Here is a 57,671-nt window from a genome sequence, read left to right as displayed (position 1 = left end):
ACCTGATCGCCGACTGCGGTCCCGCGCCGGACGACACCGCACAGCGCCCGGCGGTGACGATCCGGGCGGTACTCGACTGGGAGATGGCCACCCTCGGCGATCCGCTCGCCGACCTCGGCCTGCTGCTGACCTACTGGCAGGTGCTCGGCGACTCCGACGCCGCCGACGGCAACCCCGTCGCCGACGGGCTCGGCCCGCGCGCCGGGTTCCCGTCCGGCGCCGAGCTGATCGACAGGTACGCGGCCCGCAGCGACGTCGACGTCGGCCCGCTGGACTGGCACGTGGCGCTGGGCTGCTTCAAGCTCGCCGTCATCTGCGAGGGCATCCACTACCGACACACCCTGGGGCAGACCGTCGGGGAGGGCTTCGACCGGATCGGGGCACTCGTCGAGCCGCTTGTCGGGTACGGCCTGGCCGCCCTGCGCCGGAACTGACCCGGCGTACCGCACCCACACGTTCACCGCCACCGGGAAAAGGCAGACCCAGACAGGCACACCGCAGACCGCCGAGGAGTACCGATGGACTTCGGATTCGACGCGCGCACCGCCGAGCTGCACGAGGCGCTGCACGACTTCCTGACCGACCGGATCCTGCCGGCCGAACCGGTGTACGCGGAGCAGGTCGCCGCCGCCGCCGACCCGGCGACCGGTGCCGGGCCGTGGAGCCGACCGCCGATCATGGCGGAACTCCAGGCCGAGGCGCGCCGCCGGGGCCTGTGGAACCTCTTCCTGCCCCATCCCGAGTACGGCGCCGGGCTCAGCAACCTCCAGTACGCCCCGCTCGCCGAGCTGACCGGCCGCAGCCCGCACCTGGCCCCGGAGGCACTCAACTGCGCCGCCCCGGACACCGGCAACATGGAACTGCTCGCCGACTTCGGCAGCCCGGCGCAGCGGGAACGCTGGCTGCGCCCGCTGCTCGACGGCGAGCTGCGCTCGGCGTTCTGCATGACGGAGCCGGAGGTGGCCTCCTCGGACGCGACGAACATCGAGACGAGGATCGTCCGGGACGGCGACGACTACGTGGTCACCGGGCGGAAGTGGTGGTCGACCGGGGCGATGGACCCGCGCTGCGGGATCTTCATCGTGCTGGGCAAGACCGATCCGGCAGCGCCCCGGCACCGGCAGCACGCCATGGTGCTGGTGCCCCGGGACGCCCCGGGGGTGACGGTGCGGCGCGGGCTGACCGTCTTCGGCTACTCCGACGGCGCGCACGGCGGGCACGCCGAGGTGAGCTTCGACGGCGTACGCGTGCCGGCGGACCAGCTGATCGGCGGGCCCGGTGACGGCTTCGCGATCGCGCAGGCGCGGCTCGGCCCGGGCCGGATCCACCACTGCATGCGCCTGGTCGGGATGGCCGAACGTGCCCTGGAACTCCTCTGCCGGCGGGTCGCCGGTCGGGTCGCGTTCGGCCGGCCGCTGGCCGAGCAGGGCGTGGTGCAGGAGTGGATCGCCGAGTCCCGGGTCCGGATCGAGCAGGCCCGGCTGCTGGTGCTCAAGACCGCCTGGCTGATGGACACGGTCGGCAACAAGGGCGCGCACACCGAGATCCAGGCGATCAAGATCGTGACTCCGGCGATGGCCGAGTGGGTGATCGACAAGGCGATCCAGGCGCACGGTGGGGCCGGGGTCAGCCAGGACACCCCGCTGGCCGCGCTCTGGGCCGGCGCCCGTACCCTCCGGCTCGCCGACGGCCCGGACGAGGTGCACCGGGCCGCGCTGGCCCGCCGCGAACTGCGGCGCTGGACAACAGACTGAAGGCGTGCGCCGTGCTGCCGCCGTACCCCCGGGGTCAGGCGGACTGGCGGTGCACCAGATGGGTGTCGAGCAGCACGTACGGCACCTCGCGCTCCTCACGGCGGATCCGCGAGACGAGCAGCCGGGCCATCTGCCGCCCCATCTCCTCCATCGGCTGGAAGACGGTGGTCAGCGGCGGCTCGGTCTGCCGGGCGATCGGGGCGTCCTCGAAGCCGACCACCGCCACGTCCTCCGGCACCCGCCGACCGGACTCGCGCAGCGCCCGCAACGCACCGCAGGCCATCAGGTCGGAGGCGACGAAGACCGCGTCGAGATCGGGGCAGCTGTCCAGCAGCCGGCGCATCGCCGCCGCGCCGCTGGCCTCGCTGAAGTCGCCGTACGCGACCATGGCGTCGCTGACCAGCCCGCCGCTGGCCCGTACCGCCTCCCGGTAGCCGGCCAGCCGGGCCACGCCGACGCCCATGTCCTGCGGGCCGGCGACTGTCGCCACCCGCTTGCGCCCCTGCCCGACCAGGTGTTCGACCGCCTGCCGGGCGCCACCGGCGTTGTCCACGTCGACGAAGTACGCCCCGGACGGGTCGCCGAGCATCCGGGCCGGCCGGCCGCCGAGCACGGTCGGCAACCCGCGCTGCTCCAGCAGGGTCGGCAGCGGGTCGGCGTCGTGCAGCGAGAGCAGGAGCACCCCGTCCACGTGCTGGTTGGTCAGGTGGTGCTCGACCCGCTCCCGCTCGGCCGGCGACTGCGCCATCGCCAGCCAGAGCTGCATCGGGGTCTCCAGCAGTGCGGAGCTGATCCCCCGCACGATGCCCGCGAAGAACGGCTCGCCGAAGACCCGCTCCTCCGACTCGGAGACCACCAGGGCCACCGAGTCGGTCCGCTGGGTCACCAGGGCCCGGGCCGCCCGGTTCGGCACGTAGCCCAACTCGGCGATGGCCCGCTGCACCGCCGCCCGGGCCTCGGGGCTCACCTGGGGTGAACCGTTCACGACGCGGGACACGGTGCCCCGCCCCACTCCGGCGCGGGCGGCGACCGCATCCAGGGTGGGCCGCCCGAGCGAGCGGGTGCGCTGGGTTGTCATCGTCTGTCCCTCCGACGTCGGATGTCCGGCACCGACCCACTGGCCGGTGCCGGGCACCCCCAATACTGGCTGACCACGCCTATTGAACCCCGTTCAACCTGCACAGCGCGGTGCCGGCGGCGCGACCCTCATCCGAGGGCACGACCGACCGCGCGGAAAGGTGGAACATGGTTCATTGTGCGGCCAAACCGTTACGTCGGATCACCTCGGCGTACCACCGTGCGCTCGACTTCGGGATCCGGCGCTGGCTCTCGTAGTCGACGTAGACCATGCCGAAGCGCTTGGTGTAGCCCCACGCCCACTCGTAATTGTCAAGCAGTGACCAGGCGAAGTACCCCCGCAGCGGCACCCCGGTGCTGATCGCCGCGTGGCAGGCCCGCAGGTGCGCGTCGAAGTAGCCGAGCCGGTCGGTGTCGTCGACCCGGCCGTCCACCACCTCGTCGACGAAGGCGGAGCCGTTCTCGGTGATGTAGATCGGCAGTTCCGGGTACTCCCGGTACACCCGCTCCAGGGTCTCGACCAGCCCCGGGGCGTCGATCTCCCAGTTCATGTCGGTCACCGGCACGCCCCGGGTGACGAACCGGACCTGCTCGCTGCCGGGCCAGCAGGACTGGGCCCGCCAGTACGGCTCCGGCTCGACGCCCTCGATCGGGGCGGCGACCACGTGCCGGCTGTAGTAGTTGATGCCGAGGAACGACATCGGGGTGGAGATGGTCTCCAGGTCGCCGTCCCGGACGTGATCGAAGTCGGTCACCGCCGCGAGGTCGGCGACCACGTCCGCCGGGTAGCTGCCGCGCAGCACCGGGTCCAGGAAGATCCGGTTGGCCAGCCCGTCGATCCGGCGGGCCGCGTCGGCGTCGCCGTCCGAGGAGGTCTGCGGGGAGACGGCGTAGAGGTTGAGGGTCACCCCGACCTCGGCCTCCGGCCGGGCCGCCCGGATGGCCTGGGTCGCCAGGCCGTGCCCGAGCATCAGGTGGTGCGCCGCCCGGACCGCCTCGCCCGGGTTGGTACGCCCCGGCGCGTGCGCCCCGGAGCCGTAGCCCAGGAACGCCGAGCACCACGGCTCGTTCAGGGTGATCCAGTGGTTGACCCGGTCACCGAGGGCCGCGACGGTCAGCTCGGCGTACTCGGCGAACCGGGCGGCGGTGTCCCGGTTCGGCCAGCCGCCGGCGTCCTCGATCGCCTGCGGCAGGTCCCAGTGGTAGAGCGTGATCCACGGCTCGATGCCGTGCTCCAGCAACTCGTCGGTCAGCCGCCGGTAGAAGTCCAGCCCGGCCTGGTTGCCCGGACCGTGTCCGTCCGGCTGGATCCGGGGCCAGGCCACCGAGAGGCGGTACGCCTTCAGCCCCAGCTCGGCCATCAACTTCACGTCGTCGCGGTACCGGTGGTAGTGGTCGCAGGCGACGTCACCGGTGTGCCCCTGCACGACCCGCCCCGGGGTGTGGCTGAAGGTGTCCCAGATCGATGCGCTTCGACCGCCCTCGTGCACCGCCCCCTCGATCTGGTACGCCGCCGTGGCGGCGCCCCAGACGAAGCCGGGGGGAAAGGCCGCGCCCTGGCCCTCCTCGAGCAGTTGCGTGGACAGTGGGCTCGTGGAGTTGCTCACGACTTGACGGCGCCTTCCATGATGCCGCCGATGATCTGGCGGCCGAAGATGATGAACACGATCAGCAGCGGCAGGGTCGCCAGCGCGGTGCCGGCGAACAGGGCTACGTAGTCCGTCTGGTAGAGACCGGACGAAAGGATCTTCAACGAGTACTGCACCGTCGGGGTGTCGGGGGTGAGCACGACGAACGGCCAGAGGAACTCGTTCCAGGTCTGCATGAAGGTCAGCAGACCGAGTACGGCCGCCGCCGGGCGCAGCGCCGGCAGCACCACGTTCCAGTAGACCCGCCAGGTGGAGCAGCCGTCGAGCCGGGCCGCCTCGATCAGCTCGTCGCTGATCGCCGACATCGCGTACTGGCGCATCATAAAGACCCCGAAGCCCTGGACCAGGAAGGGCACGATGACCGCCTGGAGGGTGCCGGTCCAGCCCAGCTCCACCATCATCAGGTAGAGCGGGATGATGCCGAGCTGGGTCGGGACCATCATGGTCAGGATGATCACCAGCAGCAGCGCGTTGCTGCCCCGGAACTTGAGCTTGGCGAAGGCGAAACCGGCCAGGGTGGAGAAGAAGATCACCGAGATGGTCACCACGGACGAGACCACGGCCGAGTTGACCAGGCCGTAGAGGAACGCCGCGTCCTCGTTGGCGAGCATCCGCTCGATGTTCTCGAACAGCTTGCCGCCCGGGGTCGGCGGCATCTCGTAGACCGCGCTGTTGTCCCGGGAGGCGATGATGAACGACCAGACGATCGGGAAGACCGAGAGCACCGAGCCGATCACCAACGCGAGGTAGGTGAGCGGGCTGGCCTCCCAGAGCCGGGCTCCGGGCGCGCCCCGGCCACGACGTCGGCGGGGCGGATGCGGTGCCGGGCTCACGGTGCGGGGCAGGGTCTGGATGGTGGTCACTTCTGCTCCCCCTTGACCGAGCGGCGGACCATCGCAAAGTTGATCAGCGCGAAGATGACGATCATCAGGAAGAGCAGCCAGGACATCGCGGCGCCGGACCCGTACTCGAAGTTGCCGGTGAAGGTCCGCTCGTAGATGTACATCGCCAGGGTCTGGAACTCGTTCGAGGCGCCGCCCCGGATCAGCCCGAAGCCGTACATCAGGGGCTCGGTGAAGATCTGCAGACCGCCGATGGTGGAGATGATGATCGTGAAGAGGATGGTCGGCCGGATCAGCGGCACGGTGATCTGCCAGAACTGCCGCCAGTTGGAGGCACCGTCCAGGGACGCCGACTCGTAGAGGTCCTTCGGGATGGCCTGCATCGCACCGAGGTAGATCAGGGCGTTGTAGCCGGTCCACCGCCAGTCGACCATGAAGGCGATCGCGAACCAGGAGGCGTAGCGGTTGTCCCGCCAGGCGACCGGGTCGATCCCGACCGTGCCGAGCAGCCAGTTCACCAGGCCGTACCGGTCGGCGAAGATCAGCGCGAAGATGATGCCGACCGCGGCCACCGAGGTGATGTTGGGGATCAGGATCCCCATCCGGAACAGGGTGCGCCCCCGCATCTGCCGGTTCAGCAGGTTGGCGATCATGAGCGCCACCACGAGCTGCGGCACGGTGCTGAGCACGAACATGCCGAAGGTGTTGTAGGCGGCGTTCCAGAACTGCGCGTCGTCGAGCAGGACCCGGTAGTTCTCCAGCCCCACGTACTCCTTGCTCCCGCTGAGCAGGTCGTAGTCGAAGAGCGAGACGTAGACCGTGTAGAGGACCGGGAAGAGGCCGAAGACCCCGAAGAGGAGGAAGAACGGGGCGATGTAGAGGTATGGCGAGTACTTGATGTCCCAGCGCCCGAGGCGGTACGACCGCCGGCGGTGCGTCGGTTCCTGGGTGGGGGGCGTGGCAGCGTGCCGTGGTGGTGCCGCGCCGACGACAGAGCTCATTGCGGGGGTCCTTCCGGGAGGTGGACCGGCCGGTGACCTCGCGGCGGTGCCCACACCCTCCGCGGGTGTGGGCACCGCCGCCGGCCCACGGGCACTCCTCACCCGTGGGCGCGGCAGGTCACCGATCGACCTAGCTGGTCAGCTTCTTGGCCTCGTCCATCGCCTTCTTCCAGGCGGCGTCCGAACTGAGCTGGCCGCGCTCGGCCGCCTGCATCTGCGGCTCGACCACCGTCTCCCAGATCTGCTGGTGCTTGGCGCCGAGGAAGACCGGCTTCATGCTCTTGACGCTCTCGCCGAAGATCACGCCGGTGGGGGCGCCGCTGAAGTACTCGCTCTTCTTGTCCTTGAACGCCGGGTCCTCGATGCCGGCGATGTCCGACGGCATCGCACCGGCCTCCTTGAACGCCGCCAGGTGACCCTCCTTGCTGGTCAGGTACTTGGCCAGCAGGTACGCCTCCTTCGGGTGCTTGGTCTGGGCCGGCACCGCGAGGTAGGAACCACCCCAGTTACCGCCGCCACCGGGGATCTTGGCGATGTCCCACTTGCCGGCGTTCCCCGGGCCGGACTTCGGGGCGATGACGCCCTCGGTCATCCACGCCGGGCACGGGAGGGTGGCGAACGCCGAGTTCTTGAAGGCCGCGTCCCAGTCGGCGCTCCAGCGCTGCGCCTTGGCGGTCAGCCCGTCGGCGGCCATCTGCAGACCCATGTCCCAGGTCTGCTTGACGATCGGGTTGGTGTCGCCGATGAACTTGTTGTCCTTGTCGAAGAAGAACGTCTCGGAGTTCTGCATGACGTGCGGCTGCATCAGGCTGGTCGCGCTGTCCAGCCAGGCGGCCTTGGCCTTGCCACTGGCCTTGAACTCCTTGCCCAGCGCGATGTAGTCCTGCCAGGTGCTCATCCGCTTCGAGACCTCGTCGCGGTCGGTGGGCAGACCGGCCTGCTGGAAGAGGTCCTTGCGGTAGCACATGGCCAGGCCACCCACGTCGGTGCCGAGCCCGATCAGCTTCTTGCCGTCCGGGGTCAGGGCGTTGTTCCACTTCCACTCCGGGAAGGTGGACTTCAGCTCGTCGGCCCCGAGCTCCAGCAGGTTGGCGAACTTGTCGTGGTTCTGCACGTACCCGAGCAGCACGCCCTCTTCGAGCCCGACCACGTCGCCGGCGCCGCTGCCCGCGGCGAGCCACTGCACCAGCTTGGGCTGGAAGTCCCGCAGCTCGCCCATCTTCTGGTGCTCGACCTTGATCTTGGGGTTGGCGGCCTCGAAGTCCTTGATCGCTTGGTCGTACCCGAAGTTCGAGAAGGTCTGCAGGACAAGCTTGACCTCTCCCCCTTCGCCGGTGGATCCGTCGTTGTCGCTCTTGCTGCACGCCGTGCTGCCGAGAGCCACGCCCGCGGCGAGCGCGGCGACCGCGACGGTGCGGAGCCGGCGCCTGATGACGCTCATCCCTGACCCCTCTCAGGTGGGTAACTCGTGTTGTGGTGGTGTCGGAGATTCATGTGTGTCGAGTTGGTGCCGATGCCGGTCGCCCGGATCGTCGTTCGTGGCGCGAGGGTGCGTGTGTGTCCGCCCGCCGACCGGCGCCGGGCGGGTGCGCCCGGCGCCGTGCCATGGGATTCGGTTTGACGCCACCTCAACGGTTGTGTGGCCTTGGCCACAAACCGCCGGGAGCGCTCCCATGAGATTGCCGGCGCGTTTCGGGGGTGTCAATGGGCATCTGGGAGCGTTCCCATTTCGTTACCGTCGGCGCTGGGTCACTCACCCGCAAAGCGGACGTTATCCCCGAGGTAACGGGCAGGCCGACGTCCACCCGTCGGACAGCCGACCGCGGCAGCGTCCGACCGGCACGGCACCGCCGCGACAGGTGACGGATCAGGGGGTACCCGCGCAGCGCCGGCCAGCCCTCCACAGTGGCCGTCGCCGGTCACCCGCCGGCCATCGTCGGCAGCGTCTCGTCCCGGACGACCGGGGTACCCGCACGCGACGGCCGGGGCGTTTGCCCCGGTCAGCTCAGCCAGCGCGCCAGGGTGCTCGCCCGCCCCGGGTCGAAGGTCGCCGGGTCGAAGGGTCGACCCAGCCAGTCGCGCAGCGCCTCGTGCTCCGGGTGGTCCGGGTCGGCCATCGCGGCGAGGAACTGCCGATAGCCGTACGGGCCGCCGACGTCCTCCGGCGGGCAGGCACCCGCACCGGCGGAGCAGACCGGGTACCGCTCGTCGGGATCGGCGCCGAAGACGTCCTCGACGATCACGTCGTGCTCCCACCAGTCGCCGAAGTCGTACGTGTAGAGGAAGCGACCGCCCTTGGTAGCCACCGCGTCCAGCCTGGTGTCCAGCTCGTCGCGGAGGGTCAGCTCCCCCTCCGGATCCGGTACGCCGTACTGCACCCCGTCGATGTCGAACGAGTGCAGGTGGCAGTTCTGCCAGCCCAGTACGGACTGGAACAGCCGGTGCACCCGGTCCAGGGTGTAGCCGCCCGGCACCAGCACCCGCCGCCAGACCGGCGGTGTGACGTCGGCGAGCGACACCTTGAGCTGGAAGATCTGACGGCGCATCGTCTCCCACCCTCTCGGCATAGGCTTACCGGCATGATCTGCCGAGCCTGCCGGGACGACAGGCACGACGACTGCCGGGGCCGCAACTGGTGCGACTGCCAGCACCGTACCCCCGCACCCGTCCCTCCGGTCACCGGTCCGGCCAGCGAATGACCGGTAATGTCGGAATAACCCGGCTGTGGCCTGACCCGGCGCCGGATGCCCTGGACGAGTCGACACTGATCGCGCTCTATCCGCGCCTCGACCGGCCCCACCTGCGGATGAACTTCGTCGCCAGCATCGACGGCGCCGTGGAGCTGGACGGCCACTCCGCCGGCCTCTCCTCCCCGCCCGACAAGCGGGTCTTCGGGCTGCTGCGGATGGTCTGCGACGTGCTGCTGGTCGGCGCGGGAACGCTGCGACACGAGGCGTACCGAGCACTCCGGCTGGACGAGCGGCGCCGTGCCTGGCGCCGGGAGCACGGGCTGGCCGAGTACCCGACGATGGTCGTGGTCTCCCGGGCGCTGAACCTCGACCCGGAGTCGGCGGCCTTCGCGGACGCCCCGGTCCGGCCGGTGGTGCTGACCACCGGGCGGGCCGAGGCGCCGGCCGGGCTCGACGGCGTCGCCGAGTTGCTGCGCCGCGGCGAGGAGCAGGTCGACCTGGCCGCCGGCCTGGCCGAGCTGCACCGCCGTGGGCACGGCCAGGTGCTCTGCGAGGGCGGGCCGCACCTGTTCGGCTCGCTGACCGCCGCCGGCCTGGTCGACGAGGTCTGCCTGACGGTGGCGCCGATGCTGACCGGTCCGGGGGCCGGGCGGATCACCGCCGGCCCGACCACCACACCGCGCGGGATGTCGCTGCGACACGTCCTCGCCGCCGGGGACGAGCTGCTGCTCCGGTACGCCCGCGGTTGAGCCGGCCGGCGCCGCACCCGACCGGTGCCGGCGTGTTGCCCCGGCCGATGGGTGGATCGAGGGTCATCATGGCCGCAGGGCAGCCGGGGCGACCGAGCGCGGGACGGATCCGACCGCCAGCCGTACCGCACCGCCGCGCCGCATTGGCACGGTGTCGTACCAGTGAGGCAGGATGCGACTCGTGTGTCTTGACCAGATTCCCACCCTGACCGGTGCCACGCCCCCAGGGGCGACACCCAGCGGAGTGGCACGGTGACAGACAGCCTCCCGGAGAGTCCGGGCGCGGTGGTCGGCCGGGTGCTGGGCACCGCCGACGCCACCCCGTTGCAGTTCTGGACGGCCGTCACCCCGGGCAGCTACCTCCAGCTCGACGACGTGGTGGTGACCCGCCGGGAGCTGCCCGACCGGGAACCGGTCACCATCGCCGGGGTGGTCACCCAGGTCCGGGCCCGGCACGAGGGGGCCCAGTTCGACTCCGACGTCTTCGCCATCGCCGACGGCACCCTGCCGGCGATGGTGCAGGAGGCGGCCGAGATCACCACCACCCGGGTCGATCCGGAGTTCTACGTTCCGCCCTCCCCCGGCGCGGTGGTCTACCGGGCCGAGGGCGAGGCCCGGTCGGCGGCGCTGCACTTCGACCGGATGGAGCGGCGGGTGCCGATGGGAATCGGCCGGGACGGCGTGCCGGTCTTCCTCAACGCCGACTTCCTGGACGGCAGCCGGGGCGCGCACGTCTCGATCTCCGGCATCTCCGGGGTGGCCACCAAGACCAGCTTCGCCACCTTCCTGCTCTACTCGGTCTTCCGCTCCGGGGTGCTCGGCGGCGACGCGGTGAACGCCAAGGCACTGATCTTCAACGTCAAGGGCGAGGACCTGCTCTTCCTCGACCACCCGAACAGCCGGCTGGACGCGGCCACCACCGAGACGTACGCGAAGCTCGGGCTCGATGCCGGCGCCTTCCCGGACGTGCGGGTCTACGCCCCACCCCGGGCCGGCGACTCCTCCGGCACCCCCGACGTGAGCAGCCGGCTCTCCGGGGTCGACAGCTTCTACTGGACGCTCACCGAGTTCTGCGCCGACCGCCTGCTGCCCTACGTCTTCGCCGACGCCGACGACGAGCGCCAGCAATACACCATGGTGGTGCACTCGGTCGCCGCCCACCTGGCCAGGTACGCCCAGCCCGCCGACGGCGGGGTCAGCGTCGACGGGGTACGGATCAACTCCTACCCCGACCTGGTGGACCACATCGTGGAGCAGCTCACCGACGACGAGACCCGCTCGGAGTGGGCCGGCAGCGCGGTGAACATGGGCACCGTCAACGCCTTCGCCCGGCGACTGATCGGCAGCAAGAAGGATCTCGCCCGACTGATCCGGGGCGACCTGGCCACCCGCCGGCCGCACAGCGTGAACACCGCCGAGAGCGCCCAGGTGACAGTGGTCGACCTGCACAACCTGCCGGACCGGGCACAGCGGTTCGTGGTCGGGGTGACCCTGAAGACCGAGTTCGAGCGCAAGGAGAAGGCCGGCACCGCCAAGCCGCTGCTCTTCGTCGTACTCGACGAGCTGAACAAGTACGCCCCCCGGGAGGGCTCCTCGCCGATCAAGGAGGTACTGCTCGACATCGCCGAGCGGGGCCGCTCGCTCGGGGTGATCCTGATCGGGGCGCAGCAGACCGCCAGCGAGGTGGAGCGGCGGATCGTCACCAACTCGGCGATCCGGGTGGTCGGCCGGCTCGACCCGGCCGAGGCGTCCCGCCCGGAGTACGGCTTCCTCCCCGCCGCGCAGCGGCAGCGGGCGCTGCTGGCCAAGCCGGGCACGATGTTCGTCAACCAGCCGGACATCCCGGTGCCGCTCTGCCTGGACTTCCCCTTCCCGGCCTGGGCCACCCGGGTCTCCGAGGCCGGGACGGCGCCGACCGGCACGCTCCGCTCGATCACCCAGTCCGCCGACCCGTTCGCCGTGGTCGGCTCCCGGGCCGGGACGCTCACCGACGACGACATCCCCTTCTAGCAACCCGTGAGCGCGAGGAGTGAGCCGGATTTGCGAGCCCCGCAGTCGCGAACGAACGGAAAACCCGTGAGCGCGAGGAGTGAGCCGGTTCTGCGAGCCCCGCAGTCGCGAACGAACGGAAACGGAGTCGGGCCGTGAAGATCCTGCACACCTCCGACTGGCACGTCGGCAAGGTCCTCAAGGGACAGTCCCGGGTCGGTGAGCACCGGGACGCCCTCGCCCAGGTGGTCGAGGTCGCCCAGGCCGAGTCTCCCGACCTGGTGATCGTCGCCGGTGACCTCTACGACACCGCCGCGCCGACCCCGGAGGCGACCCGGCTGGTCACCCGGGCACTCTCCGCGCTGCGCCGCACCGGGGCCCAGGTGGTCGCGATCGGCGGCAACCACGACAACGGACCGGCCCTGGACGCGCTGCGACCGTGGGCCGAGGCCGCCGGGGTGGCGCTGCGGGGCAGCGTCCGGGACAACCCGGCCGAGCACGTCATCGACGGCAGCACCGCCGACGGCGAGGCGTGGCGGCTGGTCGCGCTGCCGTTCCTCTCCCAGCGGTACGCGGTCCGCGCCGTCGAGATGTACGAGCTGACCGCCGCCGAGGCGGTGCAGACGTACGCCGACCACGTCGGCCGGGTGCTCGGCCGGCTGACCGAGGGCTTCGACTCCCCCGACCGGGTGCACCTGGTCACCGGGCACCTGACCGTGGTGGGTGCCCGCACCGGCGGCGGCGAGCGGGAGGCGCACACGGTGCTCAACTACGCCGTACCGGCCTCGGTCTTTCCGAGCAACGCGCACTACGTGGCGCTGGGTCACCTGCACCGGGCACAGCAGGTGCTCGGCCCCTGCCACATCCGCTACAGCGGCAGCCCGCTCGCGGTCGACTTCGGCGAGGAGGAGAACCGCCCCTCGGTCAGCATCGTCGAGGTGAGCACCCGGACCGCCGCCCGGGTCCGGGAGGTGCCGATCACGGCGGCGGCGCCACTGCGCACCGTACGCGGCACCCTTGCCGAACTGGCCAAGGTCGACGACTCCACGGCGTGGCTGCGGGTCTACGTACGGGAGGCGCCGAGAGCGGGGCTGCGCGAGGAGGTGCAGGAGCTGCTCCCCCGGGCCCTGGAGGTGCGGATCGATCCGGAGATGCTGCCCGCCTCCGGTGCGGGCCGGGCGGCGCAGCGGGCCGGGCGCTCCCCCCGGGAGCTGTTCGCCGACTACCTGACCAGCCGGGGCCAGGCCGACGACGGGGTACGCGAACTCTTCGACGAGCTCTACGAGGAGGCGGTCAAGTGAGCGACGAGGACGCGACCAAGTGACCGACGAGGAGACCGAAGGCGTGATGGACGAGGAGGCGACCGAATAGTGCGTCCGCTCCGGCTCGACCTGGCCGGCTTCACCGCCTTCCGGGATGCCACCACAGTCGACTTCACCGACGCGGACTTCTTCGCCCTGGTCGGGCCGACCGGTTCGGGCAAGTCCAGCGTGCTCGACGCGATCTGCTTCGCGCTCTACGGCACGGTGCCGCGCTGGGGCGGCGCCCGGGGCATCGCCAACGCGCTGGCGCCGTCGGCCAACGAGGCCCGGGTCCGGCTGGTCTTCGAGTCCGCCGGTGCCCGGTACGTGGCGACCCGGGTGGTCCGGCGGGACAGCCGGGGCAACGTCAAGACCGGCAACGCCGGGCTGCAACTGATGCCGCCCGGCTTCGACGTGACGAAACTCGATACCGGGCTCAGCCCGGAGGACCTCGGCGAGGTGGTCGCCGGTACCCCGGCCGAGATGGACGAGGCGGTGCTGGAGGCGGTCGGGCTGCCGTACGAGCAGTTCACCAGCTGCGTACTGCTGCCACAGGGGCAGTTCGCCGACTTCCTGCACGCCAGGCCGGCGACCCGGCAGCAGATCCTGGTCAACCTGCTCGGCCTCGGCGTCTACGAGGAGGTGCAGAAGCGGGCGACCGCGCGGGCGGCCCGGGCCGACGCCGCGCTGGAGGCGGTCGACCGGATGCTGGACGGGCTCACCGGGGTCGACGACGAGACGCTTGCCATCGCCGCCGAACGGGTGGCGGCGATGCGGGAACTGGCCGACGGGGTGGACGCCTCCGTACCCGAGCTGCGGGCCGCCCGTACCGCCGCAGCCGAGGCGGAGCGCGGACTCGCCGCGCTCGACGCCGAACTCGCCGAGCTGGCCCGGGTCCGGCCGCCCCGGGACCTCGCCGTGGTCGCCGAGGCGGTCGCGGCCGCCCGGGAAGCCGCGAGCGAGGCGTCGGCTGCGGTGACCGTGACCGAGGAGCGCGAGGAGAAGCTCCGGGGCGAGCTGGCCGGTGCCGGCGACCCGGCGGCGCTGCGGCTGCTGCAACAGGCGCACACCGAACGCGAACAGGTGGCCGGCGAGGCGGCGACGCTGGCCGGCGCGCTCGACTCGGCCGGCGCCGACCACGAGGCGGCGGCCGCCGCACTGGCGACGGCCCGGTCCGCGGCGGAGCGGGCCAGGACCGAGCTGGAGGCGGCCCGGACCGCCTACCAGGAGGCGCAGACCGCCGACCGGGCTGCGGCACTCCGGGCCCACCTGCACGCCGGGGCGCCCTGCCCGGTCTGCACGCAGCCGGTGACGGAGGTGCCACCGCTGCCGGAGGGCTCGGCGGTGGCCGCCGCGAAGCAGGCCGGCGAGGCCGCCCGGGCCGCCGCCGACGCCGCCGACCGGCTGGTCACCGGGCGGGACCGGGCCGCCCGGGACCTGGAACGCGCCCTCGACCAGGCCCGGGCCCGGCACGAACAGCTCACCGCCCGGCTGGCCGACCTCGACGCCCGGCTCGCCGACTCTCCCGGCCCGGCCGCGCTGCGCGAGCGGCTCGGGCTGCTCGCCGGGCTCCGGCGCGACCTGGAGGCGGCCGGCGGGGCGGTACGGGCGGCCCGGGAGACGGCCCGGCGGACCCGGGCCGGGGTGGAGGCGGCCGAGGAGCGGCTGCGCGGCGCCTGGCACGGCTTCGACACGGTCCGGGACGGGGTGGCCCGGTTCGGCCCGCCGGCCGCCGACCGGGCGGACCTGACAGCCGCCTGGGCCGGGCTCGCCGACTGGGCGGCCGGGGCCGGCGAAGAGCGCCGGGCGAGCCGGGCCGGCGCCGCCTCGGCGGTGACCGAGGCACACCGCAACGCCGATGCGGTGGCGGAACGGATCGCCGCGCTCTTCACCGCCGTCGGGCTCGACCGGCCGGCCGCCGACGCCGACCCGGTCCGGCTGGCGGTGGTCGCCGTCGAACGGGCCGAAGCCGAACACCGCCGGCTGGTCGAGCGCCGCGAGCAGGCCCGGGAGCTGACCGAACGGCGCACCGGGCACGAACGGGAGAGCCGGGTCGCCAAGGCTCTCGCCGGGCACCTGCGGGCCAACAACTTCGAACGCTGGCTGCTGGCCGAGGCGCTCGACATGCTTGTCGACGGCGCCTCCCGGATCCTGCGCGAACTCACCGGCGGGCAATACGACCTGGCCCACGACAAGGGCGAGTTCTTCGTCCTCGACCACCACGACGCGGGGCTGCGCCGGGCGGTCCGGACGCTGTCCGGCGGCGAGACCTTCCAGGCGTCGCTGGCGCTGGCGCTGGCCCTCTCCGAACAGCTCGCCGGGCTGTCGACCACCACCGCCAGCCTGGAGTCGATCGTGCTCGACGAGGGCTTCGGCACCCTGGACGCGGCAACCCTGGACACCGTCGCCGCCACGCTGGAAAATCTCGCCGCCCGGGGCGACCGGATGGTCGGGGTGGTCACCCACGTACCGGCACTTGCCGAACGGATCCCGGTCCGGTTCGAGGTACGCAAGGACGCCCGCAGTTCCCGGGTCGAACGGACCGGCCGGTGAGCACCCGGCTCTTCGTCGACGCCTGGGACCCGGCCTACGGTGCCTCGTTCGAGGCGGCCGGTGGCCCGGCGGCGCCGAGCAGCGCGCAGGTGCAGACCGACGTCGAGTTGCCGGCCGACCAGTGGCGCCCGATCGCCGCCCTCGACACGATCGAGCCGCCGGACGTGGTGCTGCTGGTCGACGGGGTACGCCGGATCGACGCCAGCGTCTGGACCGAGGAGCCGGACGGCACCTCCTTCCCCGGCCTGGCCGCCTCGTACGCCGCCGGAGTGGTCCGCTGCGACCTGCGCCGGGGTGCCGCCGAACTCGCCGGTGCCGAGGTGGAACGGGGACTCTTCACCGCCAGCCCGTCGGCGCAGGACGTGGTCGCCGGGCAGATCCGGTACGCCGTACACCGGCTCAGCGGGAGCGGTGAGCTGAGCAAGCTGCCGGCGGCGGTCCAGGGGCCGCTGACCGCGCTGGAGGTGAAGGTCTCCGGCGCGGTCCGTGACGACGGCGACCTGCTGGTGGTGGACGGCCCGCTGCGCAGCCGGCGGCAACTGCCGCGCACTCTCGGCTACATCAAGACCCAGCACAGCCAATACCTGGACGCCCGGCACACCGCGCTGGTCACCGGGCTGGCCGCCCGGGAACGCTCCCCCGTCTTCCGGCTCGGTACCGCCTGGGGCGGTTACTCCTGGTATCTGCGACTGCCCGGCTCCGGGCGCGGCCCGTGGGCCGGGATCGTCCGGGTCGAGTGCTCGGCCGAGCTGGCCGAGCAGCAGGCGATCGAGCTGGCGAACCTCTCTCTGGTCACGCTGCCGAGGTTCGCCTCCACCCCCTACAAGGACCCCCGGGCCCCGCAGAACCTGATCCCGATCGCCGGGCTGGAGCGCCGGCTGCGGGCCCGGCTCGGCGACGGCCGGCTGCTGCACCGCGCCCTGACCATGGCCACCACCCGGGCCGCCCCGCCGGCCTACACCGGTTGACCGGCAACACCGGGCCGCTGGCACGGCCTTCGAGTAGGCGGGGCAGCAGTCGGGCGGTGCCGGTCTGCCAGACGATGACATCGACGGCGTTGCCCTTGCGGCGGACCTTCGTGCACCGGTTACGTTGATCGAGGTTCTCGACGTCGAGGGTTGTGGCTGCGAGGAGAGCGTTGAAGTCGGCAGATGTTCCAACCAACCGCCGTCCACATCCGGACGTGCTGCGAGAGGTCGCACGGCTGGGTGGGGTGGTCGATGAACAGTTCGAGCCCGCCGATTGGCGGGAGGAGACTCCGCTGGGTGAGCGGCTGGTTCCCGCGCCCGTGCAGGCGGTGCTGTCGGTCGAGTGGCCGGCAGGGCACACGCTGGTCACCGAGGATGACGAATACAGGCTGACGTTCCCACAGTTGGTCGGCGGGGACCCGATCGCCGATGAACGTGCCTGTTTCGTAATCGCCTTCAACGAGAGCACCCAGTATTACTGGGTCATTGATCTCGACGACGAGCGTCCTGACGATCCCATGGTGTACGAGATAGACCACGACGTGCCCGACGACGAGGACCCCTTCTACGATCCACAGCGGTTGTCGCAGATGCTCGGCGGTCTCGTCGTCGCCCAGCCGCCTCCCCAGGCACGGTTCGCGCAGGCCTGCGCCCGCGGCGACCTCGGCACCGTGAGCGACGCGCTGAGCGCGGGGGCCCCAGTGGGGCCGGTCGACGAATCGGGCCTGACACCGCTGCATCTGGCCGCGATCTCACGCTCGGCCGGGGTGGTCCGGATCCTACTTGAGGCAGGCGCCGACCCGAACGCGGAGATCGTGGCACGGGGCGACATCGGCCATAACTACATCCATCTTGACTGGCACATCACAGGGTCGAAGGTTCCCGGCGCGACACCGCTGCACTACGCCGCCGATGCCCACGGTCCCCGCCTGCGGTCGATGCCACGTGTCGTTGCGGACGTCGTGAAGGTACTGCTCGCGGCTGGCGCCGACCCGACTGCACGCGACGAGAACCACCGCACGCCGCTGCATCTGGCTGCCTGGAGCGACGGGAGCGCTCCGGCCGAGGCCGACCAGATCGAGGCCGTGCGGACACTGCTGGCCGCCGGCTGCGACCCCGACGACGAGGATGGACACGGCAACACTCCGTTGATCAACGCGGCAAGCCAGCCGGACCTTGTACGCGTGCTGTTGGACGCGGGCGCAGACCCTGCGCGTCTGACCGGATCTCGGCTGTGGGACACATCAGGGTTGTCCGCAATGCATCACGCCGCGTTGGTGCACTGGGCACCCGAGGAGTCGCTGCGGCTGATACTCGACCGGGTCACCGACCCGGATATCCGTACCGTCGCGGGACTCACGCCGTTGCACTGTGCCGTCCGCCGTGGCCAGGTGGGTCCGGTCGAGGTACTGGTCCAGGCAGGGGCGGACGTCGACGCCCGGCTCGACGACCCGCACGCGTTGCTGCCCGACCTGCGGTCCCACACGCCGCTTTCCATCGCCCGCGAACTCGGCCACAACGAGGTCGCCACATTCCTGTCCGACACGGGAGCTACCGGCGAATCCGGGAGGCCGTCAACGCGCTGACATCCGCCAGGTGGACGCCGCGCCAACGGGGCAGCGGTGTCCATGGCGAGTGTTCTACTCCTGTGCGGCGCTGCCCGGCCATGCAGGGGCCGCCGGCCGCCGCCGAAGTTGGGCGGCTGGAAGGTGTGGTGGCCCTGGACATTGATGTGGGCGTACATATACGGCGACAGGCGGGCCACGTCCAGGTCCAGTACCGGGGAGCCCTCGGCACGCAACTGGTCGAGGATCGCTTCCAGGTACACGGTGCTCCACGACGTTATACAGTTGATCACTAGTCCGAGGGCGCCGAGCTGATCCTCCACGGGTCTGACCCGACGGATCATTCCGTCGACCCCCGCCCGGAGCTGCGGGCCCGGCGGCGATACTTGCGCGGTGGGGCGAAAACGGCGGGTCGACGCGCTCGCGGTGAAGGTGGCGAGCGGTCTGGCGGAGTTGCGCCCGGACCCGGACCGGCCGGGCTCGTACACCCTGCTCCTCGACGGGGCGCCGCAGTCGCACGTCGACCTCACCGACCCGACCCACCTGGAATTCGAGTACGTCCGCCGGATCGCCATCGTGCTCGACCTCGTCGCGCCGGCCGGTGAGCCGCTCCGGGTGCTGCACCTCGGCGGCGGCGCGTTGACGCTGCCCCGCTACCTCAGCGCCACCCGGCCCGGCTCGACACAGCGGGTCGTCGAGGTCGACGCGGAGCTTGTCGAGCTGGTCCGGGAGAAGCTGCCCTGGCCGGCCGACCCCCGGCTGCGGATCCGGGTCGGCGACGCCCGGGCGGTGCTCGGCACGATCCGGGACGGCAGCTTCGACGTGGTGGTGGCGGACGTCTTCGCCGGGGCCCGCACCCCGGCGCATCTGTCCTCGGTGGAGTTCGCAACCGAGGCGGCCCGGGTGCTGCGCCCCGGCGGCGTACACCTGGTGAACGTCGCGGACGGCCCGCCACTGCGGTACGCCCGCGCCCAGGTCGCCACCGTACGGGCCGTACTGCCCGAGGTCTGCCTGATCGCCGACTCGGCGGTACTGCGCGGCCGCCGGTACGGCAACCTGGTGCTCGCCGCCAGCCGGGCCGAACTGCCGGTGCCGGAGCTGGTCCGGCGTACCGCCGGGGACTGGTTCCCCGGTCGGGTGCTGGCCGGCGCCGACCTGAACCGCTTCGCCGACGGTGCCCGGGTGGTCGTCGACACCGCCGCCCGGCCCTCCGCACCGCCCCCGCCGGGAAGCTTCAACATCACCCAGTAGCCGGACACATCGGACGGTCCGTTCCGCCGGGGCGCGCCGCTGTGGCACAACTTTCGCGCTGCGTTGATCCGGCCCGGCCCGGGATCCGTACTTCTCGGCGGCGGATCGACCGGACCCCAGGCGGGGGCCGGTTCGCGCGCCTTCGACGCGGAGGTATGGGTGGGATGCAGGCGGTAGCCGGTGGATGGTATGGCGACACGGTCATGCCGGGGCGAATGTGCGCCACCTCGCAACGCCGGTCAATTCGGTACCGGAAAAGTCTCGACGCGCGGCCGACCGAACGGAATGATGGGCCGGTGACACCGCGACCGGCTGCCGGCCGCCACAACTCGACCCCCGCCGAGACCAGGCACTCCGACGAGCTCGTTCGCGTGCTCTACGAGGAACATGCCAAACCTCTGCTGATGTTCGTCCTGCGGCTGACCGGTGGCGACCGCCAGCGCGCCGAGGACGTCGTGCAGGAGACGCTGTTACGCGCCTGGCGCAACGCACACCGGCTCGGCACCCACGGTCAGTCGTCGTTGCGTCCCTGGCTCGTCACCGTCGCCCGGCGGATCGTGATCGACGACCACCGCAGCGAGCAGGCCCGCCCCGCCGAGACGTACGACCGCGATCTGGAGGGCTTCTCCGAGTCGGACGACACGGACCGGGTGCTGCGGATGATGACCATCACCGACGCCCTGCGCACGCTGAGCCAGCCGCACCGGGAGGTGCTGGTGGCGACGTACTTCCGGGGGCGCACGGTGCCGGAGGCGGCCGAGGAGCTGGGGCTGCCGCTCGGCACCGCGAAGTCCCGGGTCTACTACGCGCTCCGGGCACTGCGGGCAGCGCTTGTGGAGCGGGGGGTGACCGAGTGAGCGCCGAGATCCACTGGGACGTCGCGTCGTACGCGCTCGGCGTCCTGGACGAGAGGGACACGCTCCGCTTCGAGGAGCATCTGGCGAGCTGCTCGCAGTGCGGGCGGGAGCTGGAGTCGCTGCTGCCGGTGGTGGACCTGCTGGGCGAGGTCGACGGTCACGACCTGATGGTGGCCGAGCGGACCGAGTCCGACGGGGTGCTCTTCGAGCGGGTGGTGGCGGCCGTCGACGCCGACCGGCGGCAGTCCCGCAGCCGTCGGTTCTACAGCCTCGCGGCCGGTGTGGTGCTGGTGGCGCTGCTGACCGGCCTGGCGCTCTTCGCCGGGACCCGGATCGCCGGCCCGGGCACCACCACGGCGCAGCCGCCCGGTGCCGGCACGGTCACCGGCAGCCCGGGAGCCACCGGCCGGCCCGCGCCGACCGGCGAGCGGTTCACCGCGACCGACCCGGAAACCGGGGTACGCATGGAGCTGGTCCTCGGCTCGACGCCCTGGGGCACCCGGATCTCGTACGCGCTGAGCGGGTTGTCCGGCCCCAAGATGTGCCGGTTGGTGGCGATCCACAAGACCGGGGCCACCGAGGCGCTCTCCAGTTGGAAGGTGCCACCGGGTGGCTACGGCACGAAGAGCCAGCCCAACCCGCTGACCCTGGAGACCGCCATGGCCAGCGGCCTGGAGGACATCGTCGGGTTCCAGGTGCAGGTGATCGACGACGACGGGTCGGTGGACGCGCTGGTGACCGTCCCGGCCTGACCGGACACGGTCTGGGAGTCGAGCTTCCGGCGCGGGGCCCGGGAGTTTTCCACACCGCAGGGCCGAGCGTGCCCCGGCGCCGCCACGGCTCGGATAATTGCGCGCCCGAATCGCGCCCGGCCGAAGCCGCAGAGGTTTTGCCGGGCGGCGAAAAGCACGTGGTCACGACGGCTTCTGATTTTGTACGTACGGCGCGGGGCAGAAGTTCAGGGTTTTCGCTGTGAAATTGTCCACCACGAATTGGCTCAACCGGGCGGCCGAGGTGGCCGTACATACCGGCAACCTGTCCAACAGAGGAGGGGACGTGGCACCGACGAAGCGTACCGGTGTGGTGTTGGCCGGCGCGGCGCTGGCCGCGTTGACGGCCTGCGCACCAGCGGGAACCACCCCGAACACCAGTGCCGCCGGCAACGTGCGGCCGGCGGTGAACGCGGCCGCCGAACCGACCCCGGACCCCGCCGCCGAACCGACCTCGCCACCCGTCGAGGTGGCCGATGTGGACATCACCGCCGGCCTGGTCGGCAAGCGGGTCTCCCGGATGGGTCAGGTGGTGACCGACGACAAGGGCTGGGTGCTCTACCGCTTCGACCGGGACTCGGCGAAGCCGCCGAAGACCAACTGCTCGGGCGAGTGTGCCCGGGTGTGGCCGCCGGCGCTCACCAACGGCACGCCGAAGCTCAAGGGCGTTCCCGCCGACAGGGTGGGCACGGTCGTCCGGCCCGACGGCACCAGGCAGATCACCATCGGCGGCTGGCCGGTGTACCGCTACATCGGTGACAAGTTGCCCGGGCAGTGGAAGGGCCAGGGCGTCGGCGGTACCTGGTTCGTGGTGACCCCGACCGGCACCAAGAACCTCAGCTGCCTGCCGACCGGCAAGCCGAAGCCGGTCGCCCCGCCGCCGGCCGAGACCGAGGCTCAGACCGGGCCCGGCTACTGACCACCCGACCACGGGTGCTGTCCCACAGACCCGGCGGCCGGCCGTTGCCAGGGTAGGCGCGGTCGGTCGCCGCCATGATCCCGGACGTGACGCGCGGCAACCGTCGCTGTCCGGCTGCGACGCCGACCCGGTGAAGGGTCGGTGTCGCGGCCTTTCCGGGCCGGTTCGACAGGCCACACAGGAGGGTCGTCCCGACCGTCGGCGACAGCCACCGGCCGCCCCGCCGATGGTTAGCCCTCCGAAACATAATTTCCTTTTAAGTGGACCTCAAGAGATCCCTATCTTCCCTACCACGGTTTGACTCTCAGCCAACGCATTCCGTACGGTTTTTTTCGCACCGTTACCGGCTGAATATCAGGAAAGGCGGGAAGATGGAGACGATATACGCGTTGCCACGCGGCGACTACGATCGTCCCTCCGTTTCGCCGATCTCCGTGGCCGGCGCCGCGCCCGGTGACCCCCGCCGGGTCGACAGCGCACCGATCGCCGGCATCCGGGCCCGCCTCCTCACCGGCCCGCCCAGCATCCCACCCCCGCCGAGGACCCTCCGGTCGTCGGCGCCACCAGCCTGGTCCCGCTGAAATCCGACCTCGCTGACCAAGTCCTCTAAGGAAGAGGTGGCACCACGTGAAGAACACCCCCGTCCGCTCCTCACGGCGGCGCTCGAACCGACCACCACGCAACAAGCGCCTGATCGCCGTGCTGGCCACGCTGGGCGTGTTCGGCGCGATCGTCACGGTCACCCAGGTCTCGAACGCCGGCACCTGGGGCCGTAACCGGCCCTCCGCGGCCAAGCCCTGCCCGACCGCCCCGGCCCCGGCGACGAGCGCGCCGACCGGCACCCCCGGCACGGCGAACCCGTCCTCCTCGGCCGCCGCCGAGGGTCCGGGCACGGCGGCGAAGCCGCAGACCCGGTCGTACCACGACCACGGTGCCGTGCAGCACCCCGGTGACGGGCAGGAGCCGGGCACCCTGGCCCAGCGCGGCCGGCCGGGCGGTGGCGGTGCCAACTGCACCCCCAGCCCGGGTACCAGCAGCAGCCCCGCACCGGGCAACCCGGCCGCGCTGGAGCCGCTCGGCGCGGACTGCTCGGACAGCGACCTCCAGACGCACGACGGCTTCCAGAACGGCCCCCGCTGCGTCGGCACCGCGTTCGGCGAGGTCGGTGCCCCCGAGCAGAACCCGTCGCTGCTGATCACGCAGGCGCCGAACTCGGTCCGGGTCAACCAGCAGTTCACGCTCCGGGTCAGCACCCGCAACCTGGTCCGGGACCGGTTCCTGCCGGCCGGGCAGGGTGGCTACTACAAGGAGAGCTCCTTCCTCACCGAGGAGGGCCTGGTCCGTGGCCACTTCCACTCCGCCTGCCGGATGCTGAGCAGCAACCGCGCCGCGCCGGACCCGGCGCCGGTCCCGGCGTTCTTCGTGGCGACCGAGGACGGCCGGGGTGGTGCCCAGCCGGACACCGTCACGGTGACCGTGCCGGGGCTGACCCAGCGGGGTATCGCGCAGTGCGCCGTGTGGGCCGGTGACGGCTCGCACCGGATCCCGATGATGACCCGCGCCAACCAGGTGCCGGCCTTCGACGTTGTGCGGATCACCGTCAGGTGATCCCGGCCGGCCCCGGCCGGCCGGCGGCCGCAGCGGTGAAACGCTCCCGCCACATCCCGCACCAGCGGCGGTAACCGGTCCCCAACCCCGCCGCCGCCAGGGAAGTCCGACGACCAGAGAGCCGAGAGGAGGAGGACGGATCGGACCGACCTGACACCGCTACAGGCCGGACGGCACCGGAACGCGCACGGGCGTTCCGGTGCCGTCCCGTTTGCGGCCTGTCCCGATTGCGGCGCTGTCCGGTTGCGGCGCTGTCCGGTTGCGGCGCTTTCCCGTTCCGGTGTCGGTTCGGGCTGGCGCCGGTCGGCGGATGGGGTAGTCCGGTCACTCCCCCGGCCGGGACGCTCCGGCGGCCGGCCAGCCGTTGCGGACCGCCCGGTCCCGCGTGGCAGAGTGTCCGGGTGACCGCCACCGGGCCGACCGCGAGCCGGCTGCTCCGCCCGCCGGAGCGCTACCACCTCGAAAGTTCGGTGGGATCGCTGGCGATGGGGGCACACGATCCCTGCGCCCGGTTCGTCGACGGCACCTTCTGGTGGGCCAGCAACACCCCGGACGGGCCGGGGACGCTGGCGCTGCGCCGGGTCGGCGGTGACCTGGTCGCCGAGGGCTACGGGCCGGGCGGTGACCGGGTGGTGGACCGGGCCGACGCGGTGGCCGGGTTCCGCGACGACCTGACCGGCTTCGACCGGCTCGCCGCCGGGCACCCGCTGGTGGCGCGGCTGGCCGGCACCCATCGGGGGCTGCGGCTGCCGGCCACCGGACAGATCTTCCCCCGGCTGCTGCGGGCGATCCTGGAGCAGAAGGTCACCGGCAAGGAGGCGTTCCGGGCGTACTCCGCGACGGTGCGCCGGTTCGGGGTACCCGCGCCCGGGCCGCTGCCCCGACTCTGGGTACCGCCCGAGCCGGCGGTGATCGCCGTCCAGCCGTACTGGGTGTTCCACCCGTTCGGGGTGGAGCAGCGGCGGGCGGAGACGCTGCGCCGGGCGGCGGCCGAGGCGGATCGACTGGAGCGCTGCGCCGACCCGGCGGAGGCGACCCGTCGGCTCACCGCCATCGTCGGGATCGGCCCGTGGACGGCCGCCGAGGTGGTCCGGATCGCCTTCGGGGACCCGGACGCGGTGAGCGTCGGCGACTACCACATCCCGAACATGGTCGCCTGGGCGCTGGCCGGCGAGGTACGCGGTGACGACGCCCGGATGCTTGCCCTGCTGGAGCCGTTCCGGGGCCACCGTGGTCGGGTCTGCCGGCTGCTGGAGGCCGGTGGCCACCACGCGCCCCGGTTCGGTCCCCGGATGCCGCTGCGCTCCTTCGCCCGGTTCTGACCGCCGAGTCACCGGCACCCCCGGCACCCGCCCGACCGGACGTCAGCGGGTGGCGGCCAGCCGGCGGAGCACCGAGGCGCAGCGCCAGGCGTACCCGCGCTGGAAGATCGGCAGCAGCGGACCGGCGGCTCGGGTCAGCGGGGTGGCCGGCCGGCTGAACGCGGTGACGCTGAACCACACCCCGCCGTCGTCGAGGCGCTCCACCAGGAACGCCTCCTCACCGCGTACCGGGTGTCCGGGCAGGGTGCCGTAGCCGAAGCCGGCCCGGTGCTCGTCGCGTACCGTCCAGACCACCTGGCAGGGCGCGGCCAGCCGGAGCCGACCCAGCCCGAGGCCGGCGGTGACCGTGCAGCCCGGCTCGGCCCGGGGCGCACTGGCGTCGATCCGCACCCCCATGGCCCGGTGCATCCGCCAGGTGAGCACCGCCTCGCCGGCCGCCTCGAACCCGTCCGGGGGCAGCACGGCGCGGTAGCGCAGGTGCCGGTATCCGGACGGCAGTTGGCCGGTACGGGTGGCACCGACCTCCGGATAGGTCAGTCCGGGCATCGCCTGGCCCTCCTCGGGTACCCGTCGGTTCGCCACGGGTACGGTGTCGGTTCCGCCCGGCAGCCTAACCGGTGGGACACCCACCGGCCGGTGCGGCCGGGGCCTGGGCGGAGCTGGTTGCCTGCGGGGATGTCCGCGCAACCGCCTCCCCTGTCGGAGAGCACCGCCCCACCCGGCCCGATCGTCGTGCAGCGGGCAACGGTCGCCGACGCCGGTGAGATCCTCACCGTGCAGCGAGCCGCCTATCTGAGCGAGGCGCAGCGCTACGCGGATCCGTGGCTGCCGCCGCTCACCGAGACGCTGGCCGAGATCCGGGCCGTACTGGCGCAGCCGCCCGGGACCGGCGTGGTGCTGGCCGCCCGGCTCGATGCCCGGCTCGTCGGCGCCGTCCGGGCCCGGTTCCAGGACGGGACCGGGCAGGTCGGGCGGCTCGCCGTCGCCCCGGATCTGCAGGGCCGGGGAATCGGCGGCCGGCTGCTGCACGCGGTCGAGCGCGCCTGCCCGGACCGGGTACGCCGGTTCGAGCTGTTCACCGGCGCCGACAGCGCGGAGAACCTGCGGCTGTACCGCCGGCACGGGTACGTCGACTACGCGCACCGGCCGCTGGACACCGGCCCCGGACTGGTCTACCTGGAGAAGTACCGCAGCCCCGCCGACGGTTCAGCCGGCGACCGAGAGTAGCGCCTCGGCGACTGTGGTACGGCTGTTCAGCACGGTCCGGCCGGTCCGGTGCGTGGTCACCAGACCGGCGGCCCGGAGTACGGCGAGGTGCTGCGACACGCCCCCGGCGGTAAGTCCGGTACGCCGGGCCAGTTCGGTGGTGGAGAGCGGTGACCGCATCTCGGCGAGTACCCGGGCCCGGCCCCGGCCGAGGACCGCGGCCAGGCTGTCGGGCGCCTGTCGGGGTGTCTCCCAGAGCGTGGCGATGCCCCGGGCCGGGTACGCGAGCTGCGGCGCCGGCCCGGCCGCGACGCTCGCCACCGACGGCCAGACGAACACCGACGGGATCAGCACCAGTCCGTTCCCGTCCGGTACGTCGGCGGCGGTGCAGTGCTGCTGTGCGATGGCCAGCGTCTCCCCCTCCCAGCGGACCTGCTGGTGCAGGTCGTTGAGGAGTCCGGCGGCACCGTCGGCGGCGAGCCGCCGGGCCCGGTGGTGCACCTCGGCGTCGAGCAGCAGCCGGATCCGGGCCCAGTCGGGGGCGAGCGCGATCCGCCAGTACCGGACGATCTCGTCGGCGATCCGGCGCAGCCCGTCGGCCGGGTCGGCGTAGAGCGCACGCACCGCCGGGGCGTCCCGGCCGGGGTAGCTGTCGAGGTCAGCCCGGACGACCTCGGCCGGGGTGGCCAGCAGCATCCCGAGTTCGGTGTCGAGGTCCGGGCTGAGTCCCCCGGGTGCCGGGGTGAGAAAGTCGGGCAGGTAGTGCGGCCGGCCCGGGATCAACTGCCAGAGCAGCCCGCCCTGGGCCGTCGAGGCAGCGCCGCCCGGGCCGGGAAACCCGGTTCCGCCGGCCGGGCCGGGGAAGCCCGTTCCGCTGCCCGGGCCGGGAAACCTGCCACCGCCGGCCGGGCCGGGGAAGCCGGTTGCAGGGATCAGGCCGGCGTCGACGAGCCGGGGGCGTACCCGGGTCGCCCAGGGCAGGTGCACGGCGTGGTCGCCGGCGTCGCGCAGCACCCGGACGCTCGTCGCGACCTCCCAGAGGCAGGAGACCGCGAAGCGGATCCGGGCAACGGCACCGCCCGGCAGACCGATGGAGACCACGTCGACCTCTCGTTTTAGGCAGGACTGAAAGAATACGGCGACCGGCGCGGGCGGCGGAGACTACCGACCATGACTGATCAACGTTCCCGCGCCGAACTGTTCCGTTCCCTGCACGTCCCGGCCGATCCGGTGGTGCTGGTCAACGTCTGGGACGCGGCGGGTGCCCGGATCGTGGCGGCGGCCGGCGCGCGGGCGGTCGCGACGACCAGCGCCGGGGTGGCGTGGAGCCTCGGCGCCCCGGACGGCGACCTCCTCGGCCGGCAGCCGGCCACCGAACTCGTCGGGCGGGTCGCCTCGGCGGTTCCGGTGCCGGTCACCGCCGACATCGAGTCCGGTTTCGGGGCCACCGCGGAGCAGGTCGCCGAGACCGTCCGCGAAGTGCTGGCCGCCGGTGCCGTCGGGGTGAACCTCGAGGACGCGGCGCCGGGTGGCGCCCCGGGACTGCGCGAGGTCGCCGACCAGTCGGCCCGGCTGGCCGCCGCCCGGGCCGTCGCGGACGAGGTCGGGATTCCGCTGTACGTCAACGCCCGGATCGACACCTTCCTGCGGGGTACCGGCGGGGTGCCGGAGACCCTCGACCGGGCCGCCCACTATCTCCGGGCCGGTGCCGACGGCATCTTCGTGCCCGGCGTCGTCGACCCGGAGACGGTGGCGGCACTTGTCGCCGGCATTCCGGCACCGCTGAACATCCTCGCCGGTCCCGGCGCACCGGCGGTACCCGAGTTGGCCCGGCTCGGGGTGGCCCGGGTCAGCCTCGGCTCGGCGGTGGCCGAGGCGGCGTACGCGGTGGTCCGGCGGGCCGCCGAGGCGGCGTACGGTTCGGGCGGTTACGACGCCCTCGCCGGTGCCCTGGACTACGGGGCGGTGAACGAGCTGATGCGGCGCTGACCCCGGTACCGCTGCCCGCCGCCGGGCCAGCTGGGGGTTCGCCGCCGCTCGGCGGTGGATCCCCGCGGAGGATGGGGAACGATGGTGGAATGTCGAACACCGCAGAGGGCAGCAAGGCGAGTGGCGCAGGCACCGCCAGCGACGCCAGCAACGCCACCGAGGGCAGCTACGTCAACCCGGGTGGGGAGTTCACCCGGGACCAGCGATACATCGCCACCCGGATCACCGCCGACGGGCGGGACGGCTATCCGGTGGAGCCGGGCCGCTACCGGCTGGTGGTGAGCCGGGCCTGCCCGTGGGCCAACCGGGTGATCATCGTCCGCCGGCTGCTCGGCCTGGAGGACGTGTTGTCGATGGGCATCGCCGGGCCGACCCACGACGCCCGGAGCTGGACGTTCGACCTCGATCCGGACGGCCGGGACCCGGTGCTGGGTATCGAGCGGCTCCAGGAGGCGTTCTTCGCCCGGTTCCCCGGCTACGAGCGCGGGATCACGGTGCCGGCGATCGTGGACGTGCCGACCGGACAGGTGGTGACGAACGACTTCGACCAGATGACCATCGACCTGTCGACGCAGTGGCGGGCGTACCACCGCTCCGGTGCGCCCGACCTTTATCCCGAGGCGTTGCGCGCGGAGGTCGACGAGGTGAACGCGGTCGTCTTCACCGACGTCAACAACGGGGTCTACCGGTGCGGCTTCGCCGGCAGCCAGGAGGCGTACGAGAAGGCGTACCGGCGGCTCTTCGACCGGCTGGACTGGCTCTCGGCGCGGCTGGAGGGGCAGCGCTACCTGGTCGGGGACACCATCACCGAGGCCGACATCCGGCTCTTCACCACCCTGGTCCGGTTCGACGCGGTCTACCACGGGCACTTCAAGTGCAACCGGCAGAAGCTGTCCGAGCAGCCGGTGCTGTGGGCGTACGCCCGGGACCTGTTCAGTACGCCGGGCTTCGGCGACACCATCGACTTCGACCACATCAAGCGGCACTACTACGAGGTGCACCGGGACATCAACCCGACCGGGATCGTGCCGGCCGGGCCGGATCTGCGCAACTGGCTGGAGCCGCACGGCCGGGAGGCGCTCGGCGGCCGCCCGTTCGGGGACGGTACCCCGCCGCCACCACCGCCGGCCGACGAGACCGTACCGGCCGGGCACACCCCACTCGCCGGCTGACGCGTTAGGAAGGGCCCCCGCTTATGCAAAAAGCGATAAGCGGGGGCCCTTCCTTGCAGTGCAAAGCGGCTTCGGCGGGATGTGTGAAATGAGAGGCTTGTCGGTGTTGGCGATCGGTCGGGCGGAGCCGGCCGGCACGGCGAGCGGGGGCGGCGTGGCGAGCAAGGAAGCGGTGCTGCACCTGGTCGGCCTGGGCCGCAGCTACCAGGAGATCGGTGCCGAGTTGGGCATCCCGGCCGGACAGGCGTACCTGATCGGCACCGGGATCCCGGCCGACGGCGGCGGCACGGTGACCCGGGCGCAACGGCGGCGCCCCGGCGTCCTGCAGTCCCGCACCCAGGCCCTGGTGAACCCGCGCGAGTTCAACCCGACGTCGTCGTCCCAGGTGCACGACTGGATGCGGGAGCGGGCCCGGGTCGACGGACTGGGCCGACCCGGCCGGTAGCGAACGGGTCCGCCGCGGCGGGTCAGCGCCGGCGGTGGGGCCATCGAGGACAGGAGGCGCAGGTGCGGGGTCTACCGATCGGCTCGTGGCCGGTCTGGCGGCAGCTCACCGGTCCGGACCGGACCGGGCGGGCGGCCTCGGTGAAGTCGCGGCACAGCGCCGAACTGCGCGCCCGGACCGCCGACGCCGACCGGGTGGTGAAGTCGGTCTGCCCGTACTGCGCGGTCGGCTGCGCCCAGAACGTCTACGTCCGCGACAACCGGGTGGTGCAGATCGAGGGGGACCCGGACTCGCCGGTGAGCCAGGGACGGCTCTGCCCGAAGGGCGCCGCCTCGCTGCAACTGACCACCGACCCTGGCCGGTTGGACCGGGTGCGCTACCGCCCGCCGTACGCCACGCAGTGGCAGGACCTCGACCTCGACACCGCGATGGAGATGATCGCCGAGCGGGTGATCCGGACCCGGCGGGAGACCTGGCAGGAGGAGCACGAGGGGGTCCGGGTGGCCCGGACGATGGGCATCGCCAGCCTCGGCGGCGCCACCCTGGACAACGAGGAGAACTATCTGATCAAGAAGCTCCTCACCGCACTCGGGGTGGTGCAGGTGGAGAACCAGGCCCGGGTCTGCCACAGCTCCACCGTGATCGGCCTCGGCACGTCCTTCGGGCGGGGCGGCGCGACCACCTTCATGCAGGACCTCCAGCACGCCGACTGCATCGTGATCGAGGGCTCCAACTTCGCCGAGGCGCACCCGGTGGGTTTCCAGTGGGTGCTGGCGGCGAAGGCCCGGGGCGCCACGGTCATCCACGTCGACCCCCGGTTCACCCGGACCAGTGCGCTGGCCGACCTTTACGTGCCGATCCGGGCCGGCACCGACATCGCGTTCCTCGGCGGGATCATCAACCACGTCCTGACCGAGGAGAAGGACTTCCGGGAGTACGTGCTGGCGTACACGAACGCCGCCACGATCATCGACGAGCGGTTCCAGGACACCGAGGACCTGGACGGGCTCTTCTCCGGCTTCGACCCGGACAGCCACACCTACCGCGAGGAGAGCTGGCAGTACGAGGGCGTGCAACTGGTCTCGGCGACCGGTGAGCGGGACAGCCAGTTCGAGGCCAGGGTCGCCAGCGGGCACCGCCTCCAGGACGACCCGAAACGGGCGACGGAACACGACGGGGCGGGCGCCGGCCGGGGCGAGAAGTTCGGCTCCGGCAGCGCCGCCCTGGACGGCAGGCCCCACCGCGACCCGACGCTGTCGGACCCGCGCTGCGTCTACCAGATCCTCAAGCGGCACTTCGCCCGCTACACCCCGGAGATGGTCGAGCGGGTCTGCGGCATCCCACCGGACGTCTTCGCGCAGGTCTGCCGGCACCTGGTGGAGAACTCCGGCCCGGAACGGACCAGCGAGTTCGTCTACGCGGTCGGCTGGACCCAGCACTCCGACGGCTCGCAGGTGATCCGCTCGGCCAGCATCCTGCAACTGCTGCTCGGCAACATCGGCCGGCCCGGCGGCGGCATCCAGGCGCTGCGCGGGCACGCCAGCATCCAGGGCTCGACCGACATCCCGACGCTGTTCAACCTGCTGCCCGGCTACATTCCGATGCCGCACGCGCACAAGACCCAGACCCTCGCCGACTTCATCGTCGCCGACACCGCCCGGAAGGGGTTCTGGGCGAACATGCGGGCCTACACGGTCAGCCTGCTGAAGGCGTGGTGGGGTGCGACAGCCCGCCCGGAGAACGACTTCTGTTTCGACTACCTGCCCCGGCTGACCGGCAGCCACTCGCACTACGACACCGTGCTGGAGCAGCTCGAAGGCAACTGCAAGGGCTACTTCCTGCTCGGCGAGAACCCGGCCGTCGGCTCGGCGAACGCCCGGATGCAGCGGCTCGGGATGGCCAAACTGGACTGGCTGGTCGTCCGGGACTTCCACCTGATCGAGAGCGCCACCTGGTGGCAGGACGGGCCGGAGATCGCCTCCGGCGAACTGGTGACCGAGGAGATCGGCACCGAGGTCTTCCTGCTGCCGGCGGCGGCGCACACCGAGAAGGACGGCAGCTTCACCAACACCAACCGGCTGCTCCAGTGGCGCCACCAGGCGGTCGAGCCGGCCGGCGACCGGCGCAGCGACCTCTGGTTCATGTACCACCTGGGCCGGATCATCCGGCAGAAGCTGGCCGGCTCGACCGACCCGAAGGATCGGCCGATCCTCGATCTGACCTGGGACTACCCGACCATCGGGCGGACGGCCGAGCCGGACGCCGAGGCGGTGCTCGCCGAGATCAACGGCTGGGACGCGGACGGACGGCCGCTGTCGGCGTACACCGAACTCGCCGACGACGGGTCGACGGTCTGCGGCTGCTGGATCTACTGCGGGGTGTACAAGGACGGCATCAACCAGGCCGCCCGGCGCAAGCCGGCGCAGGAGCAGAGCTGGGTCTCCCCGGAGTGGGCCTGGGCCTGGCCGGCGAACCGGCGGATGCTCTACAACCGGGCCTCGGCCAGGCCGGACGGACGGCCGTGGAGCGAGCGGAAGAAATACGTCTGGTGGGACGCCGACGCCGGCCGGTGGACCGGGTACGACACGGCCGACTTCGAGCCGACCAAGCCACCGGACTACGTGCCACCGGACGACGCCCGGGGCATCGCCGCGCTGCGCGGCACCGACGCGTTCATCATGCAGGCCGACGGGCTCGGCTGGCTCTTCGCGCCGACCGGGGTCTCCGACGGCCCGCTGCCGGCACACTACGAGCCGCAGGACTCCCCTGTGGACAATGCGCTCTACGGCCAGCAGCGCAACCCGGCCCGGCTGCTCCGGCCACACGAGCAGAACAAGTACCACCCGAACGGCTCGCAGCGCGGCGCGCAGACCTTCCCGTACGTGGTGACGACGTACCGGCTCACCGAACACTTCACGGCCGGCGGGATGAGCCGGAACGCGCCGTACCTGGCCGAGTTGCAGCCGGAGTTCTTCTGCGAGGTCTCCCCCGAACTGGCCGCCGAACGCGGGCTGGTGCACTGCGACTGGGCCACCATCGTCACCGCCCGGAGCGCCATCGAGGCCCGGGTGCTGGTGACCGAGCGGATCGCACCGCTGCGCGTCGACGGGCGGGTGGTGCACCAGATCGGCCTGCCGTTCCACTGGGGACCGAACGGCCACAGCCGGGGCGACGCGGCCAACGAACTCAGCTCGATCGTGCTGGACCCGAACTCGCACATCCAGGAGAGCAAGGCGTTCTCCGCCGACATCCGCCCCGGGCGGCGGCCCCGGGGGCCGGAGCGGGTGGCGCTGGTCCGCGACTACCAGCGGCGGGCCGGGATCACCGTCGCGACCGGAACGGAGGTGTGAGCCGATGTCCGCCGACCTGCGCGAGGCGACCGGGGAGCAGCGCGACCCGGCCACCGCCGGCGGGTACGCCGAGCCGCCGGAACGGGTCGGCTTCTTCACCGACACGAGCGTCTGCATCGGCTGCAAGGCGTGCGAGGTGGCCTGCAAGGAGTGGAACGCGATCCCGGAGGACGGGCTGACCTTCACCGGCATGTCGTACGACAACACCGGCCAGCTCGACGCGAACAGCTGGCGGCACGTCGCCTTCGTCGAGCAGCCCCGCCGGCTCGGCCGGCAGGAGACGCATCTCGCCCCGGCCGAGGTGCCCACCGCACTGCGCCGGGCGGCCGGCGGCCGGACCGCGGTCTCGCTCGGCATGCCCGGGTCGGCACCGCCGGACGGGCACGTCGACGCCGTACCGGGGATGGACTTCCGCTGGCTGATGTCCTCCGACGTCTGCAAGCACTGCACGCACGCCGCCTGCCTGGACGTCTGCCCGACCGGCTCGCTCTTCCGCACCGAGTTCGGCACGGTGGTGGTGCAGCAGGACATCTGCAACGGCTGCGGCTACTGCGTGCCGGCCTGCCCGTTCGGGGTGCTCGACGTGCGCGAGGGCGACGGCCGGGTCTGGAAGTGCACCCTCTGCTACGACCGGCTCTCGGTCGGCCAGGAACCGGCCTGTGCCAAGAGCTGCCCCACCGACTCGATCCAGTTCGGTGAACTCTCCGAACTGCGCGCCCGGGCCGCCGCCCGGGTGTCGGACCTGCACGACGCCGGGGTCGACAGCGCGCGGCTCTACGGCGCCGACCCGTACGACGGGGTGGGCGGGGCCGGCGCGTTCTTCCTGCTGCTCGACGAGCCCGAGGTGTACGGGTTGCCACCCGACCCGGTCGTCACCACCCGGGACCTGCCGGCGATGTGGCGCCGGACCGCGCTTGTCGCCGCCGGGCTGCTGGCCACCCTGGTCGCCGTGTCACTTCCCGGAGCCCGCCGATGACCCACACCGACGTACGCCTCGACAACACACCCGACCTGCCGGTGGAGCGGGACGCGCTGATCGGCTCCGCCGGCCGCCCGGAACGGCGGCAGCGCGGCGAGCGGCTGATGGTGCCGAGGGCCGAGTTCCGGTCGTACTACGGCCGGCCGGTGCTCAAGCCGCCGACCTGGCACGCGTCGGACATCGCCGGTTACCTCTTCCTCGGCGGGCTGGCCGGCGCCTCCTCGACCCTGGCCGCCGCGGCCGATCTCACCGGCCGGCCAGGGCTGGCCCGGGGCCTGAAGGCGGGTGCGGCGGTCGCGCTGGGCGGCTCGCTCTACAGCCTGGTGCACGACCTCGGCCGCCCGGAACGGTTCCTGCACATGCTGCGGGTGGTCAAGGTGACCTCGCCGATGAGCGTCGGCTCCTGGCTGCTCGCCGGGTACGGCCCGTTGACACTGCTCGCCGCCGGCAGCGCGGTCACCGGTCGGCTGCCCCGGCTCGGCATGCTCGGCACGCTCGGCGCCGCCGCGCTCGGGCCGACCATCGCCTCGTACACCGCGACGCTCTTCGCGGACACCGCCGTACCGGTCTGGCACGAGGGGTACCGGGATCTGCCGGTGCTCTTCGTGGGCTCGGCGGCGGCTTCGGCCGGGGCGCTGGGCCTGCTCGCCGCTCCGGCGGCGGAGACCGGGCCGGCCCGCCGGGCGGCACTGCTCGGCACCGCCGCCGAACTCGTGGCGGCGTACCGGATGGAGCGCCGGCTCGGCATGGTCGGCGAACCGCTGCGGCAGGGCCTGTCCGGCGGGTTGCTGCGGGCCGGCAAGCTGCTCTGCACGGCGGGTGCGCTGGCGGCGGCGGCCGGCGGCGGCGGGCGTAACCGGGCGGTCACGGCGGCCGGCGCGGCGGCGCTGCTGGCCGGCTCTATCTGCCTCCGGTTCGGGATCTTCGAGGCGGGGATGGCCTCGGCCCGGGATCCGAAATACACGGTGCAGCCGCAGCGGGAGCGGCTGGCGGCCCGCACCGGCCGGCGGGGGCGCCGGTCATGAGGGCCGTGACCAGGTTCCTGCCGTTCGCCGGCATCGTGCTCGGCACCTGCGCGGCGGCCATCCTCGCCGGGCGGCGCCGGACGGTCCCGACGCGCCGGCCCGGCCGCCGTCGCTGAACCCCACGCCGGGGCCGGCCGTCGGGCTCGGTCAGGCACCGCTGGTGGCCGGGGCGTCGATCTCCGGCGGGCCGGCGACCATCGCGAACAGTACGACGCGGACCGCCTGGTAGAGGTCCTGCCGGCTCTGTTCGCTCCCCGGAGCCGGTGCGGTGAGCGAACCGGCGCCGACGGACGCGCCGCCACCGGCCTATGTCGGCAGCACCGCCTGGCGGGGCGTGACGGACGAGCCCTGGACCGGCGAGTTGCTGGTGGCGATCACCTGGGCGCCGGGCGTCGAGTTCGGGATGGTGCCACTCGGTGACGGCCGGGTCTACTGGTTCGGCGCGGTGCACGCCCCTGCGGGCCGGCGTGAGGCCGACGAGATGGAGACGGTCCGGGAACACTTCGGGGCGTGGCACAGACCGATCCCGGAACTGCTGGACGCGACCAGCCCACATGGGGTGCTCCGCAACGACCTCTACCACCTCGGCACCCCGCTGGGCAGCTACGTGACGGGAGCCGTCGCACTCCTCGGCGATGCCGCGCACGCAATGACGCCGAACCTGGGCCAGGGCGCCGCCCAGGCGATCGAGGACGCGGTGGTACTTGGACTGAGCCTGGCCGGTGGGACGGCGGTGTCGAGCGGGCTGGCCCGGTACGACGCGGAACGGCGCCCCCGCAGCCAGCAGGTTGCCCGGGCCTCGTACCTGATCGGTCGGTTCGGCCAGCAGTTGCGCAATCCGCTGGCGGTGGGACTACGCAACGTGATGATACGGCTGACTCCACCCCGGGTCGCGCTTCGCTCGATGGCCCGGTACGCGGACTGGCGCCCGCCCGCCGAGACAGCTTCCTGAGCTGCGGCCTCGGGGGCGGCAATACCAGAAAAAGCCCCATATCCGACGCGAGATGAATCGACCATTCACCTACATTCACCCACCATGTTGCCGTGGTCGCACGCCCGAACGTCCCGATTAGCCGCATAATGCTGCACAGGTCGCAGGGGCATCCGGCCCAAAGCGGCACAGAAGGAGCGAAAGGCCCGAACGTGAAGCTCACTTTCATTCGTAAGACCGCGCAGTCCCAGGTCAACAACTGCCCGTCGCTGTACCGCACGGACCGTGACACCTTCATCGTGCAGGGCTGGCGCGTCTCCGACCCGGAGGCGCTGGCCCAGCTCGACATCCCGGCGCACGAGACCGCGGTGGAGGTCCCGGCCGACGTGCTGGCCGAGATCGCGAAGGCGCTGTAACACAGCGACGACCCCGATAACGCAGCATCGGTTCACCAGGCCCGGCCGGCCGGACGTTCGCGGAGGTCGGCCAGGGTCACCGGGGTACGGGCCACCAGCAGCCGCTCCAGCGCCGCGATCGTGCCCACCTCCCCGAGTACGTCCACCCCGCCGACCTCGGCGCGATAGCGGTACGCCAGCCGGTAGAGGTACCTCCCGGCGATCCGCTCCACACTCACCTGCCACCGGCCGCAGCAGACGCACACCCAGCCCCGCATCCGGCGAAGATAGCTCTGACCTGCGGAAACAGCTCAGCCGAGGCGGTCGGCGCGAAACTGGTGGGCCGGATGGGGCTGATGGGACGGCCGGTACCGGCGCGGGGCACCCCGGTACGCCACCCATCTGGTTGACTTGGCCGGGTGGAACTGCCGATCAACCCGCCCGTCGAGCCGATGCTGGCCAGGAGCGTGCCGAAGATTCCCACCGGGCCGGGAATGAGCTACGAGCCGAAGTGGGACGGCTTCCGCTGCATCGTCTTCCGCGACGGTGACGAGGTCGAGCTGGCCAGCCGGGGCGGCAAGACGATGACCCGCTACTTTCCCGAGGTCGTCGCGCAGGCCCGGGCGCAGTTGCCGACCCGCTGCGCGGTCGACGGCGAGTTGATCGTGATCCGCCGGGACGGCCCGGACGGCGGGCCCCGGCTCGACTTCGAGCTGCTCAGCCAGCGCATCCATCCGGCCGCGTCCCGGGTCAACATGCTGGCCGAGACCACCCCGGCCGACCTGGTCGCCTTCGACCTGCTCGCCATCGGCGACGAGTCGCTCGTCGACCTGCCCTACGAGCGGCGCCGGGCCCGGCTCGTCGAGGAGCTGCGCGGGGTCGTACCCCCGGTGCACGTCACCCAGACCACCACCGACCCGGAGACGGCGGCCCGGTGGTTCGAGATCTTCGAGGGGGCCGGGCTGGACGGGTTGGTCGCCAAGCCCGCCGACATCCCCTACGAGCCGGGCAAGCGGCTGATGTTCAAGGTCAAGCACACCCGGACCGCCGACGTGGTGGTCGCCGGATTCCGCTGGCACAAGTCCGGTCCAGTGGTCGGTTCGCTGCTGCTCGGCCTGCACGACGAGGCCGGAACGCTGCACCACGTCGGCGTGTCGGCGTCGTTCAGCGCCGCCCGCCGGGCCGAGCTGCTCGACGAGCTGGCCCCCTACCGCGAGGGCGTCAAGGAGCACCCGTGGGTGCACGGCGACCACACCAGCGGGCAGCGCATCCCGGGCGGGCCGAGCCGGTGGTCCGGCACCAAGAGCCTGGAGTGGGAGCCGCTCCGCCCGGAACTGGTGGCCGAGGTCGGCTACGACGCCATGGAGGGCGACAGGTTCCGGCACACCGCCCAGTTCGTCCGCTGGCGGCCCGACCGGGAGCCGGCCTCCTGCGGGTACGACCAACTCGACCGCCCGATCCGGTTCGATGTCGACCAGGTGCTCCGCGGCGACCCGCTCGCCCCCGGCGCGTAGCCTGACGGTCGATACGATCACGGAGGATCTCTCTTGTCCCGCTCGCACCTTCGCCGGCTGCCCCTGGCCGGTCTCCTCGCCGTCGTGATGCTCGTCGCCGGCTGCACCATCCCGATCTTCCGGTCCGACGACGGCAGCGAGCGCGGTGGCCCGCAGGGCTCGTCGAACGGCGCGGGCACCGCCGACTGGAAGCCCTGTCCGGAGGTACCCCGCAAACTGGTCGGCCGGGGCGCGGCCAACATGCGGTACGACTGCGCCACCATCGCCGTACCCGCGGACTGGAGCCGGGCCGGCGGTGCCGGCGGAGGCGACGACAAGCTGGAGGTCTCGCTACTGCGGATCCGGTCGACGAAGCAGCAGGACCGGATCGGGTCGCTGCTGATCAACCCGGGCGGGCCGGGCGGTTCCGGCGTCGACTCGGCGGTCTACCTGTCGTTCGGAGCGAGCTTCGGTGGGCTGCCCGACGAGGTGACCCGGCGGTTCGACATCATCGGCTTCGACCCCCGGGGCGTGGGCCGCTCCTCCCCGGTCAAGTGTGTCTCCGACGCCGACCTGGACAGCACCTTCGGCTTCGAGCCGGACCCGGCGAGCCGGCAGGAGTTCGACGAGCTGGTGGCGCTGAACCGGAAAATCGGCGACGCCTGCGGGGCCAGGTACGGCGAGCGGCTGCGGCTCTACTCCACCGAGCAGGCCGCGCACGACATGGACGCGATCCGGGCCGCCGTCGGCGACGAGAAGCTGAGCTACCTCGGGTACTCCTACGGCACCCTGCTCGGCGCGACGTACGCCCAGCTCTTCCCGCGCAACGTCCGGGCGCTGGTGCTCGACGGCGCGGTCGACCCGAAGCAGGACATGGTGGCCGGTTCGGAGAGCCAGGCCAAGGGCTTCGAGCGGGCCTTCACCAACTTCACCAACTGGTGCGGGAAGAACCCGGGCCGCTGCCCGATCGCCCCGGATGCCCGGGGTGCGGTCACGGACGCGATGGAGAAGGCCCGGGTCTCCCCGGTACGCGGCGAGGGTGGCCGGGAGGCGACCGCCGGCTGGATCTTCTACGCGGTGATCTCCTCGCTCTACACCGAGTCCGGTTGGCAGAAGCTCGCCGCCGCGATCGACTCGCTGGCCGACGGGGACCCGAAGGAGGTCTTCGAACTCGCCGACTCGTACGCCGAGCGGGCTGAGGACGGCAGCTACACCAACCTCTTCGACGCCAACCTCTCGGTGAACTGCGCCGACGAGGAGAGCAAGATCGGCGTCGACCGGATCCGGTCGTTGCAGTCGGAGTGGCGCAAGAAATATCCGCTCTTCGGCGCCCCGCTCGCGGTGGGCATGTTGAGCTGCGAGTTCTGGCCCGGCCAGCGGGACCCGTACCCGACCGGCCCGGCGACCGGCGCCCCGCCGATCGTGGTGGTCGGCACCACAGGCGACCCGGCCACTCCCTACGAGCAGACGCCGAAGCTGGCCGAGATGCTCGACGTCGGCGTGGTGCTGACCTGGCAGGGCGAGGGGCACACCGCCTATCCGCAGACCCGCTGCATCAACAACGCCGTCGACGACTACCTGATCGACCTCAAGCCGCCGAGCGCCGGCACCACCTGTCCGGCCCGCTGACGCCGGCGGGGGCGGCGGCCGGCCGAGGCCGATGTGCCAGGGTGGGGTCATGAGTGAGCTGATCTTCCGGATCGCCCGCCGGGACGACGTACCGGCGATCGTCGCGATGCTGGTCGACGACGCGGTGGCGGCGAGCCGGGATCCGGCGGAACCGACCGGCGAGGAGGTGGACGCCGCCTACTGGGCCGGCTTCGAGGCGGTCGACGCCGACCCGCGCAACGAGTTGATCGTCGCCGAACTCGACGGCGAACCGGTCGGCACGATGCAGCTCACCTTCATTCCCGGGGTGAGCCGGCGCGGCGCCGAACGGATGCAGATCGAGGCGGTCCGGGTTCGGCGCGACCTGCGGGGCAAGGGGATCGGCCGCCGGATGATGCACTGGGCGGTGGACCAGGCCCGGGAACGCGGCTGCCGGCTGGTCCAGTTGACCACCGACAAACGCCGTGCCGAGGCGCACCGCTTCTATGCCTCGCTGGGCTTCGCGGCAAGTCACGAAGGCATGAAACTGGCACTCTGACGCCGACCACCGCCGGTCGCCCCGTGGCCATCGGAGCAGGCCACCGGGCGACCGGGGTGAGCCGTCAGCGGACGGTACGCACCGAGTTGGCCCGGGCGATCCGGTCCCGTACCCGCTCACGCAGCTCGGGCAGGCTCTCGGCCGACAGCCGCGCCCACGGGTCGAGCGTGCGGTTGTCCCGCTTGACCGGGCCGGCGACCGGATGGACCTCGCTCTCGGCGGGCAGCGGCACCCCGGGACAGGTCACATCGGACGGCCGCGAGTTGTGCAGCAGGAAGACGTTGACCATGCCGTCGACACACGGGTTGCCGTCGAGCGCGTACTGCCCGTGGAAGGTGGCGTCGTCGATCGAGACCATGCTGACGCCGGGCGCCGCCCGTACCGCCGCCCGCGCCTGCTCGTAGCCGGTCTGCGGGTCGAACTCGGCCTGCACCACCAGGATCTTCGAGGCGGCCGACGCGGGAAGGTTCGGCAGGGTCTGCCGGGGTGCGTCCGACCAGAAGCCGCACGGTTCGGAGAGCCCGTACGCCCAGCCGAACAGCGGGTATCGGGGGCCCTGCCGGTCGCTGAGCTTCCGGTACCAGGTGGCGGAGCGGGTGGGCTGGTCGCCGCAGGCGACGGAGACCCGGGTACCGGGGAACGTCACGTAGTCCTCGGGGACCTCGGTCGCGAGCCGCCGTACCGTCATCTCGGCCAGTGGCACGCCGTACTCCGACCGGGCCAGGGCGTCCAGCTCGGTACGCAGCGCAGCCGACACCCCTGCCTCGGGGGTCTCGCCGTTCATCTCCTGCGCCGCGACCGTGAAGACCAGGGTGGCGAGCAGCCATTGCAGTTGGCCGCCCATGCCGACGAAGAGGGCGTCGTAGTTGTCACCGGCGATGCCGAGAGTCTTGGCGTACTCCCGGGCCGCCTCCCAGGTCCGCGCCGCCTCGGCCGGGGTGTCACCGACGATCTCGGGGAACTGCCGCGCCGCCCAGGGCAGGTAGACGTCGTCGAGCTGCCGCTGCCCGATCATCGGGAACGCCTCGAAGGCCGCCTGGAGCCGGCCCTGCCAGTTGACGCTGGAGTCGAGCACCATCTTGCCGGTGCTGGCCGGGAAGAGCGAGGCGTACTTCGCACCCAGCCAGGTGCCGTAGGAGTAGCCGAGGAAGTGCAGGGTGGAGTCACCGAGCAGTTGCCGGATGAGTTCCATGTCGTACGCGGTCTGCCAGGTGGTGATGTACGGGGTCAACGCCTTGCTCTGGCAGGCCTCGGCGACGGCCCGGGGTGCCTTCTGGTGCTCGGCGGTGCTCTCCGGTGACCGGTCCCGGGCGTCCAGGTCGGTCCGGGTCGAGAGCCGGCCGGTCGGGATCTCGCAGACCAGTCCGAGTTGCCCGGGGGCCGTGCCGCCCTCGTGACCGGTGCCGCGCGGGTCCATGCCGACGAAGTCGTACCGCTCGTTCACGGCCGGCTGGAGCGCGGCCAGTGCTCCGGCAAGGGAGCTGCCCTGTGCCCCCGGGCCACCCGGGTTGGTCAGGATGGCGCCCAATCGCTCGCCGGTGGCCTTCGTCCGGCTGATCGAGACCGACAGGTCCACGCCCGCGCCGGGGTCCGCCCAGTCGCGGGGCACGGTGACCAGCGCACACTCCATCGGGCGGGCCTGCTCCGGTGGCGGGAAGAGGCAGTCACCCCAGCTGAGTTCCTGGTCGAGATAGCTGTCGAACGGGCTGGCAGCCTGGGCCACTACGGGGGTCGTGACCAGCGCGAGGACCAGGGTCGCCGGTGTCACCACACTTCTGACGATGCGGCGCACGGTACTCCCTCCAGTAGGAATCGGATGAAGAGAGCGTAGCCGGTCGTTTCAGGACGGTGACGATCATTGGGGTGAAGTCCCGACGCAATGCTCGATCATGGACCTTCGGTGCCCAGTCGTTCGGTGACCGCGATGTAGTCGACCAGGGCCTGCCGGGACCGGGCGAGCGTGTCGATGCGTTCGTCCAGCCCGTGCAGGCGGGCACGCAGCATCTCCAGGAGTTCGGGGCAGGGCTCCAGGTCGGGGGCGGTACCGGTGGCGCAGGGCAGCAGGTATCCGATCTCCTTTGTGGAGAGTCCGGCTTCCAGCAGGCGGGTGATCTGGGTGACGGTCGTGACGTCGTCGGCGCCGTACTCGCGGTAGCCGCTGCTTGCCCGCGCCGGTTCGAGCAGGCCCTGTGCCTCGTAGTAGCGCAACTGGTGCGTGTTGACCCCGGTCTGCCGGCTCAACTCCCCGATCAGCATGTGACCCACCGCTCCTTGACCTTCATACCGATGTGAAGGTTGACGATTCTGCCATGACCACCAAGACAACCCCGGTGACCGTCGTCGGGCTGGGCCTGATGGGCCAGGCGCTGGCCGGAACCTTCCTGCGCAACGGGCACCCCACGACGGTGTGGAACCGGACGGCGGCCAAGGCCGCTGAACTCGTCGACGCGGGCGCACGGCTCGCCGACTCCCCCGCCGACGCGGTGACAGCCAGCCCGCTCGTGATCGTCTGCGTCTCGAACTACGACGCCGTACACGAACTCCTCGACCCGCTGGGCGACGCCCTCGACGGTCGGGTCGTGGTGAACCTGACCTCGGGTACCTCGGCCGCGGCCCGGGAAACCGCCGACCGGGTGACCCGGCGGGGCGGCAGCTACCTGGACGGGGCGATCATGGCTGTTCCGCCGGCCATCGGTACGGCCGAGGCGACCCTCTTCTACAGCGGACCCCGATCCGCCTTCGACCGGCACGAGTCGACGCTACGACTGCTCGGCGCCGGTACCAGCTACCTCGGTCCCGACCACGGCCTCTCCGCGCTCTACGACGTGGCGTTGCTCGGCGTGATGTGGAGCGTGCTGAACAGCTTCCTCTCCGGTGCCGCCCTCGTCGGTACGGCCGGAGTGGACGCCTCGACGTTCGCCTCGATCGCCGGCCCGCTCGCCGGGACCGTACGCGACTGGCTGCCCGACCTGGCACGTCAGGTCGACAGTGCCGACTACACCGCCCGGGACTCGACAATCGACACCCACCTGGGCGCGATGGAGCACCTCGTGCACGAGAGTGAGTCGCTGGGCGTCAACGCCGACCTGCCGAGACTGGTGAAGGCCCTGGCCGACCGGGCCGTGGCCGACGGGCACGGTGGCAGCGACTACGCCGCGATGATCGAGCAGTTCCGCCGGCCCTCCGGGGTCCGACCGTAACCGCCGTTCTCGGCGCAGCCGGAGGCGGTCCGGAAAGCGGGTGCTGGCACGGTTGGATCCGGCCGGCACCCGCCAGCCGCTCACTCCTTGCGGTCGCGGTCCCGGGACGGCTGCACCCGCTTCGGCTCCCCCGGCATCTTCGGGTGGTCCGGCGGGTAGGGCAGGTCGCCGGAGCCCTCCCGGTCGTCCCGATCGGCCCACTCGAGCAGCGGGGTGATGTCCCAGGGGGCGTCGTCGATGCCGGCGTGTGGGTCACCGATCTTCGCCACCCGCTCGGGCACCGTCCTGAGGTCGAAGTCGTCCGGCTCGACGTCCGGCAGCTCGTCCCAGGTGACCGGGGTGGAGACGGTGGCCCGGGCGTTGGCCCGCAGCGAGTAGGCGCAGGCGATCGTCCGGTCCCGGGCCATCTGGTTGTAGTCGATGAAGACCTTCTCGCCGCGCTGCTCCTTCCACCAGGAGGTGGTGACCAGGTCGGGGCGGCGCCGTTCCACCTCCCGGGCGAACGCGATCACCGCCCGGCGTACCTCGGTGAAGGTCCAGCGGGGCTCGATCCGCAGATAGACGTGCACGCCCCGACCGCCGGAGGTCTTCGGCCAGCCGGTCGCGCCCAGCTCGTCCAGGAGTCCGTGCACCTCGCCGGCCGCCTCCACGGCGTCGGCGAAGTCGGTGCCGGGCTGCGGGTCGAGGTCGATTCGCAGCTCGTCGGGGCGGTCGACATCGTTGCCCCGGACCGGCCACGGGTGGAAGACCACGGTGCCCATCTGGGCGGCCCAGGCGACGTGCGCCAGGTCGGCCGGGCAGAGTTCGTCGGCGCTCCGGCCGCTCGGAAACTGGATCTTCGCGGTCTGGATCCAGGGCGGTACGCCCCGGGCCGGCACCCGCTTCTGATAGAACATCTCCCCCTCGATGCCCTCGGGGAAGCGCTGCAACGCCGTCGGCCGGTTGCCCAGCGCCCGCATGATCCCGTCGCCGACCGCGAGGTAGTAGTCGAACATGTCCTTCTTGGTGAACCCGCGACGGGGGAAGTAGACCCGGTCCGGGCTGCTCAGCCGTACCGTGTGCCCGGCCACCTCGACCTCGAGGGGCTTCGCCTTAGCGCTCCCACCAGCCATGCGCCGACCCTATGCCACAGGTCCGACGAAGGTGACCCGACACGGAGACGCCGCCGGCCAACGCGGCCGCTCAGGACACGGGCCGCTCGGGCAGAAGCCGCTCAGGAGACGGGTCGTTCAGGACCCGGGCCGGTCAGGCCAGGGGTCGCGCCTCGGGCTCCCGGCTGCCGTGCCGGTGCGCCTCCCAGACCTGGCAGAGCAGCACCAGCTTCTGCTCGAACCGGGGATCACGGTCGAGCAGGCCACCGTCGTAGGGGGCGGGCAGCCGCAGCGGCGCGGCCTCGACGAGATAGACCGCCACGACGGTACGGCCACGACGGCGCTCCGCCCGCACGTCGGCCACCCGCGACCAGGCCACGAACGGTCTGGTCCGGTACGCCCGGCCAGACAGTCCCACCTCGTCCAGCCGGACCCGGGTCCGGAGCCGGTCGGCGGCACCGCAGAGCACCCCGAGCGGGAGCGGGGCGAGCACGGCGACCCAGGCCAGCTCGGTCAGGTCTCCCTGGCCGGGCAGGGCACTCGCGAGCACGATCAGCGCGCCGCTGCCCAGGCCACCCCAACGCAGTCCCCGGACCACCGCCTGCCGCCAGGTCAGCCGGAACTCGGCCAGCACCGGCCGGTGCTCGCGTCGCCGTCTACTCCCGCCCGGCCAGGTGGCGGTCCGCATGTCCTCTCAACGACTCGACCGCCGGGCGGTGATTGACCAGCGGTTTCCCGCTGTTTTCCGACGGTTCCGCCGGCCTTAGCCGCCGGAGGATCTCCGTCGTACCGTAGGGGTATGGCTGACGACAGGGTCCTGAACGAGCAGGCAGACAGGCTGCCCACCACCGAGGAGGAGTGGCGGGCGCGGCTGCGCCCGGAGGAGTTCCGGGTGCTCCGCCAGGCGGGCACCGAACGCGCCTGGACCGGCGAGTACGTGCAGACCACGACCGCCGGCACCTACCGCTGCCGGGCCTGCGGGGCGGACCTCTTCTCCAGCGACACCAAGTTCGACTCGCACTGCGGCTGGCCGAGCTTCGACCAGGCGCTGCCCGGTGCCATCCGCTATCTCGAGGACCGCTCGCTCGGCATGCTCCGGATCGAGGTGCGCTGCGCCAACTGTGACTCGCACCTCGGGCACCGGTTCGACGGCGAGGGCTTCACCCCGACGAACGCCAGGTACTGCATCAACTCGATCTCGATGCGCCTCGACCCGTCGGCGACGTAGTATCACCGCAAAAGCGGTGAAACGGGGGAATTCGACATGGCGACCACCTGCGAGGTCTGCGGCAACGACTACTGGATGGCGTTCGAGGTACGCACGACGAGCGGAGACGTGCACACCTTCGACTCGTTCGAGTGTGCGGCGCACAAGCTCGCACCGGTCTGCGAGCACTGCGGCATCCGGATCATGGGCCACGGTGTCGAGGTCTCCGGCCGGTTCTTCTGCTGCGGCCACTGCGCCCGGGTCGTCGAGGGCGAGCGCGGAGCGGAGATCCGGGACGCCGTAGGCGCCCGCCCAGCCTGAGCTGCAAGGAAGGGCCCCTTCTTAGCGGATTTTGTAGATGCGGGGGCCCTTCCTTACACCTCAGCGGGGCTGGGGGGATGGGTGGGGCCTACCATCTCAGGATGCAGCAGTCGCAGTCGCCGCCGCTGGAGGCGGATCCCGCTGACCAGGTCGAACTCCGGGTCGCGTCCTTCGCCGACCTCGACGCCCGGACCCTGCACGACCTGTTGAAGCTGCGGGTCGACGTCTTCGTGGTCGAGCAGGACTGCGCCTATCCCGAACTCGACGGCCGGGACGTCGAGCCGGGCACCCGGCACCTGTGGCTGGCCCGGGACGGCGCACCCATCGCGTACCTGCGACTGCTCGCCGACCCGGACGGGGTGGTACGGATCGGCCGGGTGGTGGTGGCCAGCCAGGCCCGGGGCGGCGGGTACGCCGTACGGCTGATGACCGAGGCGCTGGCCCTGGTCGGCGCCCGCCCCTGCGTACTCGACGCGCAGGCTCACCTGCTCGGCTTCTACGCCCGCTACGGCTTCACCGTCAGTGGGCCGGAGTATCTCGAGGACGGCATCGCGCACGTGCCGATGCGCCGGGAGCCGGCCTGACCCCCGGCGCCGCACCGTCCACTGTGCTCAGGACGCCACCGCCGGCCGCTGCCGCCCCGTCCACTGTGCTCGGACAGCCGGCCGGCCGCTACGGCAGCGCGTTGACCAGTTCGCCGATGCTCCGTCGCCGACCGGTGTAGAACGGCACCTCCTCGCGGACGTGCCGGCGGGCCCGGGAGGCGCGCAGGTCGCGCATCAGGTCGACGATCCGGTGCAGTTCGTCGGCCTCGAAGGCGAGCAGCCACTCGTAGTCGCCGAGCGCGAACGAGGCGACGGTGTTCGCCCGGACGTCCGGATAGCCGCGCGCCATCCTGCCGTGCTCGGCAAGCATCTCCCGGCGCTCGGCGTCCGGCAGCAGGTACCACTCGTAGGAGCGGACGAACGGGTAGACGCAGATGTAGCCCCGGGCCGGCTCACCGGCCAGGAACGCCGGTACGTGGCTCTTGTTGAACTCCGCCGGCCGGTGCAGCGCCATCTGCGACCAGACCGGCACCAACTGCCGGCCGAGCGCGGTACGCCGCAGCCGCCCGTACGCGTCCTGGAGCGCGTCGCTCGACGACGAGTGCCACCAGATCATCAGGTCCGCGTCGGCGCGCAGCCCGGAGACGTCGTAGCTGCCCCGCACCACCACGTCCTTGCCGGCCAGCTCCTCGAAGAGCGAGTCGACCTCGGCCGCGATGCCGTCCCGGGCCTCCGGCAGCGGGCCGCTCACCCGGAAGACCGACCACATTGTGTAGCGAATGCTCTCGTTCAGCTCGCGCAGCCGCGCCGCGTTGGTCTGCTCCACGTCGGCCCGCTGGGCGTCACCGGTCTGTTCCGCAGTCATGCCCTCGATACTCCCAGCACCTTGATGATCTCCTCGGCCGCGGTCTCGCCGGAGCGTACGCAGACCGGAATCCCCACCCCGTCGTAGCCGGCGCCGGCCAGCGCCAGGGTGGGATGCGAGGTCCGCAGCGCCGCCCGGGCCGCGGCGACCCGGTCCAGGTGACCGGGGGCGTACTGGGGCAGCGCGCCGCCCCACCGTTGCACGTGACTGTCGACCGGTTCGGGCAGTGCGGCGCCGAGCAGCCCGGACAGCTCCCGGTGCACCGCCGAGACGAGTTCGTCGTCGGCGCGTTGCAGCAGGTGTTCCTCGCCGTGCCGACCGACCGAGGCGCGCAGCAGCAGCGTCCCGTCCGGCCGGCGCAGGTGCGCCCACTTGCTGGTGAAGAAGGTGGCCGCCTTGACCAGCGTGCCCTCGGCCGCCGGCACCAGGAACCCGGACAGTTCCGCCGGCAGCACCGCCGCACCGGCCGGCAGCACCGCCGACGCCGGCCCGCCGGCACCGTCAACCGCCGCCGGCCCGCCGGTCGGGCCGGGCAGGGCGAGGGTGACAAGCGCCACGCTGGCGTAGTCGAGCCGGCCGACCAGCGCGCCGACCGCCACGTCGACCCCGCCGAGCAGCCGGGCGGCGGGCCGGGCCGGCAGGGCCAGCAGCACCGCGTCGACCTCGACCAGTTCCGGGTCGCGGGTCGGGCCGATCACCAGCCGCCAGCCGCCCGGGACGGGCAGCAGTTCCCGGACGGCCGCGTTCAGCCTGATCTCCGCCCGGGCCGCCTCGGCGGTGGCGGCCACCAGCCGGCTCACCCCGCCGGAGACAGTGGCGAAGACCGGGCTGCCTGCCGGTCGCGGAGCCGCCGCCATCGCCGCCCGGACCGCACCGGTCAGGGTCGGTTCGGTGCGTGCCGCCCGGGCCAGCCCCGGCATCGTGGCGGCCAGCGACAGCTCGTCGGCACGGCCGGCGTACACCCCGCCGAGCATCGGGTCGACGAGCCGGTCCACCACCTCGTCGCCGAGCCGCCGCCGGACCAGCTCGCCTACCGTCGGGTCGGAGTCCGGGTCGAGCAGCGGACGGCCCTCGTCGGTGTCCCGCTCCGCCGCCGGCCGGGCCACCGGAGCCACCGCGGCCAGGTCACCGGGTACCCCGACCAGGGTGCCCGGGGGCATCGGCCGCAGTACGCCGCCGATCGCCAGTGCGGCCCGCCCGATCGCCGGGTGCACCAGCGCGTCGGTCAGGCCCACCCGGCGGGCCAGGGCCACCGCCGCCGAGTCCCCGCCGGCCGGGTCACGGGTGAGGAACGCCTCGGCACCGAACTCGACCGTCGATCCGGCCAGCAACCCGGTACGCAGTTTGCCGCCGAGCGCGCCGGACTGCTCGTACACGGTGATCTCGGCGTCGGCGGGGAGCCGGTCCCGCAGCCGGAGCGCGGCGGCCAGCCCGGTGATCCCGCCGCCGACCACGGCGATCCGCGGCCCGCCGGAGCGTGTCGTGTCGTTCACCGTGCCCGCCTCCCGGTCAGCTCGCGGACGCCTCGTGGACCAGGGCGACGACCCGGGTCAGCACCTCGGGGTCGGTCTCCGGCAGCACGCCGTGCCCGAGGTTGAAGACGTGCCCGGCGGCGGCAGCGCCCTCGCCGAGCACCCGGCGCACCTCAGCCTCGACCACCGGCCAGGGCGCGAAGAGCACGGCTGGATCCAGGTTGCCCTGCACCGCCTTCTCCGGCCCGATCCGCACCGTCGCCGCGTCCAGCGGGGTACGCCAGTCCACCCCGACCACGTCCGCACCGGCCTCGCCCATCGCGCCGAGCAACTCGGCGGTGCCGACCCCGAAGTGGATCCGCGGCACGCCCGCGCCGGCGAGCCCGCGCAGCACCGTGGTCGAGTGCGGCAGCACGAACCGGCGGTAGTCGGCCTCGGAGAGCGCACCGGCCCACGAGTCGAAGAGCTGCACGGCCGAGACACCGGCACCGATCTGCACCCGCAGGAAGGCGAGGGTGATCTCGGCCAGCCGGCCCAGCAGCGCGTGCCAGACGTCCGGTGCGCCGTGCATCAGCGCCTTGGTGCGTACGTGGTTGCGCGACGGCCCGCCCTCGACGAGATAGCTGGCCAGGGTGAAGGGCGCCCCGGCGAAGCCGATCAGCGGGGTGTCGCCGAGTTCGGCGACGAGCAACCGGACCGCCTCGTCCACAAACGACACGTCGGACGGGTCGATGGGGCGGATCCGGTCGACGTCGGCGAGCGTGCGCACGGGTTCGGCCACCACCGGGCCGGTGCCGGGCACGATGTCCAGGTCCACCCCGGCGGCGGCGACCGGTACGACGATGTCGCTGAACAGGATCGCGGCGTCCACGCCGTGCCGGCGTACCGGCTGGAGGGTGATCTCGGTGACCAGTTCCGGCCGGCGGCACGACTCCAGCATCGGGATCCCGGCCCGCACCTGCCGGTATTCCGGCAGCGATCGACCGGCCTGCCGCATGAACCAGACCGGGGTGTGTGGCACCGGCTCTTGCCGGCAGGCCCGGACGAACGGCGAATCGGCCGGGCCACCGCTGGCCGGCTGGTCGTCTCGGGCCGCGTTGCCCGCAGTCGTGGTGCTCATCGGCGCAATCGTGCCACGCGCCCCGATCCCGCCGACGCGCACCGCCGGGTTTTGTGGCCTGCCGGACGTACTCCGGTGGGGCCGGCGCCGGGCGGACGGGCCGGACCGACCGGCGCGGCGCCCCACCACGGCGCCGACGATCGGCTTAGGCTGCGGATATGGCCTCCCCGATCGTCCAGCCCGAGACCTTCGCCCGTGCGGTGGCCGGGTTGCGGTCGGCGGCGCCGCGCGCGGAGATCGTACTGGAGGAGGTCGGCGCCCCCCAGCGGCTCGCCCCGTACGCCTTCGCGCTGGCCGCGACCGTGCGGCGCGACGGTGAGGAGGTGGCCAGCGGCCGGCTCATCCTGCTGCACGACCCGGCCGGACACGAGGGCTGGGAGGGGACACTGCGCCTGGTCACCTACGTCACCGCCGACCTGGAGATCGACCTCGCCGCCGACCCGCTGCTTCCCGGGGTCGGCTGGACCTGGCTCACCGACGCGCTCCACGCGCGGGACGCGGCCTACCGGGCGCTCGGCGGCACGGTGACGCAGACCATGTCGACCCGGTTCGGTGAGCTGGCCGGCCCGCCGGCTGCCGGTGACATCGAGATCCGCGCCTCCTGGACCCCTGTCGACGACGACCTGCGGGCACATCTGCTCGCCTGGTGCACGCTGCTGGCCTCCACCGCCGGCCTGCCGCCGCCCGGTGTGACAGTGCTGCCGCACTCCCGGCCGGCCGGCGCCGCCTGACGACCGGCCGGCGCCGCGCACTCGACGCGGGCGGCGGCGCGCACTCGACACGGGCGGCGGCGCGCACTCGACACGGGCGGCGGCGCGTACTCGACACGGGCGGCGGCGGCTGGCTGGCAGGGCCGGACCTGCGCCGCTGACAGAGCCGGACCCGCGCCGAACCTCGTACGCCCCAATCGCTTCACCAGCCCCAGGCGTCCCCGGAGCCGACTCGCCGTACCGGCTGCGCGCCGGTGAATCTCGGCGAAGACTAGGGTTGTCAGGTGACCGACGAACCACCCCTGCGCCGTCGGGCCGCGCAACGCCGAGCAGGGGACGAGCCGCACAGCCTTCCGGCGTCCGCGCCGGACTCCGAGACAGTGGGGCCCGACCCAACGCCCGGCGGGCCCGTACCGCTTCTCACCCCTCGCGACGGCACCCCGGCCCCGGTCGAGACATCCGCCGGCCTGGCCGACGTGGTGTCCCGATTCGCCGCCGGGACCGGCCCGGTCGCCGTCGACGCCGAGCGCGCCTCCGGCTACCGCTACAGCCAGCGTGCCTACCTCGTCCAGCTCCGCCGGGCGGGCGCCGGCACCGCGCTCATCGACCCACTCCCCCTCGGCGACCTGCGCACCCTCGACGAGGCGATCGCCGACGCCGAGTGGGTGCTGCACGCCGCCAGCCAGGACCTGCCCTGCCTCGCCGACCTCGGGCTCCGGCCGAGACGCCTCTTCGACACCGAGCTGGCCGCCCGGCTCGCCGGTTTCGAACGGGTCGGCCTGGCCGCGCTGACCGAGCAACTGCTCGGTTTCACCCTGGAGAAGCACCACTCGGCGGCAGACTGGTCCAGCCGGCCGCTGCCGGAGTCCTGGCTGACCTACGCCGCACTGGACGTGGAGATGCTCACCGAGCTGCGGGACAGGCTGGCGGCCGAGCTGGAGCGGCAGGGCAAGGCGCAGTGGGCGGCCGAGGAGTTCGCCGCGCTTGTGGCCTGGGGGGCACAGCCGGCCCGGCAGCGACCGGACCCGTGGCGGCGTACCTCCGGCATCCACCGGGTGCGGGGGGCGCGGGCGCAGGCCCGGGTGCGGTCCCTCTGGTACGCCCGGGACGAGATCGCCGCCCGCCGCGACTCGGCACCCGGCCGGGTACTGCCGGACGCCGCGATAATCGCCGCCGCCGAGATGGACCCGAAGGACGAGCGGACCCTGCTGATGCTGCCCGGTTTCGGTGGCCGCTCGGTACGCCGGCTCGTCCGGACCTGGCTGGACGCCCTCGCCGACGCCCGGCAGCTGCCCGACGACGCGCTGCCGGTGAGCCCGACGGTCGACGGGCCGCCCCCGCCGCACCGCTGGGCCGAACGGGACCCGGTGGCAGCGGCCCGGCTGGCCCGGTGCCGCGAGGTGGTGACCCGGATCGCCGCGACGCACACCCTGCCGCCGGAGAACCTGATCACTCCCGACTCGGTCCGCCGGCTGGCGTGGATCCCGCCCGAGGAGATCACCCCCGACACGGTCGCCGAGACCCTGCGCGGGTACGGCGCCCGGGGCTGGCAGGTCGGCCTGATCGCCGAGGAGCTGGCGGTGGCGCTCGCCGAGCCGAAGAACTGACTCGGGCCCGCTCAGGCCCACTCCGGCCCGTCGGCGGCACAGCCTCCGGCGGGCGGGGGCGGGACTGTGGCGGTGGCACGGCTCGTCGACCGGCGGGAGCGGTGGCACGCCCCGCCGGCGGGCGGGGGTCAGCGGCCGGCGGAGTGGTGCAGGTGCAGGGCGGGCCGGCGGAGGCCGAGGAGTTCGTCGCGGATCCGGCACCACTGCACGGCGTGCCGGATGCCGTCGGCGACGGAATACTCGGGCTTCCAGTCGAGCAGCAGCCGGGAGCGGGTGCTCCGGGTGAACGAGCCGGCCGCGTCGCCGGGGCGGGGCGGGGCGTCGCGGGTGCGTACCGGCCCGACCGCCTCGGTGAAGGCGGCCACGAGTTCCCGGACGGTGGTGCCGTCCCCGGTGCCGAGGTTGACCGCCTCCACCGACCGGCCGCCGCCGGGCGGCAGGATCTCGTCGAACCGGCGCAGCGCGCAGACGTGCGCCCGGGCCAGGTCCCAGACGTGGATGTAGTCGCGGATTCCCGAGCCGTCCCGGGTGGGCCACTCGGTACCGGTGATCAGGAACTCCCCGCCGTCGGTCCAGGCGTCGATGAGCTTGCCGAGCGCGTGCGTCGGCCGGGGCAGCTGGAGGCCGGTACGCAACCGGGGATCGGCACCGATCGGGTTGAAGTAGCGCAGCGAGAGCGCCCGCAGCCCGGTGGCCCCGGCGGTGTCCGCGAGCACCGTCTCCATCATCGCCTTGGTCCGGGCGTACGGGCTGGCGGGCTCCAGCGGTGAGTTCTCGTCGACCGAGAGGTCGGCGCCGGCACGGTAGATCGCCGCCGAGGAGCTGAAGACGTAGCGGGTGATCCCGTTGCGGAGCACGTGTTCGAGGAAGTCGAGCGACTTGGCGACGTTCTCCCGGTAGTAGCGCAGTGGCTCGCTCACCGACTCCGGCACCACGATCAGCGCTGCCGCGTGCACCACCGCGCCGATCTCGGGATGCTCGGCGAAGATCCGGTCCACCAGCGTGCCGTCGGAGATGTCGCCCCGGTAGAAGGTACGTCCCCGGGTGAACTCGACCCGTCCGGTGCAGAGGCTGTCCAGGATGACCGGTTCGATGCCCTCGTCCAGGCAGGCCGAGGCGATGGTGCTGCCGATGAAGCCGGCACCACCGGCGATCAGCACCTTCACCCGCACTCCTGGCCGATTCGGAAGTTTTTTCGCTATTGCTCGGTGTTTAGCCGCCAATAGCGGGATTACGGAGACTTCAGCCGGACGATATGTGGTCCGAGCCACACGGGGGGCGCGAACGACAGTAGTTACTGGCTAGTAGCATCCGAGGTACCGCCCACCCGGGCCCCTGCGGCAAGGAGGCTCCAGTGCCCCGTGAAGTCCGGGACGTCGTCTTCGTCGACGGCGTCCGCACCCCGTTCGGCAAGGCGGGTGGGATGTACGCCCACACCCGCGCCGACGACCTGGTGATCCGCTGTATCCGCGAACTGCTGCGGCGCAACCCGCAACTCCCGCCGGAGCGGGTCGACGAGGTGGCCATCGCCGCCACCACCCAGATCGGCGACCAGGGCCTGACCATCGGCCGTACCGCCGCGCTGCTCTCCGGGCTGCCCAAGACCGTGCCCGGGTACGCCATCGACCGGATGTGCGCCGGGGCGATGACCGCGGTCACCACGGTGGCCGGCGGGATCGCGATGGGCGCCTACGACGTGGCGATCGCCGGTGGCGTCGAGCACATGGGTCGGCACCCGATGGGCGAGGGCGTGGACCCCAACCCGCGGATCCTGGCCGAGAAGCTCGTCGACCCCTCCGCCCTGGTGATGGGCTCCACAGCCGAGAACCTGCACGACCGGCTCCCGCAGATCAGCAAGGAGCGTGCCGACGCGTACGCGCTCGCCTCACAGGTCAAGACCGCCAAGGCGTACGCCAACGGCAAGCTCCAGCCCGACCTGGTGCCGGTGGCGACCCGCGACCCGGAGAGCGGCTGGGGACTCGCCACCGCCGACGAGGCGCCCCGGGAGACGTCGCTTGCGAAGCTGGCCACCCTGAAGACGCCGTTCCGCCCGCACGGCAAGGTCACCGCAGGCAACGCGGCCGGGCTCAACGACGGGGCCACCGCCAGCCTGCTCGCCGCCGAGGACGTCGCCCGGGAACTCGGGCTGCCGGTGTCGATGCGCCTGGTGTCGTACGGCTTCGTCGGGGTGGAGCCCGAGGTGATGGGGTACGGCCCGATCCCGTCCACCGAGAAGGCGCTCCGGATCGCCGGTCTGTCCATCGACGACATCGGCCTCTTCGAGCTGAACGAGGCGTTCGCGGTGCAGGTGCTCGCCTTCCTCGACCACTTCGGCATCGCCGACGACGACCCCCGGGTCAACCCGTGGGGCGGGGCGATCGCCATCGGCCACCCGCTCGCCTCCTCCGGGGTACGGCTGATGACCCAGCTCGCCCGGCAGTTCGCCGAGCACCCCGAGGTGCGGTACGGCATCACCGCGATGTGCATCGGTATCGGCATGGGCGGCACGGTCATCTGGGAGAACCCGAACTGGGAAGGCGGCGAGAAGTGAGCACGAGGAGTGAGCCGGGGAAAGAGGTGGTCACCCGGTCGCTGCTGCGCCTGGTGCGGGTGCCGGGGCTGGACCGGCCCGCCGCACTCATCACTCTGGACAACGGTTTCGACCACACCAAGCCGAACACCTTCGGTCCGGCCGGACTGTCCAGCCTGGACAGCGCGATCACCGAGGCGCTCGCCGCCGATCCGGCGTTCGTGGCGGTGACCGGAAAGCCGTACATCTTCTGCGTCGGCGCCGACGTGACAGGCATGCCGCTGCTCGCGGACCGGGACCAGGCCCGCGAGATCGGCCGGCTCGGCCACCGGGTCTTCGGCCGGCTGCGCACCAGCACCGTGCCGACCTTCGCCTTCGTCAACGGCGCCGCGATGGGCGGCGGGCTGGAACTGGCGCTGCACTGCCACTACCGGACGCTCTCCGGTGGCGCCGCCGCGCTGGCCCTGCCCGAGGTCTCACTCGGGCTCGTTCCCGGCTGGGGCGGCACGCAACTGCTGCCCAACCTGATCGGCATCGCCGGTGCGGCCCAGGTGATCATCCAGAACCCGCTGATGCAGAACCGGATGCTCAAGCCGAAGCAGGCCGCCGAGCTGGGCATCGCCGACGTACTCCTCGAACCGGCCGACTTCCTGGAGCGCTCGCTGGAGTGGGCCGCGCAGGTGGTCCGCGGCGAGGTCCAGGTGACCCGGCCGGAGGTCGACCGGGAGATGTGGGACGGCGTGCTCTACTTCGCCCGGCAGACGCTGGACCAGCGGCTGCACGGCGCGGTCCCGGCCGCGTACCGGGCGCTGGAGCTGCTGGAGCGGGCCCGGGAGGCGCCGGACACCCCCGCCGACGGCGACCCGGACGGGCTGCCGGCCGGGATGGCCGCCGAGGTGGAGGCGCTGGCCGAGCTGATCTTCAGCGAGGAACTGCGCAGCGGGCTCTACTCCTTCGACCTGGTGCAGCGCCGGGCCAAGCGGCCGGTCGGGGCGCCGGACAAGAGCCTGGCCCGGCCGGTGACCAAGGTCGGCATCGTCGGCGCCGGCCTGATGGCGTCGCAGCTCGCGCTGCTCTTCGCCCGCCGGCTCCAGGTGCCGGTGGTGCTCACCGACCTCGACCAGTCCAGGGTGGACAAAGGCGTCGGCTACGTGCATGCCGAGATCGACAAGCTGGTCGGCAAGGGCCGGCTCCCCGAGGGTACGGCCGCCAAGCTGCGCGGCCTGGTCAGCGGCTCGGTCGACAAGGGTGTCTTCGCCGACGCCGACTTCGTGATCGAGGCCGTCTTCGAGGACCTGACGGTGAAGAAGCAGGTCTGGGCGGAACTGGAGAAGATCGTCTCCCCGGAGGCGGTACTCGCCACCAACACCTCCTCGCTCTCGGTGAGCGCGATGGCCGCCGACCTGGAGCACCCGGAGCGGGTGGTCGGTTTCCACTTCTTCAACCCGGTCGCGGTACTGCCACTGCTGGAGATCGTCCGGGCCGAGCGGACCGACGACGCCACCCTGGCCACCGCGTTCGCGGTCGGCCGGGAGCTGCGCAAGTCCTGCGTACTCGTCGCCGACGCCCCGGCGTTCGTGGTCAACCGGGTGCTGACCCGGTTCCTCGGCGAGATCTTCGCGGCCGTCGACGCCGGCACCCCACCCGAGGTGGCGGACGCCGCACTCGACCCGCTCGGCCTGCCGATGCGCCCGCTGGCGCTGCTGCAACTCGTCGGGCCGGCGGTGGCGTACCACGTCGGCGGGACGCTGCACGCCGCCTTCCCGGACCGGTTCGGGGTCAGCGAGAACCTGCGCCGGATCGCCGAGTCGGGCAAGCCGCTGGTGGTCGACGGCGAGGTCAACCCCGAGGTGGCCGGGCTGCTGGAGGTCGGTTCCGCACCGCTGCATGCCGAGGAGGTACGTCGGCGCGCGCTGGACGCGCTCGCCGAGGAGATCCGGCTGATGCTTGACGAGGGTGTGGTCGCCGAGCCGCAGGACGTCGACCTCTGCATGCTCCTCGGTGCCGGTTGGCCGTTCCACCTCGGCGGCGTCACGCCGTACCTGGACCGGACCGGCACCACCGAGCGGGTCACCGGCCGCCGGTTCCTGCCCCCGGGGCTGGCGAGCCTGCCCGCCTGATCCGGCCCTCGATCGCGGGTGGTCAGGGACCTGTCCCGGCGAGTCGCACGGCGCGCTGTGCGACCTGGTCCCTGACCACCACGATCCGCCGGACGCCGCTCGCGTCCGGCGATCTGTCTGCCCGACCGGGCGGGGGCGCCGGCCGGACAGGGCTCAAGATTCGCGTACCGGACTGAACTGCCACTGGACGTGCACTGGATTCGTCCCGCCGGGGGGACTGGGGAGCACCCCCGGCGGGATCCTTCACCGAGTCTCCACGGCGGGAACACACTCGCCCCGCACCGGCTGCCTACCGTCGCTGGCATGCGCGTCAAGCTGATCCTGCCGGCCCTGACCGAGGCGACGAGCCCGTTCTTCCGACCGATCAAGTACTCGCTGTTCCCGCCGCTGGGCCTGGCCACCCTCGCCGGCTATCTGCCCGAGGACACCGAGGTGAGCCTGCACGACGAGCACGTCGAGCGGCTGGACCTGACCGACGACCCGGTCCCGGACCTGGTGGTGATCCAGGTCTACATCACCTCGGCCCGCCGCTCGTACGAGATCGCCGACCACTACCGGGCCCGTGGCGCGTACGTCGTCCTCGGCGGCCTGCACGTCACCGCGTTGCCGGACGAGGCGGCGGCACACGCCGACACGATCTTCCTCGGCCCGGGTGAGGACACCTGGCCGAAGTTCCTCGCCGACCTGCGCCGACGCGAGCCGAAGCCCCGGTACGTCTCCACCACCCGGACCCTCGCCGGCCTCCCCCCGATACGCCGGGACCTGATCGCCCGGCACCGCTACCTGGTCCCGAACTCGATAGTGGTCTCCCGGGGCTGCCCACACCACTGCGACTTCTGCTACAAGGACGCCTTCTTCGAGGGCGGGAAGTCGTTCTACACCCAGGC

51 protein-coding genes and 2 pseudogenes (2 of these 53 running past the window's edge) are annotated in these 57,671 nt (G+C 72.3%); 35 read left to right on the top strand and 18 right to left on the bottom strand.

Annotation, left to right across the window (positions count from 1 at the left end; all coding sequences use genetic code 11):
• Together CLT71_RS33205 and CLT71_RS33200 are read left to right on the top strand one after the other, a co-directional pair.
• Positions 1-434, top strand: the end of a protein-coding gene (locus tag CLT71_RS33205; protein ID WP_101370567.1) for a phosphotransferase family protein. Its footprint begins 676 nt before the window's first position; only the last 434 of its 1,110 coding nucleotides appear in the window; the start codon falls outside the window, past its left edge; it ends in the stop codon at positions 432-434.
• Between the two features lie 84 nt (positions 435-518).
• A complete protein-coding gene (locus tag CLT71_RS33200) occupies positions 519-1,754 on the top strand; it encodes an acyl-CoA dehydrogenase family protein (protein ID WP_101370566.1) in 1,236 nt (411 codons plus the stop codon).
• A gap of 34 nt (positions 1,755-1,788) precedes the next feature.
• Here the strand turns inward: CLT71_RS33200 and CLT71_RS33195 are convergent, their stop codons facing one another.
• The 6 genes from CLT71_RS33195 to CLT71_RS33170 form a co-directional block, all read right to left on the bottom strand.
• Positions 1,789-2,832: a LacI family DNA-binding transcriptional regulator gene (locus CLT71_RS33195; RefSeq protein ID WP_101372007.1), complete on the bottom strand. Its 1,044-nt coding sequence runs from the start codon at positions 2,830-2,832 to the stop codon at positions 1,789-1,791.
• A 172-nt stretch (positions 2,833-3,004) separates the two neighbouring features.
• Positions 3,005-4,438, bottom strand: a complete 1,434-nt coding sequence (locus CLT71_RS33190) for a GH1 family beta-glucosidase (RefSeq protein WP_101370565.1) — start codon at positions 4,436-4,438, stop codon at positions 3,005-3,007.
• The gene (locus CLT71_RS33185) at positions 4,435-5,313 is read right to left on the bottom strand and encodes a carbohydrate ABC transporter permease (protein ID WP_101372006.1); all 879 of its coding nucleotides are present in this window, start codon (positions 5,311-5,313) and stop codon (positions 4,435-4,437) included. Before CLT71_RS33185 ends, CLT71_RS33190 begins: the two co-directional genes overlap by 4 nt.
• Before the next feature lie 26 nt (positions 5,314-5,339).
• Positions 5,340-6,323, bottom strand: coding sequence for a carbohydrate ABC transporter permease (locus CLT71_RS33180; RefSeq protein WP_101370564.1), 984 nt, complete (start codon positions 6,321-6,323; stop codon positions 5,340-5,342).
• A gap of 130 nt (positions 6,324-6,453) precedes the next feature.
• Positions 6,454-7,764: an extracellular solute-binding protein gene (locus CLT71_RS33175; protein ID WP_101370563.1), complete on the bottom strand. Its 1,311-nt coding sequence runs from the start codon at positions 7,762-7,764 to the stop codon at positions 6,454-6,456.
• A gap of 559 nt (positions 7,765-8,323) precedes the next feature.
• On the bottom strand, positions 8,324-8,869 hold the full coding sequence (locus CLT71_RS33170; protein ID WP_101370562.1) for a plasmid pRiA4b ORF-3 family protein: 546 nt from the start codon (positions 8,867-8,869) through the stop codon (positions 8,324-8,326).
• 149 nt (positions 8,870-9,018) lie between these two features.
• On the opposite strand from CLT71_RS33170, the gene CLT71_RS33165 reads away from it, so the two are divergent.
• The 6 genes from CLT71_RS33165 to CLT71_RS33135 all read left to right on the top strand — a co-directional run bounded on the left by CLT71_RS33165 (position 9,019) and on the right by CLT71_RS33135 (position 18,159).
• On the top strand, positions 9,019-9,762 hold the full coding sequence (locus tag CLT71_RS33165; protein ID WP_101370561.1) for a pyrimidine reductase family protein: 744 nt from the start codon (positions 9,019-9,021) through the stop codon (positions 9,760-9,762).
• A 252-nt stretch (positions 9,763-10,014) separates the two neighbouring features.
• Entirely contained in the window at positions 10,015-11,772 is a 1,758-nt protein-coding gene (locus tag CLT71_RS33160; protein ID WP_101370560.1) for an ATP-binding protein, read from the top strand.
• 134 nt (positions 11,773-11,906) lie between these two features.
• A complete protein-coding gene (locus CLT71_RS33155) occupies positions 11,907-13,052 on the top strand; it encodes a metallophosphoesterase family protein (protein ID WP_101370559.1) in 1,146 nt (381 codons plus the stop codon).
• A gap of 69 nt (positions 13,053-13,121) precedes the next feature.
• Positions 13,122-15,605 (top strand): AAA family ATPase, encoded by a 2,484-nt coding sequence (locus CLT71_RS33150; protein WP_101370558.1) that lies wholly within the window; start codon positions 13,122-13,124, stop codon positions 15,603-15,605.
• Entirely contained in the window at positions 15,602-16,573 is a 972-nt protein-coding gene (locus CLT71_RS33145; RefSeq protein ID WP_101370557.1) for a hypothetical protein, read from the top strand. The genes CLT71_RS33150 and CLT71_RS33145 overlap by 4 nt, the downstream gene beginning before the upstream one ends.
• Before the next feature lie 215 nt (positions 16,574-16,788).
• The gene (locus CLT71_RS33135) at positions 16,789-18,159 is read left to right on the top strand and encodes an ankyrin repeat domain-containing protein (RefSeq protein ID WP_101370556.1); all 1,371 of its coding nucleotides are present in this window, start codon (positions 16,789-16,791) and stop codon (positions 18,157-18,159) included.
• A 140-nt stretch (positions 18,160-18,299) separates the two neighbouring features.
• Here CLT71_RS33135 and CLT71_RS33130 read toward each other — a convergent pair.
• Positions 18,300-18,482: pseudogene (locus CLT71_RS33130) on the bottom strand (Tn3 family transposase); the annotation flags it as partial.
• Between the two features lie 49 nt (positions 18,483-18,531).
• On the opposite strand from CLT71_RS33130, the gene CLT71_RS33125 reads away from it, so the two are divergent.
• From CLT71_RS33125 to CLT71_RS33100, 6 genes are all read left to right on the top strand, one after another.
• A complete protein-coding gene (locus CLT71_RS33125; protein WP_101370555.1) occupies positions 18,532-19,389 on the top strand; it encodes a fused MFS/spermidine synthase in 858 nt (285 codons plus the stop codon).
• 203 nt (positions 19,390-19,592) lie between these two features.
• Positions 19,593-20,246, top strand: a complete 654-nt coding sequence (locus CLT71_RS33120) for a sigma-70 family RNA polymerase sigma factor (protein ID WP_486483588.1) — start codon at positions 19,593-19,595, stop codon at positions 20,244-20,246.
• Complete coding sequence (locus CLT71_RS33115) at positions 20,243-20,998, top strand: zf-HC2 domain-containing protein (RefSeq protein ID WP_101370553.1); 756 nt, start codon at positions 20,243-20,245, stop codon at positions 20,996-20,998. The genes CLT71_RS33120 and CLT71_RS33115 overlap by 4 nt, the downstream gene beginning before the upstream one ends.
• Positions 20,999-21,302: 304 nt before the next feature.
• Positions 21,303-21,935: a COG4315 family predicted lipoprotein gene (locus CLT71_RS33110; RefSeq protein ID WP_101370552.1), complete on the top strand. Its 633-nt coding sequence runs from the start codon at positions 21,303-21,305 to the stop codon at positions 21,933-21,935.
• 627 nt (positions 21,936-22,562) lie between these two features.
• A complete protein-coding gene (locus tag CLT71_RS33105; RefSeq protein WP_486483587.1) occupies positions 22,563-23,543 on the top strand; it encodes a Pecanex-like protein 1 in 981 nt (326 codons plus the stop codon).
• Positions 23,544-23,944: 401 nt separating this feature from the next.
• Entirely contained in the window at positions 23,945-24,865 is a 921-nt protein-coding gene (locus CLT71_RS33100; RefSeq protein ID WP_101370551.1) for a DNA glycosylase family protein, read from the top strand.
• A 42-nt stretch (positions 24,866-24,907) separates the two neighbouring features.
• On the opposite strand, the gene CLT71_RS33095 is transcribed toward CLT71_RS33100, so the two are convergent.
• A complete protein-coding gene (locus CLT71_RS33095; protein ID WP_486483586.1) occupies positions 24,908-25,447 on the bottom strand; it encodes a DUF1990 domain-containing protein in 540 nt (179 codons plus the stop codon).
• A gap of 93 nt (positions 25,448-25,540) precedes the next feature.
• Between CLT71_RS33095 and CLT71_RS33090 the strand changes: the two genes are divergently transcribed.
• Positions 25,541-26,092, top strand: coding sequence for a GNAT family N-acetyltransferase (locus tag CLT71_RS33090; RefSeq protein ID WP_101370550.1), 552 nt, complete (start codon positions 25,541-25,543; stop codon positions 26,090-26,092).
• Here the strand turns inward: CLT71_RS33090 and CLT71_RS33085 are convergent.
• Positions 26,072-27,172: a winged helix-turn-helix domain-containing protein gene (locus CLT71_RS33085; protein WP_486483585.1), complete on the bottom strand. Its 1,101-nt coding sequence runs from the start codon at positions 27,170-27,172 to the stop codon at positions 26,072-26,074. The two genes, CLT71_RS33090 and CLT71_RS33085, sit on opposite strands and share 21 nt — an antisense overlap.
• A 69-nt stretch (positions 27,173-27,241) precedes the next feature.
• On the opposite strand from CLT71_RS33085, the gene CLT71_RS33075 reads away from it, so the two are divergent.
• From CLT71_RS33075 to CLT71_RS33040, 8 genes and pseudogenes are all read left to right on the top strand, one after another.
• Positions 27,242-28,060, top strand: coding sequence for an isocitrate lyase/PEP mutase family protein (locus CLT71_RS33075; protein WP_101370549.1), 819 nt, complete (start codon positions 27,242-27,244; stop codon positions 28,058-28,060).
• 89 nt (positions 28,061-28,149) lie between these two features.
• A complete protein-coding gene (locus CLT71_RS33070) occupies positions 28,150-29,232 on the top strand; it encodes a glutathione S-transferase C-terminal domain-containing protein (protein WP_101370548.1) in 1,083 nt (360 codons plus the stop codon).
• A gap of 88 nt (positions 29,233-29,320) precedes the next feature.
• Entirely contained in the window at positions 29,321-29,677 is a 357-nt protein-coding gene (locus CLT71_RS33065; protein WP_143743702.1) for a hypothetical protein, read from the top strand.
• Positions 29,678-29,739: 62 nt separating this feature from the next.
• A pseudogene (gene fdh, locus CLT71_RS33060) lies at positions 29,740-33,003 on the top strand (formate dehydrogenase); the annotation flags it as partial.
• Between the two features lie 28 nt (positions 33,004-33,031).
• Entirely contained in the window at positions 33,032-34,003 is a 972-nt protein-coding gene (locus CLT71_RS33055; RefSeq protein ID WP_101370545.1) for a 4Fe-4S dicluster domain-containing protein, read from the top strand.
• Complete coding sequence (gene nrfD / locus CLT71_RS33050; protein ID WP_101370544.1) at positions 34,000-35,031, top strand: NrfD/PsrC family molybdoenzyme membrane anchor subunit; 1,032 nt, start codon at positions 34,000-34,002, stop codon at positions 35,029-35,031. The genes CLT71_RS33055 and nrfD overlap by 4 nt, the downstream gene beginning before the upstream one ends.
• A 268-nt stretch (positions 35,032-35,299) precedes the next feature.
• The gene (locus tag CLT71_RS33045; RefSeq protein ID WP_101370543.1) at positions 35,300-35,983 is read left to right on the top strand and encodes an FAD-dependent monooxygenase; all 684 of its coding nucleotides are present in this window, start codon (positions 35,300-35,302) and stop codon (positions 35,981-35,983) included.
• Between the two features lie 191 nt (positions 35,984-36,174).
• On the top strand, positions 36,175-36,378 hold the full coding sequence (locus CLT71_RS33040) for a hypothetical protein (RefSeq protein WP_101370542.1): 204 nt from the start codon (positions 36,175-36,177) through the stop codon (positions 36,376-36,378).
• A 32-nt stretch (positions 36,379-36,410) separates the two neighbouring features.
• On the opposite strand, the gene CLT71_RS33035 is transcribed toward CLT71_RS33040, so the two are convergent.
• On the bottom strand, positions 36,411-36,635 hold the full coding sequence (locus tag CLT71_RS33035) for a hypothetical protein (protein ID WP_101370541.1): 225 nt from the start codon (positions 36,633-36,635) through the stop codon (positions 36,411-36,413).
• 141 nt (positions 36,636-36,776) lie between these two features.
• On the opposite strand from CLT71_RS33035, the gene CLT71_RS33030 reads away from it, so the two are divergent.
• Genes CLT71_RS33030 through CLT71_RS33020 form a run of 3 tightly spaced genes read left to right on the top strand, consistent with a single transcriptional unit; the run spans position 36,777 to position 39,996 of the window.
• Positions 36,777-37,871 (top strand): ATP-dependent DNA ligase, encoded by a 1,095-nt coding sequence (locus CLT71_RS33030; RefSeq protein ID WP_101370540.1) that lies wholly within the window; start codon positions 36,777-36,779, stop codon positions 37,869-37,871.
• Positions 37,872-37,904: 33 nt separating this feature from the next.
• Positions 37,905-39,479 (top strand): alpha/beta hydrolase, encoded by a 1,575-nt coding sequence (locus CLT71_RS33025; RefSeq protein WP_486483584.1) that lies wholly within the window; start codon positions 37,905-37,907, stop codon positions 39,477-39,479.
• Between the two features lie 49 nt (positions 39,480-39,528).
• The gene (locus CLT71_RS33020; protein WP_101370539.1) at positions 39,529-39,996 is read left to right on the top strand and encodes a GNAT family N-acetyltransferase; all 468 of its coding nucleotides are present in this window, start codon (positions 39,529-39,531) and stop codon (positions 39,994-39,996) included.
• 64 nt (positions 39,997-40,060) lie between these two features.
• Here the strand turns inward: CLT71_RS33020 and CLT71_RS33015 are convergent, their stop codons facing one another.
• A complete protein-coding gene (locus CLT71_RS33015) occupies positions 40,061-41,788 on the bottom strand; it encodes an alpha/beta hydrolase (RefSeq protein WP_199187800.1) in 1,728 nt (575 codons plus the stop codon).
• Positions 41,789-41,883: 95 nt separating this feature from the next.
• A complete protein-coding gene (locus tag CLT71_RS33010) occupies positions 41,884-42,252 on the bottom strand; it encodes a MerR family transcriptional regulator (RefSeq protein WP_101370538.1) in 369 nt (122 codons plus the stop codon).
• 53 nt (positions 42,253-42,305) lie between these two features.
• Here CLT71_RS33010 and CLT71_RS33005 point away from each other — a divergent pair, with 53 nt between their 5' ends.
• Positions 42,306-43,196, top strand: coding sequence for an NAD(P)-dependent oxidoreductase (locus CLT71_RS33005; protein WP_101370537.1), 891 nt, complete (start codon positions 42,306-42,308; stop codon positions 43,194-43,196).
• 80 nt (positions 43,197-43,276) lie between these two features.
• Here the strand turns inward: CLT71_RS33005 and ligD are convergent, their stop codons facing one another.
• Complete coding sequence (ligD, locus tag CLT71_RS33000; RefSeq protein ID WP_101370536.1) at positions 43,277-44,308, bottom strand: non-homologous end-joining DNA ligase; 1,032 nt, start codon at positions 44,306-44,308, stop codon at positions 43,277-43,279.
• Between the two features lie 133 nt (positions 44,309-44,441).
• The gene (locus CLT71_RS32995) at positions 44,442-44,975 is read right to left on the bottom strand and encodes a hypothetical protein (RefSeq protein ID WP_101370535.1); all 534 of its coding nucleotides are present in this window, start codon (positions 44,973-44,975) and stop codon (positions 44,442-44,444) included.
• A gap of 111 nt (positions 44,976-45,086) precedes the next feature.
• Between CLT71_RS32995 and msrB the strand changes: the two genes are divergently transcribed.
• From msrB to CLT71_RS32980, 3 genes are all read left to right on the top strand, one after another.
• Positions 45,087-45,515: a peptide-methionine (R)-S-oxide reductase MsrB gene (gene msrB, locus CLT71_RS32990; RefSeq protein WP_199187799.1), complete on the top strand. Its 429-nt coding sequence runs from the start codon at positions 45,087-45,089 to the stop codon at positions 45,513-45,515.
• Positions 45,516-45,551: 36 nt separating this feature from the next.
• On the top strand, positions 45,552-45,815 hold the full coding sequence (locus CLT71_RS32985; RefSeq protein WP_101370534.1) for a Prokaryotic metallothionein: 264 nt from the start codon (positions 45,552-45,554) through the stop codon (positions 45,813-45,815).
• Positions 45,816-45,916: 101 nt separating this feature from the next.
• Positions 45,917-46,399, top strand: a complete 483-nt coding sequence (locus tag CLT71_RS32980; protein WP_101371999.1) for a GNAT family N-acetyltransferase — start codon at positions 45,917-45,919, stop codon at positions 46,397-46,399.
• An 88-nt stretch (positions 46,400-46,487) separates the two neighbouring features.
• Here CLT71_RS32980 and hemQ read toward each other — a convergent pair whose 3' ends face one another.
• The 3 genes from hemQ to hemE are packed head-to-tail and all read right to left on the bottom strand — an operon-like array spanning position 46,488 to position 49,817.
• Positions 46,488-47,225, bottom strand: coding sequence for a hydrogen peroxide-dependent heme synthase (hemQ, locus tag CLT71_RS32975; protein ID WP_101370533.1), 738 nt, complete (start codon positions 47,223-47,225; stop codon positions 46,488-46,490).
• Positions 47,222-48,718, bottom strand: a complete 1,497-nt coding sequence (gene hemG / locus CLT71_RS32970) for a protoporphyrinogen oxidase (RefSeq protein WP_486483583.1) — start codon at positions 48,716-48,718, stop codon at positions 47,222-47,224. Before hemG ends, hemQ begins: the two co-directional genes overlap by 4 nt.
• Positions 48,719-48,734: 16 nt before the next feature.
• Positions 48,735-49,817, bottom strand: coding sequence for a uroporphyrinogen decarboxylase (gene hemE / locus CLT71_RS32965; RefSeq protein ID WP_101370532.1), 1,083 nt, complete (start codon positions 49,815-49,817; stop codon positions 48,735-48,737).
• Between the two features lie 158 nt (positions 49,818-49,975).
• Between hemE and CLT71_RS32960 the strand changes: the two genes are divergently transcribed.
• Complete coding sequence (locus CLT71_RS32960; RefSeq protein WP_101370531.1) at positions 49,976-50,548, top strand: DUF3000 domain-containing protein; 573 nt, start codon at positions 49,976-49,978, stop codon at positions 50,546-50,548.
• A 263-nt stretch (positions 50,549-50,811) separates the two neighbouring features.
• On the top strand, positions 50,812-52,134 hold the full coding sequence (locus tag CLT71_RS32955) for a ribonuclease D (protein WP_101370530.1): 1,323 nt from the start codon (positions 50,812-50,814) through the stop codon (positions 52,132-52,134).
• A gap of 128 nt (positions 52,135-52,262) precedes the next feature.
• On the opposite strand, the gene galE is transcribed toward CLT71_RS32955, so the two are convergent.
• Entirely contained in the window at positions 52,263-53,300 is a 1,038-nt protein-coding gene (gene galE / locus CLT71_RS32950; RefSeq protein ID WP_101371997.1) for a UDP-glucose 4-epimerase GalE, read from the bottom strand.
• 188 nt (positions 53,301-53,488) lie between these two features.
• Between galE and CLT71_RS32945 the strand changes: the two genes are divergently transcribed.
• From CLT71_RS32945 to CLT71_RS32935, 3 genes are all read left to right on the top strand, one after another.
• A complete protein-coding gene (locus tag CLT71_RS32945; RefSeq protein WP_101370529.1) occupies positions 53,489-54,685 on the top strand; it encodes an acetyl-CoA C-acyltransferase in 1,197 nt (398 codons plus the stop codon).
• Positions 54,682-56,784: a 3-hydroxyacyl-CoA dehydrogenase NAD-binding domain-containing protein gene (locus tag CLT71_RS32940; protein ID WP_101370528.1), complete on the top strand. Its 2,103-nt coding sequence runs from the start codon at positions 54,682-54,684 to the stop codon at positions 56,782-56,784. Before CLT71_RS32945 ends, CLT71_RS32940 begins: the two co-directional genes overlap by 4 nt.
• A 303-nt stretch (positions 56,785-57,087) precedes the next feature.
• On the top strand, positions 57,088-57,671 hold the 5' portion of the coding sequence (locus tag CLT71_RS32935; protein WP_486483582.1) for a B12-binding domain-containing radical SAM protein. 343 nt of this gene lie beyond the right edge of the window; the window shows 584 of its 927 coding nt (coding positions 1-584); its start codon is at positions 57,088-57,090; its stop codon lies off the right edge, out of view.

It is taken from the genome of Plantactinospora sp. CNZ320 (assembly GCF_002846275.1).
Note: the sequence above shows the minus strand (reverse complement) of the source record. Positions and strands in the feature narration are given on the sequence as shown.

Coding starts and splice junctions, on each gene's coding strand:
- hemQ (WP_101370533.1), bottom strand. CDS start 47,225: ATGACTGCGGAACAGACCGGTGACGCCCAGCGGGCCGACGTGGAGCAG.
- CLT71_RS32995 (WP_101370535.1), bottom strand. CDS start 44,975: ATGCGGACCGCCACCTGGCCGGGCGGGAGTAGACGGCGACGCGAGCAC.
- CLT71_RS33090 (WP_101370550.1), top strand. CDS start 25,541: ATGTCCGCGCAACCGCCTCCCCTGTCGGAGAGCACCGCCCCACCCGGC.
- CLT71_RS33065 (WP_143743702.1), top strand. CDS start 29,321: ATGAGAGGCTTGTCGGTGTTGGCGATCGGTCGGGCGGAGCCGGCCGGC.
- CLT71_RS33165 (WP_101370561.1), top strand. CDS start 9,019: ATGACCGGTAATGTCGGAATAACCCGGCTGTGGCCTGACCCGGCGCCG.
- CLT71_RS33005 (WP_101370537.1), top strand. CDS start 42,306: ATGACCACCAAGACAACCCCGGTGACCGTCGTCGGGCTGGGCCTGATG.
- CLT71_RS33070 (WP_101370548.1), top strand. CDS start 28,150: ATGTCGAACACCGCAGAGGGCAGCAAGGCGAGTGGCGCAGGCACCGCC.
- nrfD (WP_101370544.1), top strand. CDS start 34,000: ATGACCCACACCGACGTACGCCTCGACAACACACCCGACCTGCCGGTG.
- CLT71_RS33055 (WP_101370545.1), top strand. CDS start 33,032: ATGTCCGCCGACCTGCGCGAGGCGACCGGGGAGCAGCGCGACCCGGCC.
- ligD (WP_101370536.1), bottom strand. CDS start 44,308: ATGGCTGGTGGGAGCGCTAAGGCGAAGCCCCTCGAGGTCGAGGTGGCC.
- CLT71_RS33075 (WP_101370549.1), top strand. CDS start 27,242: ATGACTGATCAACGTTCCCGCGCCGAACTGTTCCGTTCCCTGCACGTC.
- CLT71_RS33175 (WP_101370563.1), bottom strand. CDS start 7,764: ATGAGCGTCATCAGGCGCCGGCTCCGCACCGTCGCGGTCGCCGCGCTC.
- CLT71_RS33120 (WP_486483588.1), top strand. CDS start 19,593: ATGCCGGGGCGAATGTGCGCCACCTCGCAACGCCGGTCAATTCGGTAC.
- CLT71_RS33170 (WP_101370562.1), bottom strand. CDS start 8,869: ATGCGCCGTCAGATCTTCCAGCTCAAGGTGTCGCTCGCCGACGTCACA.
- hemE (WP_101370532.1), bottom strand. CDS start 49,817: ATGAGCACCACGACTGCGGGCAACGCGGCCCGAGACGACCAGCCGGCC.
- CLT71_RS32985 (WP_101370534.1), top strand. CDS start 45,552: ATGGCGACCACCTGCGAGGTCTGCGGCAACGACTACTGGATGGCGTTC.
- CLT71_RS33180 (WP_101370564.1), bottom strand. CDS start 6,323: ATGAGCTCTGTCGTCGGCGCGGCACCACCACGGCACGCTGCCACGCCC.
- CLT71_RS33195 (WP_101372007.1), bottom strand. CDS start 2,832: ATGACAACCCAGCGCACCCGCTCGCTCGGGCGGCCCACCCTGGATGCG.
- CLT71_RS32960 (WP_101370531.1), top strand. CDS start 49,976: ATGGCCTCCCCGATCGTCCAGCCCGAGACCTTCGCCCGTGCGGTGGCC.
- msrB (WP_199187799.1), top strand. CDS start 45,087: ATGGCTGACGACAGGGTCCTGAACGAGCAGGCAGACAGGCTGCCCACC.
- CLT71_RS33200 (WP_101370566.1), top strand. CDS start 519: ATGGACTTCGGATTCGACGCGCGCACCGCCGAGCTGCACGAGGCGCTG.
- CLT71_RS33010 (WP_101370538.1), bottom strand. CDS start 42,252: ATGCTGATCGGGGAGTTGAGCCGGCAGACCGGGGTCAACACGCACCAG.
- CLT71_RS33035 (WP_101370541.1), bottom strand. CDS start 36,635: ATGCGGGGCTGGGTGTGCGTCTGCTGCGGCCGGTGGCAGGTGAGTGTG.
- CLT71_RS33020 (WP_101370539.1), top strand. CDS start 39,529: ATGAGTGAGCTGATCTTCCGGATCGCCCGCCGGGACGACGTACCGGCG.
- CLT71_RS32980 (WP_101371999.1), top strand. CDS start 45,917: ATGCAGCAGTCGCAGTCGCCGCCGCTGGAGGCGGATCCCGCTGACCAG.